At 68.9% G+C, this 56,644-nt stretch carries 51 protein-coding genes (1 of these 51 cut by a window edge); 29 read left to right on the forward strand and 22 right to left on the reverse strand.

Annotated elements, in window-relative coordinates; all coding sequences use genetic code 11:
- The first annotated feature begins 101 nt into the window (after positions 1–101).
- From M9945_RS20585 to M9945_RS20605, 5 genes are all read left to right on the forward strand, one after another.
- Positions 102–1,040 (forward strand): LysR substrate-binding domain-containing protein, encoded by a 939-nt coding sequence (locus M9945_RS20585; RefSeq protein ID WP_367928307.1) that lies wholly within the window; start codon positions 102–104, stop codon positions 1,038–1,040.
- On the forward strand, positions 1,041–2,543 hold the full coding sequence (locus M9945_RS20590; protein WP_367928308.1) for an amidohydrolase family protein: 1,503 nt from the start codon (positions 1,041–1,043) through the stop codon (positions 2,541–2,543).
- 49 nt (positions 2,544–2,592) lie between these two features.
- On the forward strand, positions 2,593–4,011 hold the full coding sequence (hydA, locus tag M9945_RS20595; RefSeq protein ID WP_367928309.1) for a dihydropyrimidinase: 1,419 nt from the start codon (positions 2,593–2,595) through the stop codon (positions 4,009–4,011).
- Positions 4,012–4,218: 207 nt separating this feature from the next.
- Positions 4,219–5,499, forward strand: coding sequence for a hydantoinase/carbamoylase family amidase (locus M9945_RS20600; protein WP_367928310.1), 1,281 nt, complete (start codon positions 4,219–4,221; stop codon positions 5,497–5,499).
- 38 nt (positions 5,500–5,537) lie between these two features.
- Complete coding sequence (locus tag M9945_RS20605; protein ID WP_367928311.1) at positions 5,538–6,212, forward strand: aspartate/glutamate racemase family protein; 675 nt, start codon at positions 5,538–5,540, stop codon at positions 6,210–6,212.
- A gap of 26 nt (positions 6,213–6,238) precedes the next feature.
- On the opposite strand, the gene M9945_RS20610 is transcribed toward M9945_RS20605, so the two are convergent.
- Entirely contained in the window at positions 6,239–6,934 is a 696-nt protein-coding gene (locus M9945_RS20610) for a TetR/AcrR family transcriptional regulator (RefSeq protein WP_367946031.1), read from the reverse strand.
- A 387-nt stretch (positions 6,935–7,321) separates the two neighbouring features.
- Here M9945_RS20610 and M9945_RS20615 point away from each other — a divergent pair, with 387 nt between their 5' ends.
- Both M9945_RS20615 and M9945_RS20620 read left to right on the forward strand, forming a co-directional pair.
- Entirely contained in the window at positions 7,322–8,074 is a 753-nt protein-coding gene (locus M9945_RS20615; protein ID WP_367946032.1) for an SDR family NAD(P)-dependent oxidoreductase, read from the forward strand.
- A 12-nt stretch (positions 8,075–8,086) separates the two neighbouring features.
- Positions 8,087–9,292 (forward strand): acyl-CoA dehydrogenase family protein, encoded by a 1,206-nt coding sequence (locus M9945_RS20620; RefSeq protein ID WP_367946033.1) that lies wholly within the window; start codon positions 8,087–8,089, stop codon positions 9,290–9,292.
- 286 nt (positions 9,293–9,578) lie between these two features.
- On the opposite strand, the gene M9945_RS20625 is transcribed toward M9945_RS20620, so the two are convergent.
- The 6 genes from M9945_RS20625 to M9945_RS20650 form a co-directional block, all read right to left on the reverse strand.
- Positions 9,579–11,234 carry a class I adenylate-forming enzyme family protein gene (locus tag M9945_RS20625; RefSeq protein ID WP_367946034.1) on the reverse strand — a complete coding sequence of 552 codons (1,656 nt, stop codon included), beginning with the start codon at positions 11,232–11,234 and terminating at the stop codon, positions 9,579–9,581.
- Between the two features lie 2 nt (positions 11,235–11,236).
- On the reverse strand, positions 11,237–12,013 hold the full coding sequence (locus tag M9945_RS20630) for an enoyl-CoA hydratase/isomerase family protein (RefSeq protein ID WP_367946035.1): 777 nt from the start codon (positions 12,011–12,013) through the stop codon (positions 11,237–11,239).
- Positions 12,013–12,801, reverse strand: a complete 789-nt coding sequence (locus M9945_RS20635) for an ABC transporter permease (RefSeq protein WP_367946036.1) — start codon at positions 12,799–12,801, stop codon at positions 12,013–12,015. The genes M9945_RS20630 and M9945_RS20635 overlap by 1 nt, the downstream gene beginning before the upstream one ends.
- On the reverse strand, positions 12,798–13,628 hold the full coding sequence (locus tag M9945_RS20640) for an ABC transporter permease (protein ID WP_367946037.1): 831 nt from the start codon (positions 13,626–13,628) through the stop codon (positions 12,798–12,800). The genes M9945_RS20635 and M9945_RS20640 overlap by 4 nt, the downstream gene beginning before the upstream one ends.
- 82 nt (positions 13,629–13,710) lie before the next feature.
- On the reverse strand, positions 13,711–14,772 hold the full coding sequence (locus M9945_RS20645) for an ABC transporter substrate-binding protein (protein WP_367928319.1): 1,062 nt from the start codon (positions 14,770–14,772) through the stop codon (positions 13,711–13,713).
- 26 nt (positions 14,773–14,798) lie between these two features.
- On the reverse strand, positions 14,799–15,830 hold the full coding sequence (locus M9945_RS20650) for an ABC transporter ATP-binding protein (protein ID WP_367946038.1): 1,032 nt from the start codon (positions 15,828–15,830) through the stop codon (positions 14,799–14,801).
- 83 nt (positions 15,831–15,913) lie between these two features.
- On the opposite strand from M9945_RS20650, the gene M9945_RS20655 reads away from it, so the two are divergent.
- The 9 genes from M9945_RS20655 (at position 15,914) to M9945_RS20695 (ending at position 27,185) form a co-directional block, all read left to right on the forward strand.
- Positions 15,914–16,588, forward strand: a complete 675-nt coding sequence (locus M9945_RS20655; protein WP_367946039.1) for a TetR/AcrR family transcriptional regulator — start codon at positions 15,914–15,916, stop codon at positions 16,586–16,588.
- A 16-nt stretch (positions 16,589–16,604) separates the two neighbouring features.
- Positions 16,605–17,117 (forward strand): MaoC/PaaZ C-terminal domain-containing protein, encoded by a 513-nt coding sequence (locus M9945_RS20660; protein WP_367946040.1) that lies wholly within the window; start codon positions 16,605–16,607, stop codon positions 17,115–17,117.
- 234 nt (positions 17,118–17,351) lie between these two features.
- Positions 17,352–18,623: an imelysin family protein gene (locus M9945_RS20665; protein WP_367946041.1), complete on the forward strand. Its 1,272-nt coding sequence runs from the start codon at positions 17,352–17,354 to the stop codon at positions 18,621–18,623.
- 89 nt (positions 18,624–18,712) lie between these two features.
- A complete protein-coding gene (locus tag M9945_RS20670) occupies positions 18,713–20,188 on the forward strand; it encodes a di-heme oxidoredictase family protein (RefSeq protein ID WP_367946139.1) in 1,476 nt (491 codons plus the stop codon).
- A gap of 194 nt (positions 20,189–20,382) precedes the next feature.
- The gene (locus M9945_RS20675; protein ID WP_367946042.1) at positions 20,383–21,447 is read left to right on the forward strand and encodes an imelysin family protein; all 1,065 of its coding nucleotides are present in this window, start codon (positions 20,383–20,385) and stop codon (positions 21,445–21,447) included.
- Complete coding sequence (locus M9945_RS20680; protein WP_367946043.1) at positions 21,428–22,531, forward strand: DUF1513 domain-containing protein; 1,104 nt, start codon at positions 21,428–21,430, stop codon at positions 22,529–22,531. The genes M9945_RS20675 and M9945_RS20680 overlap by 20 nt, the downstream gene beginning before the upstream one ends.
- A 484-nt stretch (positions 22,532–23,015) precedes the next feature.
- Positions 23,016–24,155, forward strand: a complete 1,140-nt coding sequence (locus M9945_RS20685) for a DUF819 family protein (protein WP_367946044.1) — start codon at positions 23,016–23,018, stop codon at positions 24,153–24,155.
- 16 nt (positions 24,156–24,171) lie between these two features.
- Positions 24,172–25,593, forward strand: coding sequence for an aspartate aminotransferase family protein (locus M9945_RS20690; RefSeq protein WP_367946045.1), 1,422 nt, complete (start codon positions 24,172–24,174; stop codon positions 25,591–25,593).
- Positions 25,594–25,793: 200 nt separating this feature from the next.
- Complete coding sequence (locus M9945_RS20695) at positions 25,794–27,185, forward strand: aspartate aminotransferase family protein (RefSeq protein WP_367946046.1); 1,392 nt, start codon at positions 25,794–25,796, stop codon at positions 27,183–27,185.
- 383 nt (positions 27,186–27,568) lie between these two features.
- On the opposite strand, the gene M9945_RS20700 is transcribed toward M9945_RS20695, so the two are convergent.
- The 7 genes from M9945_RS20700 to M9945_RS20730 form a co-directional block, all read right to left on the reverse strand.
- A complete protein-coding gene (locus M9945_RS20700; RefSeq protein WP_367946047.1) occupies positions 27,569–28,663 on the reverse strand; it encodes a glycine betaine/L-proline ABC transporter ATP-binding protein in 1,095 nt (364 codons plus the stop codon).
- A complete protein-coding gene (locus M9945_RS20705) occupies positions 28,663–29,532 on the reverse strand; it encodes an ABC transporter permease (protein ID WP_367946048.1) in 870 nt (289 codons plus the stop codon). Before M9945_RS20705 ends, M9945_RS20700 begins: the two co-directional genes overlap by 1 nt.
- 109 nt (positions 29,533–29,641) lie before the next feature.
- Positions 29,642–30,682, reverse strand: a complete 1,041-nt coding sequence (locus tag M9945_RS20710; RefSeq protein ID WP_367946049.1) for a glycine betaine ABC transporter substrate-binding protein — start codon at positions 30,680–30,682, stop codon at positions 29,642–29,644.
- Positions 30,683–30,922: 240 nt separating this feature from the next.
- Entirely contained in the window at positions 30,923–31,678 is a 756-nt protein-coding gene (gene bcsS / locus M9945_RS20715; protein ID WP_367946050.1) for a cellulose biosynthesis protein BcsS, read from the reverse strand.
- Between the two features lie 278 nt (positions 31,679–31,956).
- Positions 31,957–32,853, reverse strand: a complete 897-nt coding sequence (locus M9945_RS20720; protein WP_367946051.1) for a LysR family transcriptional regulator — start codon at positions 32,851–32,853, stop codon at positions 31,957–31,959.
- 95 nt (positions 32,854–32,948) lie between these two features.
- Positions 32,949–34,061: a M24 family metallopeptidase gene (locus tag M9945_RS20725; RefSeq protein WP_367946052.1), complete on the reverse strand. Its 1,113-nt coding sequence runs from the start codon at positions 34,059–34,061 to the stop codon at positions 32,949–32,951.
- A 23-nt stretch (positions 34,062–34,084) separates the two neighbouring features.
- Complete coding sequence (locus M9945_RS20730) at positions 34,085–34,837, reverse strand: GntR family transcriptional regulator (protein WP_367928336.1); 753 nt, start codon at positions 34,835–34,837, stop codon at positions 34,085–34,087.
- Positions 34,838–35,084: 247 nt separating this feature from the next.
- Here M9945_RS20730 and M9945_RS20735 point away from each other — a divergent pair, with 247 nt between their 5' ends.
- From M9945_RS20735 to M9945_RS20755, 5 genes are all read left to right on the forward strand, one after another.
- Complete coding sequence (locus M9945_RS20735) at positions 35,085–36,680, forward strand: ABC transporter substrate-binding protein (protein WP_367946053.1); 1,596 nt, start codon at positions 35,085–35,087, stop codon at positions 36,678–36,680.
- Between the two features lie 63 nt (positions 36,681–36,743).
- A complete protein-coding gene (locus M9945_RS20740) occupies positions 36,744–37,751 on the forward strand; it encodes an ABC transporter permease subunit (RefSeq protein ID WP_367946054.1) in 1,008 nt (335 codons plus the stop codon).
- An 80-nt stretch (positions 37,752–37,831) separates the two neighbouring features.
- Positions 37,832–38,701 carry an ABC transporter permease subunit gene (locus M9945_RS20745; RefSeq protein WP_367946140.1) on the forward strand — a complete coding sequence of 290 codons (870 nt, stop codon included), beginning with the start codon at positions 37,832–37,834 and terminating at the stop codon, positions 38,699–38,701.
- A gap of 5 nt (positions 38,702–38,706) precedes the next feature.
- On the forward strand, positions 38,707–39,546 hold the full coding sequence (locus tag M9945_RS20750; protein ID WP_367946055.1) for an ABC transporter ATP-binding protein: 840 nt from the start codon (positions 38,707–38,709) through the stop codon (positions 39,544–39,546).
- Positions 39,543–40,385: an ABC transporter ATP-binding protein gene (locus tag M9945_RS20755; RefSeq protein WP_367946056.1), complete on the forward strand. Its 843-nt coding sequence runs from the start codon at positions 39,543–39,545 to the stop codon at positions 40,383–40,385. The genes M9945_RS20750 and M9945_RS20755 overlap by 4 nt, the downstream gene beginning before the upstream one ends.
- Before the next feature lie 141 nt (positions 40,386–40,526).
- Here M9945_RS20755 and M9945_RS20760 read toward each other — a convergent pair whose 3' ends face one another.
- From M9945_RS20760 to M9945_RS20785, 6 genes are all read right to left on the reverse strand, one after another.
- Positions 40,527–41,627, reverse strand: coding sequence for a branched-chain amino acid ABC transporter substrate-binding protein (locus M9945_RS20760; RefSeq protein WP_367946057.1), 1,101 nt, complete (start codon positions 41,625–41,627; stop codon positions 40,527–40,529).
- A gap of 76 nt (positions 41,628–41,703) precedes the next feature.
- A complete protein-coding gene (locus tag M9945_RS20765) occupies positions 41,704–43,335 on the reverse strand; it encodes an AMP-binding protein (protein ID WP_367946058.1) in 1,632 nt (543 codons plus the stop codon).
- 2 nt (positions 43,336–43,337) lie between these two features.
- Entirely contained in the window at positions 43,338–44,087 is a 750-nt protein-coding gene (locus tag M9945_RS20770) for an enoyl-CoA hydratase/isomerase family protein (RefSeq protein WP_367946059.1), read from the reverse strand.
- A gap of 10 nt (positions 44,088–44,097) precedes the next feature.
- Positions 44,098–45,789 (reverse strand): methylmalonyl-CoA mutase family protein, encoded by a 1,692-nt coding sequence (locus M9945_RS20775; RefSeq protein ID WP_367946060.1) that lies wholly within the window; start codon positions 45,787–45,789, stop codon positions 44,098–44,100.
- Positions 45,790–45,812: 23 nt separating this feature from the next.
- On the reverse strand, positions 45,813–46,277 hold the full coding sequence (locus M9945_RS20780) for a cobalamin B12-binding domain-containing protein (protein ID WP_367946061.1): 465 nt from the start codon (positions 46,275–46,277) through the stop codon (positions 45,813–45,815).
- A 38-nt stretch (positions 46,278–46,315) separates the two neighbouring features.
- On the reverse strand, positions 46,316–47,626 hold the full coding sequence (locus tag M9945_RS20785; RefSeq protein WP_367946062.1) for an aspartate aminotransferase family protein: 1,311 nt from the start codon (positions 47,624–47,626) through the stop codon (positions 46,316–46,318).
- A gap of 101 nt (positions 47,627–47,727) precedes the next feature.
- Here M9945_RS20785 and M9945_RS20790 point away from each other — a divergent pair, with 101 nt between their 5' ends.
- From M9945_RS20790 to M9945_RS20825, 8 genes are all read left to right on the forward strand, one after another.
- The gene (locus M9945_RS20790; RefSeq protein ID WP_367946063.1) at positions 47,728–48,585 is read left to right on the forward strand and encodes a LysR family transcriptional regulator; all 858 of its coding nucleotides are present in this window, start codon (positions 47,728–47,730) and stop codon (positions 48,583–48,585) included.
- A 93-nt stretch (positions 48,586–48,678) separates the two neighbouring features.
- Positions 48,679–49,284 (forward strand): hypothetical protein, encoded by a 606-nt coding sequence (locus M9945_RS20795; RefSeq protein ID WP_367946064.1) that lies wholly within the window; start codon positions 48,679–48,681, stop codon positions 49,282–49,284.
- A gap of 31 nt (positions 49,285–49,315) precedes the next feature.
- Positions 49,316–50,137, forward strand: coding sequence for a hypothetical protein (locus M9945_RS20800; RefSeq protein ID WP_367946065.1), 822 nt, complete (start codon positions 49,316–49,318; stop codon positions 50,135–50,137).
- A 304-nt stretch (positions 50,138–50,441) separates the two neighbouring features.
- Positions 50,442–51,443: an ABC transporter substrate-binding protein gene (locus M9945_RS20805; RefSeq protein WP_367928350.1), complete on the forward strand. Its 1,002-nt coding sequence runs from the start codon at positions 50,442–50,444 to the stop codon at positions 51,441–51,443.
- 155 nt (positions 51,444–51,598) lie between these two features.
- A complete protein-coding gene (locus tag M9945_RS20810) occupies positions 51,599–52,486 on the forward strand; it encodes an ABC transporter permease (RefSeq protein ID WP_367946066.1) in 888 nt (295 codons plus the stop codon).
- Positions 52,479–53,543, forward strand: coding sequence for a glycine betaine/L-proline ABC transporter ATP-binding protein (locus M9945_RS20815; protein ID WP_367946067.1), 1,065 nt, complete (start codon positions 52,479–52,481; stop codon positions 53,541–53,543). Before M9945_RS20810 ends, M9945_RS20815 begins: the two co-directional genes overlap by 8 nt.
- 356 nt (positions 53,544–53,899) lie before the next feature.
- A complete protein-coding gene (locus M9945_RS20820) occupies positions 53,900–54,523 on the forward strand; it encodes a TetR/AcrR family transcriptional regulator (RefSeq protein ID WP_367946068.1) in 624 nt (207 codons plus the stop codon).
- Positions 54,520–54,900, forward strand: coding sequence for a RidA family protein (locus M9945_RS20825; RefSeq protein WP_367946069.1), 381 nt, complete (start codon positions 54,520–54,522; stop codon positions 54,898–54,900). The genes M9945_RS20820 and M9945_RS20825 overlap by 4 nt, the downstream gene beginning before the upstream one ends.
- Here M9945_RS20825 and M9945_RS20830 read toward each other — a convergent pair.
- Both M9945_RS20830 and M9945_RS20835 read right to left on the reverse strand, forming a co-directional pair.
- Positions 54,897–55,853 carry an IS481 family transposase gene (locus M9945_RS20830; protein WP_367942948.1) on the reverse strand — a complete coding sequence of 319 codons (957 nt, stop codon included), beginning with the start codon at positions 55,851–55,853 and terminating at the stop codon, positions 54,897–54,899. The genes M9945_RS20825 and M9945_RS20830 overlap by 4 nt on opposite strands.
- 210 nt (positions 55,854–56,063) lie before the next feature.
- A protein-coding gene (locus tag M9945_RS20835) for a M20 family metallopeptidase (RefSeq protein WP_367946070.1) crosses the window boundary here: on the reverse strand, positions 56,064–56,644 show its 3' portion. 616 nt of this gene lie beyond the right edge of the window; the window shows 581 of its 1,197 coding nt (coding positions 617–1,197); its start codon lies off the right edge, out of view; it ends in the stop codon at positions 56,064–56,066.

The raw sequence follows: 56,644 nt of genomic DNA on the forward strand, positions 1-56,644 counted from the left end.
GTCGATCCGCCAGCAATCCGCCGGCAGCTGACCGCCGGCATCGCCTGCGGCTTTCCGGTCCTGCTACAAGTGCGGCAGGGCCGGATGGTCAAGGGAGAAAGATGGTGAACCTGAAGCAGATCGAAATCTTCTGTGCCGTGATGCGCTGCCGCACGACCGTCGCGGCGGCCTACGAGCTCGGCTTGTCGCAGCCGGGCGTGAGCAACGCCATCAAGCATCTCGAGACGGCCATCAGCTTCAAGCTCTTCGACCGCGTCGGCAACAGGTTGGTCCCGACGCGCGAGGCGATGTCGCTCTACCGCGACGCCCAGCCGCTCCAGATGATGGCGCGCAGCATCAACGAGCGGATTTCCGCGCTGAGGAACACGCAGCGCGGCCATCTGCGCGTCGTCTCGACCAACCCGCTCGGCGACAGCTTCGTGCCGCAGGCCATAGCGGAGCTGATGGCGAGCCGGCCGAACGTGCAGGTCTATTTCGACGTCCAGGGCATGGACGGCGTCATCGAGGCGGTCGAGACCGGCTTCGCCGATCTCGGCATCGCGGTGTCGTCCGACGCCCGCCCCTCGCTCGAATTGCAGCCGATCGTCGAGGGACGGATGGTCTGCGTCCTGCCGCTCGACCATCCGCTGGCGCGCCGCTCGACGATCGGCCCCGCCGATTTCCTCACCCATCCCCTGATCGGCCTCGAGCCGACGACCCGCCTCGGCGGCATGATCGCCGCGACCTTCCGCGACGCGGGCGTCCCCTACGCGCCCAACCTCATCGTCCAGAAGGGCACCACCGCCTGCCGGATGGCGACGAGCGGCGCCGGCGTCGCGATCAGCGACGAATTCTCCGCCGCCGACGCCATCGGCCAGGGGCTGGTCGTGCGCTCCTTCGAGCCGGCGATCCCGATCAGCGGCTCGGTCATCTGCCTCAAGGAACGGCCGCTTTCGCGCCTGGCCAAGCGCTTCGTCACCATTCTCACCACCATCGCCCGAGAGCGGAAGGTGGGCATCGAGAAAGCTCTCGGGCTCACCAGAACCGAGGAGGAACTGTAAGTGGCACGTCCCCTATGCATCGCCGGCGCCGTCCTGATCCAGCCGGATTCCGCGCCGCGCGAGAAGGTCGACATCCTCGTCCGGGACGGGGAGATCGTTGCGGTGGGCCGCGACCTCGCGCTGCCCGACGGCACCGAGATCTTCGACGCGGACGGCTACGCCGTGCATCCGGGGCTGATCAACGCCCACGTCCACAGCCACGGCAGCCTCGCCAAGGGCTGGGACGACCTGATGACGCTGGAGCTGCTGCTGAATGCCGGCTCGGCCATGAACGGCAGCCGCACCGTCGCCGACAAGGCGCTCAGCGCGACGCTCACCGCCGCCGAGATGCTGCTGAAGGGCTGCACCGGCTGCTACGACCTGATGGTCGAGTGGCCCTCGCCGTCGATCGAGGGCGTGGAGGCCGTGGCCGACGCCTATGCCGCCGCCGGCATGCGGGCCGTCCTGGCGCCGATGATCGCCGACCGCAGCTTCTTCGAGGCCATTCCCGGCCTGAGGGGCGAGATACCGGACGACCTCGCCGAGGCGGTCGACGGCCAGCGCCTCGCCCCGTCCGAGCGCACGCTGGCCGTCATGCGCCAGCTCCTTTCCACCTGGACGCGCGACCGCGACGGGGTGTCGCTCGCCGTCGCGCCGACCATTCCCCATCATTGCAGCGACGACTTCCTCGTCCATTGCCGCGACCTGGCCGGCGAGTTCGGCGTCGGGCTGCACATGCACCTTTCCGAATCCAAGGTGCAGTCGGTCGTCGGCATGGACCTGTACGGCAAGACCCCGACCGCGCATCTCGCCGCGCTCGGCCTTCTCGGCCCGCATTTCACCGCCGCGCACGGGGTCTGGCTCGACCGTGACGACATGAAGCGCCTCGCCGACAGCGGGGCCTCGGTCGCCCACAATCCGGGCAGCAACATGCGGCTCGGCAACGGCATCGCCGACGCGCGGGCCATTCTCGACGCGGGCGTCAACCTCGCGCTCGGCACCGACGGCGCGCAGTGCTCGGACAATCTGAACATGTACGAATCGATGCGCCTCGCCTCGCTGTCGTCCAAGGTGCGCGGCCCGGATACGGCAAGGTGGCTGACGACGACGGAAGCCGTGCGCGCCGCGACCACGGGGTCCGCCCGCGCGCTCGGGATGGAAGGGCGCGTCGGGCGGATCGAGACGGGTTTCCGCGCCGACCTCGTGCTGCTTTCGCTCGGCAACGTCAACTGGATGCCGCTGAACGACGGCATCAACCAGCTTGTCCATTGCGAGGACGGAACGGCGGTCAGGCACGTGATGGTCGACGGAAGCTGGGTGGTCCGCGACGGCCGGCTGACGCGCCTCGACATCGAGCGCCTGCGGCGCGACGTCGAGGAGGCGCGGGCGCGGCTGGGCGAACTGAACAGCGGGCGCAGGGCCGTCGCCGAGCGCCTCGCCCCGATCGTCAATCGCTACTGCCCCTGCATCGCGGCGCGGCACTACCACGTCGAGCGGTTCGCGGCGACGGCCGTCGAATGCTGACGCGGCCAGATCCGGCCTCCTCGAACGCCCTGAAAGCGGATAGACCGTCATGAGCAAGAAGCCCTTCGATATCCTGATCCGCGGCGGCACGGTCGGCACGGCCGCCGACGTCTTCGAGGCCGACATCGCCGTCCGCGACGGCCGGATCGTCGCCATCGGCCATGATCTCGGCGAGGCGGCGCAGGAGCTGGACGCCACCGGCCAGCTGGTCCTGCCCGGCGGCGTCGACACCCATGCCCATATCGAGCAGCTGTCGGCCAACGGCCTGATGAGCGCCGACGACTGGGAGAGCGGCACCGCGGCGGCGGCCTTCGGCGGCACGACGAGCGTGATCGCCTTCGCCGCCCAGCACAAGGGATGGAACCTCGCCAAAGTCGTTGAGGACTATTCCGGCCTCGCGGAACGCGGCGCGATCGTCGATTACGCGTTCCATCTCATCGTCTCCGACCCGACGCCGGAGACGCTGGAGAAGGACCTGCCGGACCTTCTTTCGCGCGGCTACGGCTCGATCAAGCTGTTCACCACCTACGACCTGCTTCAGGTCGGCGACGCCCAGATCCTCGACATCCTGCGCATCGCCCGCCGTCACGGCGCGAGCGTGTGCTTCCATGCCGAGAACCACGGCATGATCGCCTGGGAGACGCAGCGCCTGCTGTCCGAGGGGCTGACGGCGCCGCGCCATCACGCCGACAGCCATCCGCGCGCGGCCGAGGTCGAGGCGATCGAGCGCGTCATCCGGATGAGCGAGCTGGTCGACCAGCCCGTCGTCATCTTCCACGTCTCGACGCGGGAGGGCGCTGAGGCCGTCCGCACCGCGCGGGCGCGGGGCGTGCGCGTCTCGGCGGAAACGTGCCCGCACTACCTTCTCCTCACCCGCGACGAGCTGGAGAGGCCGGGCCTCGAGGGCGGCAAGTGGATGTGCTCGCCGCCGCTGCGCCTCGCCGGCGACCACGAGGCGCTGTGGCGGGCGCTGGAGAGCCGCGACATCCAGCTCGTGACGTCCGACCACGCCGCCTATCGTTTCGACGAGACGGCGAAGCTGCGCCACGGGCCGTCCTCCACCTTCAAGCAGATCGCCAACGGGATGCCGGGCATCGAGGTGCGGCTTCCGCTCCTGTTCGACGCCATGGTGTCGAGCGGCCGCTTCGGCATCGAGCGTTTCGTCGAGGCGACGGCGACCGCGCCGGCAAGGCTGTTCGGCCTCCACCCGCGAAAGGGGACGATCGCGATCGGCGCCGACGCCGATCTCGTCCTGTGGGACCCGGAGCGCAAGGTGACGCTGGGCGCGGCGATGCTGCACGACCGCACCGGCTATACGCCCTATGAGGGCCGCGAGGTCACGGGATGGCCGCAGACGGTGATGCGCCGGGGGCAGGTCGTCGTGAAGGACGGCGCGCTCGCCGCCGCCCCCGGTTCCGGCCGCTTCGTGCCGCTCGTCCGCACGCCGGAGCGCACCCCGACCCTCTGATCCGGACGCGATGCGAGGGCCATGGCTCCTGCCGGCGCCCTAGCGCGGGGAGGGCGGCCAACCGCCCGTTTCCGTTCGCTTTCCGGCCCCCGCCTTCCTCCGGCGCCCACTATAACCCGGCCTTATATAAGCGGCCGGGTTTTCGATTATTGGACCCGTAGGGATCGCGCTAGGCTCGAATCAACGAGTTCAGCGAGTGGGATCATCATGGTGGCGGCCGATCAAATCCGGCGATGCGTTCAAGGCAGCAGGAAGATACCTGAAGACCTGTTCGAGATGATCAAGGTGTCGCTCGACGGGAAGCCGGGTATCTTTCGCGACACCTACGGGCCGGGCGAGAATGCCGGCCATCGGGTGATGGCCGAGTACGCCGGGCGGGCCGGCCTCGAAGTCACCCGCGACGCGGCGGCCAACACCTACATGACCCTGCCCGGCCGCGACCGGTCCGCGCCGCGCATCCTGATCGGCTCGCATCTCGACAGCGTTCCGGGCGGCGGCAACTATGACGGCGCGGCCGGCGTCGTCGCCGGCCTGACCAGCCTCGCGGCGCTGCGAGCCGGCAATATCGAGCTGCCGTGCGACGTCACCGTGATGGGCGTGCGGGCCGAGGAAAGCGTGTGGTTCCAGGTTTCCTACATCGGCAGCCGCGCGGCCCTCGGCACCCTTCCAGAGGGCGCGCTGGAGGCACGGCGCATCGATACCGGCAGGACGCTGTTCGAGCACATCGCCGAATGCGGCGGCGACCCCGCGGCACTGCGCAACGGCGCGCCCGTCCTGTCGCGCGACAACGTGCGGGCCTTCGTCGAGGTGCATATCGAGCAGGCGCCGACCCTCGTCCAGCGCCGGCAGCCGATCGCGGTCGGCGCGGGCATCCCCGGCAATTTCCGCTACCCCGAGGCGCGGATCGTCGGCCGCTACGACCATGTGGGAACGCCGCGCCGGTTTCGCCGCGATGCGGCCATGGCCGCGGCCGACCTCGCTATGGTCATGGACCGGCTGTGGGCGCGCCACGAGGAGGCGGGAACGCCGGTGGCGATGACCTTCGGCCGCTTCCACACCGATCCCGCCGCCCATGGGCTGACCACCGTGCCGGGCGAGTTCGGCTTCAGCCTCGACGTGCGCGCCTACGACGCCGGCGTCCTCTCCGGCCTGGAGAACAAGATGCTGGTGGCCGTCGAGCGGATCGAGGCGGCGCGGCAGGTGAAGTTCGAGCTCGGCCCCCGCGCCTCGGCGCCGGTCGGCCCGATGTGCCCGAAGATCACCGCCGAGCTCAACCGCGGCGTGGCGGCGATGGGCATGGACGCGGGATCGCTGCACAGCCCGGCCTCGCACGACGCGGCCGCCTTCTCGGCGGCGGGCATCCCCACGGCGATGATCTTCGTGCGCAACGAGAACGGCAGCCACAACCCGCTCGAGGCGATGGACATGGACGACTTTCTCGAGGCGGCCGGCCTCCTGACATGGTGGCTGGCGAGCTGTGTCGAATGACGGCGTGCGCCTGAAGGGCCGGCACGGAGGAGAAGCCGATGAGCGGTGCGATCTACGTCATCAACCCCAACTCGACAGAGCGGGTCACGCGCGAGCTCGACGCCGCGCTCGCCCCGCTGCGGATGGCGGGCGGCCCGGCGATCGAATGCGTGACCATGGCCAAGGGCCCGCCGGGCATCCAGTCGCAGCGCGACGCCGATGGCCTCGTCCCGGACCTGCTGGCGCTCGCCGCGTCGCTCGAGGATGCCGCGAGCGCCTTCGTCGTCGCCTGCTTTTCCGACCCGGGCCTCCATGCGCTGCGCGAGCAGAGCCGCAGGCCCGTCCTCGGCATCGCCGAATGCGGCATCCTGACCGCGCTCACCCTCGGCCACCGCTATGGCGTCATCGCGATGATGCGCAGCTCGATCGCGCGCCAGCTCCGCTATATCGGCGCGATGGGCGCGGGCGAGCGCTTCGTCGGCAACCTGCCGGTCGAATTGAGCATCGCCGAGATGGCGGACGAGCGGGTGACGCTCGATCGTCTCGTCGCCGTCGGCCGCGAATTGCGCGAGGCGCGCCAGGCGGATGTGCTGGTGATGGGCTGCGCCGGCATGGCGCGGTTCCGCGAGCCGCTGGAGCGCGCGCTCGGCGTTCCGGTGGTGGAGCCGGCGCAGGCGGCCGTGGCGATGGCGATCGGGCGCGTCCGGCTGCAATGGGGGCGCTCCCTCGGCTGAAAGCGCGGCAGAAGCGCGCTTGCGCCTCAAGGCTCGCGCGCACCCTCGCGCGCCGCGCCCAGCGCCTTCCCGACGAAGGCCTCGACGCACGCGGCGTAGCCTTCGGCGTCGAGGCCGCGGCGGTGCCATTTGGCGCGCTTGACGTACCAGTCCTGAAGCAGGGGCTTCAGCAGGGCCGCGGCGAACGCGGGATCGTCGACGGCGAACGCGCCCTGTTGCGCGCCGCGCGCGATCACGTCGCGGAAGATCGCCTCCGTCGCTTCCTCGCTCTCGACCGCCGCCTTGCGGCCCTGCGGCGGGAACGATTTCGCCTCCATGAAGGCGAAGACGAACCATGGCAGCATCGCCTCGGTCAGCGCGACATGGGTCGCGATCAGCCAGCGCAGATGCGCGGCGGGATCGTCCTTCACCGCAGCCGGGGCGTTGCCGAGCACGGTCGAGGTCGTCGTCGCCACCTGGCCGAGGATCATCAGAAGCAGCGTGTCCTTGCTGTCGAAATAGGAATAAAGGCTGCCCATGCTGACGCCCGAGGCGGCCGAGATCTCGCGCAGCGAGGTGGCGTGGAAGCCCTGCCGGTTGGAGAGCGACAGGATCGTCTCGACGATCCGCGCCAGCTTGGCGACGGCGATGCGCGGCTTCTGCACGCGGATTGTGCCACGGTGCCGCTCGAGGATCGCATGGCACAGGCCCTCCATGGAGAAGTCGCCGTGCTGGTCGAGCATCGTCCTTGTCCTCACCCGCCGGCCTCCGCTTTCCTTCGTTTCACCGCTCGCCCGGTTTGTCGGGCGTTCAATCCATACTCGCCGGCGCCGCCCCTCACCTGCCTGCCGGCATCCTCTCCCCGTGAACGGGGAGAGGAGACCCAGCCGCAGCGTTGCCGCTTCTTTCTTCTCCCCGTTCACGGGGAGAAGGTGGCCCGGAGGGCCGGATGAGGGGCAGCGCCGACCTTGCAGGACGAGGGCGCGGCGTCAACAGCCCGCACCACCTCACAGCCCTATGCCCTTCGCACGCCGCGCCGCCCTTTACCGCCGACTTCGACAGACAGCAGTTGACTCACGGGCCGCGAAGCGTCAATAAATCGAGCGAGCGCTCGTTTTATTGGAGTCATAATGACTGGCACGCTGAACGGCAAGACCGCACTCGTCACCGGCGCGTCCTCCGGGCTCGGGCGGCATTTCGCCGGGGTGCTGGCGGGGCAGGGGGCGAGGGTCGTTCTCGCGGCGCGGCGGCCGGCGGCGCTGGAGGCGGCGCGGGCGGAGATCGCCGCGGCGGGCGGCACGGCCTCGACGGTCGCCCTCGACGTCACCGACCCGGCCTCGGTCGAGGCCGCCTTCGCCGAAATCGGCGCGGCGCCCGACATCGTCGTCAACAATGCAGGCATCAGTGACAACCAGCCGGCGCTGGAGATGGACGCGGCGATGTGGGACCGCGTCGTCGACACCAATCTGAAGGGCGCCTTCCTCGTCGCGCAGGCGGGCGCGCGGGCGCTGCGCGACGCCGGCAAGGGCGGCTCGATCGTCAACATCGCCTCGATCCTCGGCCACCGCGTCGCCGGCAACGTCTCGGCCTATGCCGCGTCCAAGGCGGGGCTGGTGCAGCTGACGAAGGCGCTGGCGCTCGAATGGGCGCGCCACGGCATCCGCGTCAACGCGCTGTGCCCCGGCTATATCGAGACCGACCTGAACCGCGACTTCTTCGCCAGCGACGCGGGCAAGGCGCTGATCCGGCGCATCCCGCAGCGGCGGCTCGGCCAGCCCGCCGAGCTCGACGGCGCGCTCCTTCTCCTCGCCTCCGACGCCGGCAGCTACATCACCGGCACCGCGCTCGTCGCCGATGGCGGCCATCTCGTCTCATCGCTTTGAGGATCGTTTGACATGGATTTCACCGTTTCCCCGCGCATCGAGGAGTTCCGCGCCCGCATCGAGCGCTTCGTCGAGGACAAGGTGCTGCCGCTGGAGGCGGACCCGGCGAGCTACGACGCGCACGAGAACATCCGGCTCGACCTCGCCGACGCGTTGAGGGGCGAGGCGCGGGCGGAAGGGCTGTGGTGCCTCCAGTTGAAGCCCGAGACCGGCGGGCAGGGGCTCGGCCGCATGGGCATGGCGGTGTGCTACGAGGCGATGAACCGCTCGATCTTCGGCCCGGTGGTGTTCAACTCCGCCGCGCCCGACGACGGCAACATGATGGTGCTGGAGATGACGGCGACGCCGGCGCAGAAGGAGCGTTGGCTGAAGCCGATCGTCGACGGCAGGGTGCGCTCGGCCTTCGTGATGACCGAGCCGCATCCGGGCGGCGGCTCCGACCCGTCGATGATGCTGACCACGGCGACGAGGGAAGGCGACCGCTACGTGGTCCGCGGCCGCAAATGGTTCATCACCGGGGCCGAGGAGGCGCAGCACTTCATCCTGATGGCGCGCACCTCGGACGACCCGCGCAAGGGGCTCTCCGCCTTCCTGTTCGACCGCGACCAGCCGGGCTGGAAGATCGACCGGCGCATCCCGATCATGGGGCCGGAGGAGCATGGCGGCCATTGCGAGCTGGTGTTCGAGGAGCTGGAGATCCCGGTGGAGAACCGGCTGCTGAACGAGGGCGACGGCCTCAAGCTGACGCAGATGCGCCTCGGCCCGGCGCGGCTGACGCATTGCATGCGCTGGCTCGGCCTCTCCAAGCGCTGCGTCGAGATCGCCCGCACCTACGCCGCCGAGCGCTTTGCCTTCGGCGAGCGGCTGTCGAAGCGCGAATCGATCCAGATGATGCTGGGCGACCTCGCGATGAAGATCGAGATCGGCCGCCTGCTGGTGATGAAGGCGGCGTGGGAGCTCGACCGCGGCGGCTACGCCCGCAAGGAGGTGTCGATGGCCAAGGTCCATGTCGCCAACCTCTTGCACCAGGCCGCCGACGTCGCCATCCAGATCAACGGCGCGCGCGGCTATTCCAAGGACACGGTGCTGGAATGGATCTACCGCTACGCCCGGCAGGCGCGGCTGGTCGACGGCGCCGACGAGGTCCACAAGATGGTCCTGCACCGCAACCTCGAGGCCGAGGGCGACGAGTTCTGGACATGGCAGGTGGCGGGCTGAAGCCTGCCTCGTCCCATTTGCCCCGCAGGCGCGCGACCATGAATCGTCTGCGCCGCCCCTCATCGCCCTGCCGGGCACTTCTCCCCGTAAACGGGGAGAAGGGAGCTTCCATGCCCGCTTTCGCCAATCGCAAGCGCAGCAGAAATGGCGTGAAGCATGCGGCCGGATTCCTTCTCCCCGTTTACGGGGAGAAGGTGGGGGCAGCCGGATGAGGGGCGGCGGGACGGCCGAAGATCATGCTGCCCCGGAGCGGATAAGACGCGGGGCAGGATCGTCCGATTTAACCTCAGCGCCAGATGTTGTCGACGCGGTCGAAGCTGTCGGCGCGCAGGTCGCCGGCCGCCGCGATCAGCTTCGGCTTGGCGATCTTGTGCGAGGGGGTGCGCGGATAGTCGTCAATGAAGGCGACGTAGCGCGGCACCTTGAAGGCGGCGAGGTTCTTCCTGCAATGCTCGAACAGGGCGTCGAGCGAAAAATCCTCGCGGGCGACGCCCGGCTTCAGCTTGAGATAGGCCTTGACCTCCTCCTTGCGCAGCGGGTCCGGCACCGGCACCACGGCCGCCTCCTCGACCTCAGGCAGCTCCTCCAGCACGGCCTCGACCTCGCGGGCCGAGATGTTCTCGCTGGAGCGGCGCACCATGTCCTTGATGCGGCCGACGATGGATAGGTAGCCGTCCTCGTCGGCGATGAAGAGGTCGCCGGTGCGGAACCATTCGCCGTCGAAGCTCTCGGCGTTGGCGTCGGGGCGCTTGTAGTAGCCGGAGAGGATCGAGCGGCCGCGGACCTGCAACTCGCCCGCCTCGCCGGGGGCGCATTCGCGCCCGTCCTCGCCGATCACCCGCGTCTGCCGGAACGGCGCGTCAACGCCGCAGGTGCGCTTGTCGAGCTTGTGCGTGGCGGCCACCGGCACCAGCATGCCGGCGCCGATCTCGGTCATGCCGAAGGAATCGCGGGCGATGACGCCGAAGCGCTCCTGCGCTTCCCTGACCGAGGCCGGCGACCAGCCGAAGGCGTTGATGTAGCGCAGCGACATCTTCCTGTCGTTGTCGCTGGGCGGCAGCGTCTTCAGCGCCGCTTCCGGGAAATAGGTGTAGTTGATCTGAAGATCGCGGGTCCAGTCGAAGAACCGCGTCAGGCTCATGCGCCTGGCGACATAGGCGGTGCCGCCGAGCTGCATGGTCATCAGCAGCTGCCATTGCGGGTCCATGTAGAAGAACGGGGCCCACAGCAGCGACGTCTTCACCTCGTCCGCGCCCATGCCGGCGGCAGCCGAGAGCGCCAGCAGCAGCCAGTAGTCGTGGGTCAGCATGCAGCCCTTGGGAAAGCCGGTGGTGCCGGAGGTGTATTGCAGGCTCATCAGGTCGGTGGAGACCACCGGCCACGGCGCGCTCCACTCGCGCTCCTCGGCCAGCATGGCCTCGAGCGAGACGTAAGGCGCGCCGCCGCCGCGCACGAAGACGCGCGCGTCGTCGAGCACGGCCGGGCGCTTCGACATGCCCTCCAGCGCCGGCAGCAGCGAGGCGTCGGTGATCAGCGCCTGCGCGTCGGACTGGTTGAGCAGGTAGTCGAGCTCGGTCGCGGTATAGGCGGTGTTGGTCGGCACCAGCACCGCGCCGAGCTTGGCGAGCGCGAACCACGACAGCACGAACTCGGGCACGTTGGGCATCATCAGCGCGACATGCGCGCCCTTCCTGATGCCGCGCGCCATCAGCGCCGCCGCCAGCGCGTCGGAGCGGCGGTGAAGCTCGGCATAGGAAAGCGTGATGCCGTCCTCGAACCAGACGGCGGCGGGGGCATTGCCCAGCGTCGCGGCGCGCTCGGCGACGAAGGCGCCGATCGAGGTCGGGAAATCCATGGCGGCGATTTTGTCGGCCGCCGCCTGCATCTCGGCGATGCCGGGATCCATGGGCCGGGGGTCGATGGTCCCAGATGGGCTGGTCATGATCACTTCTCCTTGGCGGCCAGCGGCGGCGTCTTGTCGTAGGTGGCGCGCACGAGCTGGTACATGTGGCCGGCGAAGGCCATGGCGGTGTCGCGGTCGAGGTCGAGCGCGCGGTAGAAGGTCTCCATCTCGACGCGCACGGCGCGCGGCGGCAGCGCGGCGATGCGCCCGGCGATCTCCTTGGCCCGCGCCAACAGCCGCGCCGGCCCGACGATCTCGTTGATCAGGAAGCAGCGCCGCGCCTCCTCGGCGTCGATGGCCTCGCCGGTCAGCGCCATCCACAGCGCCGCGGTCTGGGGAATCTGCCGGCCGAGGCGGGTGACGCCGCCGGCCCCGGGCATGCCGTAGGCGATCTCGGGCATGCCGAAGCGCGCGGTCGGCACCGCGATGCGCAAATCGGTGAGGAGCAGGAGATAGATCATGCCCTGGCCCATGCACGGGCCGTTGACGGCGGCGATCATCGGCTTGGTGCGCTTCAACGCCAGGATCTCGCCCTCCCAGCCGGGATATTCGGCCGGGTCGCCGGCGCGGCGGGGGGTCAGGTGCCGGTCGACGATCTCGGCGGTGGTGCGCGCGGTGCGCTCGCTCTTGACGTCGTCGCCGGCGCAGAAGGCGCGCTCGCCCGCGCCGGTCCAGATGCCGCAGCGCACCTCGGGGTCGGAGTAGAAATCCTTGAGGATGTGGTAGAGCTCCTCGTGCTGCTCGGGCGTCAGCACGTTGACCGGCGGGTTGTCGAGCGTCAGGACCGCGATCCCGTCCGCCTTCTCGTATCTGAACATCAGTGGTTTCCCTGTCTTCTGGTTGCGCGGGCGCGTAAGGATTCCGCCAGCCCCATGGCCAGCGCGGTGACGACGACGAAGAAGGTGGAGATCGCCGCGATCGTCGGGTTGATCTCGAAGCGCAGATCGTTCCAGATCCGCACCGGCAGCGTTTCCGAGCCGCCCATCAGGAACAGCGCGATCACCAGCTCGTCGAACGAGACGAAGAAGGCGAAGATGAAGGCGGCGAGAATGGCCGGGGCGAGCGGCGGCACCGTCGCCGTCCAGAAGGCGCGCAGCGGCCCGGCGCCGAACACGCGCGCCGCCTTCTCCAGCGTCGGGTCGGTCTGGCGGTAGGCCGCGCCGACGATCATCACCACGAAGGGCAGGCCGATGGCGGCATGGGCCAGCACCAGCGTCGCCTCGCTGTCGGTCGAGCCGAAGCGCAGCGCCAGGATGAAGACGCCGAGCGCGACGATGACGTTGGGCACGATGGCGGGCGCGAGCAGCAGCCCGGTGACGCCGGCGCGCCAGCGCGTCGGCAGTTTCGCAAGGCCGACGACGCCGGCCGTGCCGGCCAGCGCCGCGATCAGCCCGGCCATGGCGGCGACGCGCAGCGAGCGCCACGTCGCGGCGAGCCAGACGGGATCGGAGAAATAGGCCTCGTACCAGATGAAGCCCCAGCTCTTCGGCGGGAAGCCGAGGAAGCGGTCGCCGCTGAACGACATCGGCGCGACGATCAGGATCGGGAAGAACAGGAACAGCACGCCGAGGGCGAAGAGGAAGGCGGGGAGAAGGCGCGTCTTCATGCCTGCATCTCCCGCGGCGAATAGAGAAAGCGGCCGATGATGAGGCGTACCAGCGCCAAGAGCAGCACGGTCGAGACGAGGAGGACGATCGCCAGCGCCCCGGCGAAGCCCCAGTTGGCCTGGCCGACCTGGTTGACGATCATGTTGCCGAGCAGCACGTCGCGGCGGCCGCCGACCAGCGCCGGCACGATGAAGAAGCCCATCGACAGGATGAAGATCACCGACCAGCCTGTGACCGCGCCCTCGAGGCTCAGCGGCAGGAACACCTTGCGGAAGGCGGCGAAGGGCGAGGCGCCGCACACGCGCGCGGCGCGCACCAGCCCGGGGTCGATCTCGGTCATCGCCGTGTAGCAGGTGACGACCATGATCGGCAGCAGGATCTGCACCATGGCGACATAGACCGCGCCGGTGGTGAACATCAGCGTCAGCGGCTCGCCGATCAGGCCGAGCCATTGCAGCGCGCCGTTGACGATGCCCTCGCGGCCGAGCACCACCATCCAGGCATAGGTGCGCACGAGGATGCTCATCCACAGCGGCACGAGGACGAGGAACAGCAGCAACGGCCTGCGCCGCGGCGGCTGGCTGACGATGAACAGCGCCATCGGATAGCCGAGGACGAGGCAGATGCCCGCCACCACGGCCGAGACGAACAGCGTGTTGCGGAAGATGGAAAGATAGGCCGGGCGCGCGAAGAACCGCTCGAAATGCGCCAGCGATAACTCAGGCGTGAACACCGCCTCGGCCAGCACGAACCCCACCGGCACCGCGAACATCGCGAGCGCCAGCAGCACGGCGGGCAAAAGGGTGAGACGGTTGGCGAAGCGCATCGCGAAGGGTCGACCAGGTTCTAGCGATAAAGAGATGCGGCGGCGCCCCGGGAGGGTTGGGGCGCCGCCGCCATCAGCCGGCTCAGTCGAGCAGCCATTCCTGCCAGCGCTCCTGGAGCGCATCCATGTTCCTGGCCCAGAACACGGCGTCCACGACAAACTGGCCGGCGATGTTGTCGGGGTGGGTCGGCATCTCGCGGCCCGCCTCCGGATCGATGTGGTCGTAAAGACCCTTCACCATGCTCGGATAGGCGACGAGCTTGGCGAATTCGGCGCCGCGCACCGGGTCGCCGATCATGAAGGCGACATACTGCTCGGCTTCCTTCTTGTGCTTGGTGCCCTTCAGGATGCCGACATAGGACGGCTTGATCGCGCCGCCGTTCCAGACCGTCTCGACGGGCACGCCTTCCGCCTTCAGCTGGGTGATGCGGCCGTTCCACGCCGTGGTGAAGGCGACTTCGCCGTCGGACAGCATCTGCACCGGCTGGGCGCCGGCCGACCAGAAGGAGACGACGTGCGGCTTGATCTCGTCGAGCTTGGCGAAGGCGCGGTCGACGCCTTCCTCGGTGGCGAGGACGGTGTAGAGGTCCTTGATCTCGACGCCGTCGGCAAGGAGCGCGAATTCGAGGTTCTCCATCACCGAATCCTGAAGCGCGCGCGGCCCGGGAAACGCCTCGACGTTCCAGAAATCAGCCCACGACGTCATCTTCCTGCCTTCGGGCAACTTGTCGGTGCGCTGGGCGAGGATCGTGGAATAGGTTGCGGCGATGCCGCCGTCGGGCAGCCGCGCCTCGGGCGGCTGAAGCCCGTTCGGGTCGATGACGTCCCAATCCATCGGCTCCAGCCAGCCCTCGATCGAGGCGGTAGCGTACTCGATTGGGGTCAGCTCGGCGACGTCCCAGATCGGGTTGCCGGCCTGCATCATCGCGCGCATGGCCGAGACGCGGTCCGTGGTGGCCAGCGCCTTGACGCGGATGCCGGTCGCTTCCGTGAACGGCTTGTCGAACAGCATGTCCATCACCTGCGCCAGCCCGCCGCCGGACCCGGCATAGGTGATCTCCACATCCTGCGCCACCGCCACGCCGGCGGCGAGCGGCAGCGCGGCTGCCGCGGCAAGCAGGGTTCTTCTCGTCAACTTCCTCATGACACTTTTCCTCCCGTCGGGTTCGGTCATTCGTAAAGCGGCGTCGCGTCTTCCGGCGCGAAGCCGATGCGGATCGTCTCGCCGAGCGCGGGCGGCGCCAGCGCGCCGGCCCTCGGCTCGGACATGCGCAGCGTCAGGCCGGATGCCGCGCGCAGGCGCAGCTCCATGGTCGAGCCGCGGAAGGCGATGTCCTGTACGGTTGCCTCGAAGCCGGGCGCGTCCGTGCCGGCCGTCCGGCGCAGCTTCTCCGGCCGCAGGCTGAGCGCCACGACCTCGGCGCCGACCCCGGCCAGCCCGATGGCTCCGGCGTGGCCGCCGTCGACCGGCACGATGTTGGTGCGGCCGATGAAATCGGCGACGAAGCGGCTCGCCGGCCGGTCGTAGAGCGCGCCGGGCGCGTCGAGCTGGCAGATGCGGCCCCTGTTCATCAGCGCGATGCGGTCGGACAGCGACAGCGCCTCGCCTTGGTCGTGGGTGACGAAGACGACCGTGGTGCCGAGCTCGCGATGCAGCCGGCGGATCTCTTCCTGAAGGTCCTCGCGCAGCTTCAGGTCGAGCGCGGAAAGGCTCTCGTCCATCAGCAGCACCGGCGGCTCGGCGACGACCGCGCGCGCAAGCGCCACGCGCTGGCGCTGGCCGCCGGACAGCGCCGCCGGCCGGCGCGCGCCGTAGCCGCCGAGCTGGACCATCTCCAGCGCCTTCTCGGCGCGCACCTTCACCTCGGCGGACGGCACCTTGCGCATGCGCAGCGGGAAGGCGACGTTCTCGAACACGCTCATATGCGGGAACAGCGCGAAGCTCTGGAACACCATGCCGACATTGCGCTTTTCCGGCGGCAGCGCGCCGACCGCGCGCTCGCCGATGAACACCTCGCCGGCGCTGGCGCGGTCGAAGCCGGCGAGGATGTTGAGCGCCGTCGTCTTGCCCGACCCGCTCGGCCCGAGAAGGGTGATGAACTCGCCGGCGGCGATGTCGAGCGAGAAATCGTCGAGCGCCGTGACGCTGCCGAAGCGGCGGGTCACGTTCTGGAACCGGACGGGCGCTCTTTCCTGGCTCATTCTTTCCATTTCCGACGATATCGTCATTAATGACATTGACGTCATTTCAATATCGAGTCAATGTCCGTTTCATGGTCACGGGGATGAAAATCGCGACGGGGGAAAACCCGCCTGAAAGCGCCGCCTTCGACTTCGTCGAGCTTCTGGAAAAGCGCGCGGCGACGATGCGCGGCCGGCCGAAGCGGGTGCGCACGCGGGCGCGGCTTCTTGCCGCCGCAGCGGCCGAGCTGAGGGCCAGGGGCTATGGCGGGCTGACCGTCGACGGCATCTGCGCCGCCGCCGACATGGCGCGCGGCACCTTCTATCTTTATTATACGGACCGCACGAAGATCGCGGTGGCGATCTACCGCATGTTCTGGACGGCGGTGTACCAGCTACGCCCGCGCCTGCGCGGCCGCAGCCTCGAGGAGCGCATCCGCGTCACCAACGCCTTCTATCTCGCGCTCTACGCGCGCAACGCCGCCTTCCTCGCCGGGCAGGCGTCGCTGGTGCGCGACCGGCCGGATTTCGCGATCTGGCACGACCAGATGAACCATCGCTGGTCGCTGGTCGTCGCCGCCAACATGCCGGGCGACCTGCCGCGCGAGGAGAAGGTGCTGCGCGCCCGCGCGCTCACGGCCATGGCCGACGAGATGCTCAGCAACATCTTCACCGCCCGCACGCCGAGCCTCAGGCACTGGGCCGACCATCCCGAACGGCTCGCCGATTCCCTGACCGCGATCTGGACGCGCGTCGTGATCGACGCGGGCGAGAACTGATTTTCAGGAGCGCATGATGACGAACACCGAAGACAAGGCCGGCATCGAGACGTTGAACGGGCTGGTCGGGCGTGAAAGCGTCTCCTCCTGGCGCGTCATCGACCAGGAGACGGTCGACCGCTACGCCGCCGTCTCCGGCGACGGCGAGGGCGAGTGGATCCATCTCGATCCCGAGCGCGCCGCGCGCGAGGCGCCCTATGGCGGCACCATCGTCCCCGGCTTCCTCCAGGTCGCCAACCTGACACGGCTGTTCGGCGAGACCGTCACCGGCTTCACCGGCATCGACCCCAACCATGCGTTGAACTACGGCTTCGACCGCCTGCGCTTCGTCGCCCCGCTGCCGGTCGGCGCGCCGTTCCGCGCCCGCATCAAGGTCAGCGAGGTGCGCCCCCATCCCGCCGGCGGCTACGTCGCCAAGCAGGACGTCGTCCTCGAGCGCGAGGACGGCAAGCCGACGCTGGCCGGCGAATGGCTGTTCTATATGGGCGAGAAGGCCTTCCTCGACGGCGCGGCGACGCCGGAGGGCTGACCCCTCCCTTTCCTCTTCCCCCGGCCCCCTTCGCCTCGTTCCGCGCCCCGCCATGGGGCCGCCTGCGGCCGCGTGTCCCGCGCGGCGGGCATTTCCTGACGCAGCGATCATGTTATTCAACAGGCATCGGCAGCATGAACGATGCCCGGCCAGCCATTGCCGATTCCCGCGCGCCATCCGCGCACGGGCAGCCCGCCAATAGAGATGCAGGACTCCAGACGATTGGATCGCAGAATGAGACGTCATCTTTTCAAGTCGGCGCTGCTCGCCACCGCGCTGACCCCGCTCGCCGTCCCGGCCGCCTTCGCGGCAACCGCCGACGACGTGCTCGCCACCTATGCCGACATCGCCCTTGCCGGCTATGAGGACAGCCTGAAGACCGCGCAGGACCTCAACGCCGCCGTCGAGGCGCTGGCCGCGACCCCCACGGCCGAGACGCTGGCCGCGGCGCGCGCGGCATGGCTCGCCGCCCGCATCCCCTACCAGCAGACCGAGGCCTACCGCTTCGGCAACGCCGCCGTCGACGACTGGGAGGGCAAGGTCAACGCCTGGCCGCTCGACGAGGGGCTGATCGACTATGTCGACGCCTCCTACGGCACCGAGTCGGACGAGAACGACTATTACGTCGTCAACGTCATCGCCAATCCGCAATTGACCGTCGGCGGCGAGACGATCGACGCCACCGCGATCACACCCGAGCTGCTGGCCTCGCTGCACGAGATCGGCGGCGTCGAGGCCAATGTCGCCACCGGCTACCACGCCATCGAGTTCCTGCTCTGGGGCCAGGACCTGAACGGCACCGGCCCCGGCGCGGGCGAGCGCCCCCATACCGATTTCGACGCCGCCGCCTGCACCGGCGGCCATTGCGAGCGCCGCGTCGCCTATCTCAAGGCCGCGTCCGAGCTTCTTGTCACCGACCTTCAGGAGATGGTCGAGGCATGGGGCGCGGACGGCGCGGCGCGCAAGGACGTCGCCGGCAACGGCGCGGAAGCCGGGCTCGCCACCATCCTCACCGGCCTCGGCTCGCTCTCCTATGGCGAGCTCGCCGGCGAGCGCATGAAGCTCGGCCTGCTGCTCAACGATCCCGAGGAGGAGCACGACTGCTTCTCCGACAACACGCACAACTCGCATTATTACGACGTGCGCGGCATCGCCAATGTCTGGCGCGGCGATTATGCCCGCACCGACGGCACCTCGGTCAAGGGGCCGAGCCTCGCCGACCTCGTGCGCGAGAAGGACGCGGCCGCCGCCGACGAGCTCGACGGCAAGATCGACGCCTCGCTCGCCGCCTTCACGCGGCTGAAGGAGCGCGCCGAGACCGTCGAGGCCTACGACCAGATGATCGGCGAGGGCAACGCTGAAGGCAACGCCGTGGTGCAGGCCGCCATCGACGCGCTGGTCGACCAGACGCGGTCGATCGAGCGGGTGATCGCGGCGCTCGACCTTTCCGGCATCGAGATCGAGGGGTCCGACAGCCTCGACAATCCCGACGCGGTGTTCGAATAGGAGCGGGTCGCGGGCGGCCCTTCCGCCGCCCGCCCCGGTTTGAGAAAGCCATGCGGGCCCGGGTGTCCATAGCCACGTCTCTCGCCTTCATGCTCGGCCTCGGTTGGGCATGGGCCGGCGACGGCAACGCCTTCCGCGACGACCTTTCCGGCGAGGACCGCGAGCGCGTCGCCGAGGTCACCGCCCCCGCCGCCGTCTTCGACAAGGCCGAGCGCTTCGAGCGCCGGCAGGCCGGCGCGGCGACCTCGACCAAGCGGGTCAACGCCAACGCCTTCTCGCACCCTTCCGAAAATCTCGATTTCGAGGGGCGGCAGAAATTCCTGCTCGGCAACGGCCTGTTCCGCAAGGACTGGGTGTCGTCGCCGTCCTCGACGCTGGCCTCGGATGGGCTGGGGCCGCTGTTCAACGCCCGCTCCTGCCAAGCCTGCCACATCAAGGACGGGCGCGGCCATCCCCTCGCCGGCCACGACGACAACGCGGTGTCGATGCTGGTGCGCCTCTCGATCCCGCCGACCGAGGAGGAGGAGGCGCGGATCGCCGAAGGCTTCCTCGCTGCCGCGCCCGATCCGGTCTACAGCAACCAGTTGCAAGACATGGCGGTGGCCGGCCTTCCCGCCGAGGGGCGGGTGCGGATCGACTATGAGGAGATGAAGATAGCGCTCGCCGGCGGCGAGACGGCGACGCTGCGCAAGCCCGTGCTCGCCATAACCGATCCCGGCTACGGGCCGTTCCATACCGGGCTGATGCTGTCGGCGCGGATCGCGCCGCCGATGATCGGCCTCGGCCTTCTCGACGCCATCCACGACGCCGACATTCTCGCCCGCGAGGACCCCGACGACGCCGACGGCGACGGCATTTCCGGCCGGGCCAACCGGGTGCGCGACCACAAGGGTGAGCTCAAGATCGGCCGCTTCGGCTGGAAGGCGATCCAGCCCAGCGTCAAGGAGCAGTCCGCCCACGCCTTCCTCGGCGACATGGGGCTGTCGACGCCGCTGCTGCCGCAGCATTTCGGCGAATGCACCGAGGCGCAAGACGCCTGCCGGGCGATGCCGCACGGCGCGCAGGCGCATCTCGGCGCCGAGGAGGTGCCGGGCGACCTGCTCGACCTCGTCGCCTTCTATTCGGAGAACCTCGCCGTGCCGGCCCGGCGCAAGGAAGGCAGCCCTGAGGTGCTGGCCGGCAAGAAGGCGTTCTACGAGGCGGGATGCGTCTCGTGCCACACGCCGAAATACGTCACCCGCCGCGACGCCGCTGAAGCCGCGCACCGCTTCCAGTTGATCTGGCCCTATACCGACCTTCTGCTGCACGACATGGGCGACGGCCTCGCCGACGACCGGCCCGAGGCCAATGCCGACGGGCGCGAATGGCGCACGCCGCCGCTCTGGGGCATCGGCCTGAGCAGGACCATCCATGGCGAGGCGGCGTTCCTGCATGACGGGCGGGCGCGCACGCTGCTCGAGGCGGTGCTGTGGCACGGCGGCGAGGCGCAAGGAGCGCGCGAGCGCGTCGTCGACATGGAGCCGGCCGAGCGCGCCGCGCTGATCCGCTTCCTGGAGTCGCTGTGATGACCCGCCTCGCGGCTCTCGCCCTTCTCGTTCGCCGCCCGGCGCGGGCCGATGCCATGCCGGACGATCTCGACGCGCGTTGCGAACGGCCATGCCTGTCCGGCGGCGCAGGCGTTCACCGCCACTGCGCGGGACGCGGCCCGGTTGGCGGACGAATTGCGCGCACCGCCGGCCCGCTTCGGGGAGCAGCCGCGATGACCCGCCTCGCGGCCCTCGCCCTTCTCGGCCTCCTCGCCTGCTACCCGGCGAGGGCCGATCCGGTGCCCGACGACCTCGGCGCGCGCGTCACGGACGGCTACGCCCGCCCGGCGGCGCAGGCGTTCACCGTTGCCGCGCGCGAGACGGCGCGGCTGACGGGCGAGTTGTGCGCTGTGCCGGGCGGCGAAAGCCTCGGCGCGGCGCGCGCGGCCTTCGCCGGCCTCGTCCCGGCATGGGGTGGGCTGTCCGTGCTGCGGTTCGGTCCGCTGCAGGCCGAGAACCGCTACGAGCGGCTGTTCTTCTGGCCCGACCCGCGCGGCGTCATCGTCCGGCAGGTCGGGGTGCTGCTGGCCGGGAAGGACGAGGCCGCGCTGGCACCGGGCGCGCTGGCCGCGCGCAGCGTCGCCGTGCAGGGCCTGCCGGCGCTGGAGTTCGCGCTCCACGGCGCGGGCGCCGGGGACCTTGAAACCGAAGCGGGCGGCTATCGCTGCCGCTATGCGCTTGCCGTCGCCACGAATGTCGCCGACATCGCCGCCGCCGTCGAGGTCGGCTGGGACGAGGCGGCCCCGTTCCACGACGATTTCGCCGCGCCGGCGGCCGGGAACGACCTCTACCGCTCGCAGCGCGAGGTCGCGGGCGAGATCGTCAAGGCCCTCGGCACGGCGCTGCAATTCACCCGCAACGCCGAATTGCTGCCGCCGCTGGGCGAGACGCCCGACAAGGCCCGCGGCAAGCGCGCGCCGCTGTGGCGCAGCGGCCTGACCTTCGCGCTCGCCGCCGCCCGCATCGAGGCGGCGGTCGCGCTTCTCGACGCCGCCGGCTTCGCCGGCGACGCGGAAGCGCGCGGCGCGGTCGAGACCATGCGCTTCGACCTCGCCCATGCGGCCGAGGCGCTGCGCGCGGTGACGACGCCGGCCGAAGACGCCTTCGCGCCCGGCGAGGACCGCGAGCGCATCCGCTACGCCACGGTCGCGCTCGATGCGGCCAACGCCACGCTGGGCGAGAAGCTCTCGGCGGCACTCGGACTGACGATGGGATTCAATGCGCTCGACGGCGATTGACAGGCGCACGTTTCTCACGCTCGCCAGCGCGGCCATTTTCGCGCCCGGCGCGGAAGCGGCGTCGGCGGAGGAAGCCCTGTTCCTCGGCGCGCGGCGCGGCAGTGCGGGCTTCGAGGCGGCGGTCATCGACGAGGCCGGCCGCGACCGGCTCGTCCTGCCGCTCAAGGCGCGCGGCCATTCCTTCGCCATCGACCGGGCAGGCGGCCGCGCCGTCGCCTTCGCCCGCGCGCCCGGCCGCTTCGCCGTCGCCTTCCCGCTCGACGGCAAGGCCGAGCCCGTGGCCATCGCCGCCGAGGCCGGGCGGCATTTCTACGGCCACGGCCTGTTTACAAGCGACGGGCGGCTGATGCTGGCGACCGAGAACGACTACGAGGCCGCGCGCGGCGTCACCGGCATCTACGACGCCGGCGGCGGCTTTCGCCGCATCGGCGAGTTCGCGACCGGCGGCATCGAGCCGCACGAGGCGCTGCTGATGCCGGACGGGAAGACGCTCTGCGCCGCCAATGGCGGCATCCAGACCCATCCCGACTACGAGCGGGTCAAGCTCAACCTGGCGACGATGGAGCCGAGCCTCGCCTATCTCGACATCGCCAGCGGCGAGATCGTCGAGCAGGTGCGGCTGGCGAAGGCGCTGCATCAGGTCTCGATCCGCCACATGGCGATCGACGCCTTCGGCCATGTCTGGTTCGGCTGCCAGCATCAGGGCGACCCCACTGAGCGCCCTGCCCTCGTCGGCCGCCACCGGCGCGGCCGCGAGATCGAGATGTTCACCGGCCCCGAGGCGGTGCTGCGCGCGCTCGACAACTATGTCGGCTCCGTCGCCGTCGACGCCTCGGGAACGGTGGTGGCGACGTCCTCGCCGCATGGCGGCGTCGTCGCCTTCTGGGACGCCGCCACCGGCCGCTCGCTCGGCATGCGCCAGCTCGCCGACGGCTGCGGCGTCGCCGGCTCCGGCAAGGCGCGGCTCATCGCCACCAGCGGCCGCGGCGCCATCGTCGAGACCGGGCCGGACGGCGACGGCCGCGACCTCGTCGCCCCCGGCCCCGCCGCGCCCGCCTGGGACAACCATCTGCGGCGGATCTAGACTGGGCCTGCCGGAAGCGGAGCGCCCGATCCGCCGTCGCCCCTCCCCGCCGCCCCTCATCCGGCTGCCGCCACCTTCTCCCCGTAAACGGGGAGAAGAGAGCTTTCATCTCACTTTCGCCAGTTGCGAACGTTGTAGAAGCCGCAAAAAGCATGCGGCCACGTTCCTTCTCCCCGTTTACGGGGAGAAGGTGCCCGGAGGGCGGATGAGGGGCGGCGCAAGCGATTAATGAATCGCGCGCTTAGGTTGTCCCTGCCCCGCCTCCATCCCTATCTCCTTGATTTTACGCAATCCCCGGCGCGAAACCGCGTCGCGTTCCCGCCGAAACCGCGCTATAGTCGCGGCCGTTCGAGATACGCTGGAGCGACAGGCATTCCGGGGAATGCCGTTCCGCTGCTCCGGCTGTTCGATCTGGCCGCATTTATGCGACGCCGGACGGAGCCGTCCGGCTGCAAAATGCTCTGAGGGGGAGCGCGGGCCTGTCATGACGAGCATCCTGGCCGCAATCGGCTTTCTCGGCGTGCCGGCGCTGATCCTGTGGGCGTGCGTGCGCTGGCCGTTCGCGGCGCGGCTGGAGCCGATCGTGCTGTGCTATGCCGCGGGCCTCCTCGTCGGCCTCACGGGCCTGTTGCCCGACAGCGTCGCGCCGGCGCGCACCGGGGTCGCCGAGGCGAGCATCGGCCTTGCCCTGCCGCTCCTCCTGTTCGCGGTCGATCTCGGCGCATGGCGCCATCTTGCCGGCCGGGCGCTCTTGTCGATGGCGCTTGCGGTCACGGCCGTGGTCGCGGTCTCCGTCGCGCTGCATGTGCTGTTCGCGGCACGCGGCACGGAGGCGCCCGAGCAGCTCGCCGGCATGGCGGTCGGCATGTATACCGGCGGCATCGCCAATGTCAGCGCCATCAAGATGGCGCTCGGGGTCCCCGACGCGCGCTATCTGCTGTTCGCGACGGCGGACACGGCCGTCGGCGCGCTCTACGTATTCTTCATCATCGCCGCCGCGCCCGCCTTCTTCCGCCGGCTGCTGCCGGCCTTCCCGAAGGCCGAGCAGGAAGCCTATGCCCACGACGCACTGCCGGCCGCCCTGCCGCGCGGCCGGCGGGCGGTTCTGCCCGGCCTCGTCGCGCTCGCGGCGGCGGCGGCCTGCGTCGGGCTCGCGCTCGCCGTCGCGCCGCTGCTGACCTTCATGGCGCGCGAGATCGCGATCATCGTCCTCATCACCACCTTCGGCATCGCCGGCTCGCTGATCCGCCCCTTGCGCGAGAACCCGATGGCGACGCCGCTCGGCATGTTCCTGATCTACGTCTTCTCCTTCGCCATCGCCGCCTCGCTCGACCTCAAGGCGCTGGCCGGCATGGACCCGTCGATCCTCGTCTTCGTCTTCGTCGCCACCTTCGGGAGTCTGGCGCTGCATGCGCTGCTTTGCCGGCTGTTCAACATCGACGCCGACACCTTCGTCATCACCTCGGTGGCGGCGATCCTGTCGCCGGCCTTCGTGCCGATGGCGGCGCGGGCGCTGCGCAACTCGGCGGTGCTGATGTCGGGCATGACGACGGGCATCATCGGCTTCGCCATCGGCAATTATCTCGGCATAGCCGTCGCGCTCCTGCTTGCCCGGGGTGGATAAGAGGGGAGGTTAGGACATGACCCACAGGACCCTGCCGGAATGCGGGCGCGAGCCGGACGAGGTGCTCGACGCGCTTGCCGACTTCGCCGCCGACGACCCCGACTACAAACGCGGCCGCACATGGAGCCTCGTCTACCACCTCGACGACGCCCACGAGGATTTCGCGGCTCGCGCCTATCGGATGTACTCCTCGGCCAACGGCCTGAACCCGGCCGCCTTCCGCAGCCTGAAGCGGCTGGAAAGCGAGATAATCTCGATCGAGGCCGGCCTGTTCCACGGCGGGCCGGAGACCTGCGGCGTCCTGACCTCCGGCGGCACCGAAAGCTGCCTGCTCGCGGTCAAGACCTATCGCGACATGGCGCGGGCCAGGCGCCGCGTCCGGCCGCCGAACATGGTGCTGCCCGTGACCGCCCATGTCGCGTGGTTCAAGGCGTCGGACTATTTCGGAGTCAAGGTCAGGCTGCTGCCGATGACGTCCGGCCACGCCACCGACATCGCGCGGCTGAAGCGCCTGATCGACCGCAACACGGTGATGGTGCTGGGCTCGGCGCCGGAATACCCGCACGGCACCATCGACCCCATCGCCGAAATGGGCGCGATCTGCGCCGCGCGCGGCGTGCCGCTGCATGTCGACGCCTGCGTCGGCGGCTTCATCCTGCCCTTCATGGAGATGAACGGCGTCGACTTGCCGCCATGGGACTTCCGCGTGCCGGGGGTGACGTCGATCTCGGCGGACCTGCACAAATACGGCTACGCCGCCAAGGGCGCTTCCTCGATCCTCTATCGCGACCTCGATATCCTCAAGCACCAGATGTTCGTCTATCAGGACTGGCCGGGCGGCGTGTTCGCCTCGCCCGCCCTTCTCGGCACCCGGCCGGGCGGGGCCTATGCGGCGGCCTGGGCGACGTTGCAGAAATTCGGCGTCGCTGGCTATCGCGAACTGGCCGCCCAGACCACCGAGGCCGTCGAGGCGCTGAAGGAGGGCATCGCCCGCATCGACGGCCTGAGGCTCCTCGGCCGGCCGCAGGGACCGCTGCTCGCCTACGGCTCAAGCGACAGGGCGCTCAGCATCTTCGCCGTCGCCGACCAGATGGAAAAGCGCGGCTGGAACGTCAACCGGGTGCAGAACCCGGACGGCATCCACGCCATGGTCACGGCCCGTCACCGCGCGGTGACGGGCGAATACCTCGCCGATCTCGAACAGGCGGTCGCCACCGTGCGCGCCGACCCGTCACTGGCGCAGACCGGCGGCGCCGCGACCTACGGCATGCTGGCGCATGTGCCGCTGCGCGGCATGGTCAAGGCGCGGGTGCTCGACGCCTTCGCCAGCATGTACCGTGCCGGCGGCGGCGATCTCGACCTCCACGAGCCCGCCGCGCCCGGCCTCGCCGAACGGTGGATGAAGAAATACGTCGAGTGGAAGTCGCGGCGGGGCTAGATCGTTTCACAGCTTCACGGAAACGGTAAAACGATCTATCTCTTTGCTTTTACGCAATTCCAGACGCAGAACCGCTTCGCACTTTTGCTGGAATTGCTTTAGGCACCTTCGCCACGAAGACGCGCCGCGCGGGGTGGAAGCCGTCGCCGATCTCCAATATCAGTGGCTCGACGCAGCATAACCGCAAAGGAGCCACCGCCATGTCCGATCGTTCGCCCGACCTCTCCAACGAGCTTGCCGCGTGGGACCGCGACCACTTCTTCCATCCCTCGACGCATATGGGCATGCACGCGCGCGGCGAGAGCCCGACCCGGGTGATCGGCGGCGGCGAGGGCGTCTACATCACGGACACCAACGGCAGGCGCAGCCTCGACGCCTTCGCCGGCCTCTACTGCGTCAATGTCGGCTACGGCCGCATCGAGATCGCCGACGCCATCGCCCGGCAGGCGAAGGAGCTGGCCTATTACCACGCCTATGTCGGCCATGGCACGGAGGCCTCGATCACGCTCGCTAAGATGATTATCGAGCGCGCGCCGAAGGGCATGAGCCGGGTCTATTTCGGCCTCTCCGGCTCCGACGCCAACGAGACCAACATCAAGCTGATCTGGTACTACAACAACATTCTCGGCCGGCCGGAGAAGAAGAAGATCATCTCGCGCTGGCGCGGCTATCACGGCTCGGGCGTGATGACCGGCTCGCTGACCGGGCTCGAGCTGTTCCACAACGCCTTCGACCTGCCGCGCGCGCCGATCCTCCACACCGAGGCCCCCTATTACTTCCGCCGCGAGGACCGCTCGATGAGCGAGGAGCAATTCTCGCAGCATTGCGCGGACCGGTTGGAGGAACTGATCCTCGCCGAGGGGCCGGAGACGGTCGCCGCCTTCATCGGCGAACCGATCCTCGGCACCGGCGGCATCGTGCCGCCGCCGGCCGGCTACTGGCGGAAGATCCAGGCTGTGCTCGACAGATACGACATCCTCCTCGTCGCCGACGAGGTGGTGACGGGCTTCGGCCGGCTCGGCACCATGTTCGGCTCCGACCACTACGGAATGAAGCCCGACCTCATCACCATCGCCAAGGGGCTGACCTCGGCCTATGCGCCGCTCTCCGGCGTCATCGTCGGCGAGAAGGTGTGGAACGTCCTGGTCGACGGCTCCGACAGGCTGGGCGCCATCGGCCATGGCTGGACCTATGCCGCGCACCCGATCTGCGCCGCGGCCGGCGTCGCCAATCTCCAGCTCATCGACGAGATGGACCTCGTCAGCAACGCCGGCGAGGTCGGGGCGTACTTCCGCAAGGGGCTGACTGAGGTGCTCGGCGGCCACCGGCATGTCGGCGAGGTGCGCGGCGACGGGCTGATGGCGGCGGTCGAGTTCGTCGAGGACCGCGACGGGCGCATCTTCTTCGATCCCGCGCGCAAGGTCGGCCCGCAGGTCGCCGCCGCGCTGCTGGAGCGCGGCGTCATCGGCCGCGCCATGCCGCAGGGCGACATCCTCGGCTTCGCCCCGCCGCTCTGCCTGACGAAGGACGAGGCCGACATCGTCGTCACGAAGACCGCCGAGGCGGTCGAGGCCGTGCTCGGCCGCGGCTGACCCGGACAAGCGGGATGCGCTTGCGAGCGCATCCCGCGCCTCGCCCCGGCCCGTTTGCCTTAAAGCGTGTCCCATCTTATCCGCTCCGCAGGAGCGCGGTCTTCGAGCGCCTGCGCCGCCCCTCATCCGCCCTTCGGGCACCTTCTCCCCGTGAACGGGGAGAAGGAATGCCGGCCGCAATCCCCGCAGTTTCTCCTGCCACGCTTGTGGTTGGCGAAAGCAAGGACGGTAGCTCTCTTCTCCCCGTTCACGGGGAGAAGGTGGCGGCAGCCGGATGAGGGGCAGCGCCGGCTGTGCAGATGATGCACATACGGCGCAACGCGCGCTGGCGGCCGAGTTTCCGCTTCCGCCGGGGACGAAGCCGGCCCTGTCGGCCCCCTGCCCTACCCCTGCCCGTTCGACGGCACGTAGCGCGCGAGCGCCTTGATGATCTGGCGCGCGCGGACGCGGCCGATCTGGCGGCCCTCGGCGTCGACGACGCCGACCCATTCGTGGCTGGCGAAGTGCGGCAGCACGTCCTCGCAGCGCGCGTCGGCCGCCACCGTCATCTCGCAGGGCTCGAAATCACCCTCCTCCATGATGGTGCGGACATGGATGGCGCGCGCCTTGTTCACGTCGCGGACGAACTCCTCGATATGGGCGTTGGCCGGGTTGAGCACGATCTCCTCCGGCTTGCCGACCTGCTGCACCGCGCCGTCCTTCAGCACCGCGATGCGGTTTCCGATCTTCAGTGCCTCGTCGAAATCGTGGGTGATGAACAGGATCGTCTTGTTGAGCGAGGATTGCAGCTCGAGCAGCTGCTCCTGCATGCCGGAGCGGATCAGCGGGTCGAGCGCCGAGAACGCCTCGTCCATCAGCAGGATGTCGGTGTCCATGGCCAGCGCGCGGGCGAGGCCGACGCGCTGCTGCTGGCCGCCGGAAAGCTGGCGCGGCCGCGACTTCTCGTAGCCGGAAAGGCCGACGACCTCGATCCAGTGCGCCGCCTTGTCCAGCCGCTCGGCCTTGGAGATGCCGCGCACGCCGAGCCCGTAGGCGACGTTGTCGATCACCGAGCGGTGCGGCAGCAGGCCGAACTTCTGGAACACCATGGCGATGCCGGTGCGACGGAAGTCGCGCAGCTGCGCCATGGTCATGTCGAGCACCTTCTCGCCATTGACGACGATCTCGCCGGCGGTCGGGTCGATCAGCCGGTTGACGTGGCGGATCAGCGTCGACTTGCCGGAGCCGGACAGCCCCATCACCACGTAGATCTGCCCCCGGGCGATATCGAGCGAGACGTCGTCGAGGCCGACGACGTGGCCGGTTTCGGCCTGCACCTCGGTCTTGGACTTTCCCTGCCGCAGCAGCGCCAGCGCCGCCTCGGGATCGGGGCCGAAGATCTTGGTCACGCCGCGCATGACGATGGCGAGATCGGAGGCGCGGCCGTTCGCCGCCGCTTCGGATGCGGTATCCGCAATCTGTTGCATGGTCTCGCTCATCAGCGGGCCTCCCCGACGCCGATCCGCTCCTGGATGCGGCGGCCATAGGCTTGCGTGATGCGGTCGAAGACGATGGCGAGCACGACGATGCCGAGCCCGGCGAACAGGCCGCGGCTGACCTCGAGCCGGCCGATGCCCTGAAGCACCTGGTAGCCCAGCCCGCCGGCGCCGATCATCGAGGCGATGACGACCATGGCCAGCGCCATCATCGTCGTCTGGTTGATGCCGGCGAGGATGGTCGGCAGGGCGAGCGGGATCTGTACGCCGAACAGGCGCTGCGAAGCCGTGGTGCCGAAGGCGCGGCTCGCCTCCATCACCGCCGGGTCGACATTGCGCAGGCCGAGGTCGGTCAGCCTGACCAGCGGCGGCGAGGCGTAGACGATGGTGGCGAGCAGCGCCGGGATCTTGCCCGGTCCGAAGATCATCACCGTCGGAATTAGATAGACGAAGCTCGGCATGGTCTGCATCAGGTCGAGCACCGGGGTGACGACGTTGCGCACCCGCGCCGAGCGCGACATCCACACGCCGACGGGAATGGAGATGACGATGGCAGTCAGCGTCGCGGCGATCATCAGCGCGGTCGTCACCATCGCGTCGCGCCAGAGCTGCATCAGGCCGAGGAAGACCAGCCCGAGGAAGACCACCGCCGGCAGCTTCCAGTTGCGTGTCGCGAGGAAGGCGAGGCCGACGAAGAAGGCGATGAACAGCCACCAGGGCGTCGCCAGCAGCAGCCGCTCGATCCAGCCGAGCAGCATCAGCAGCGGGTAGGCCGCGGCCTCGAGCTCGCCGCCCCAGTTGCGCACCACCCAGTTCAGCCCGTCGTCGACGGCCCGGCGCAGCGGCCTCGTGTCGATCAGTTCCGGAAACATCCGACCCCCGTCATTCGTTGTTCTTGCAGACGTTGTTCTTGCAGATTGAAAAATGCGACCGGGCGGTCGGCCCGGTCGCATGAAAGCAGGGCGCGCGGGGCGCGCACCGTCAGTTCAGGGCGGCGCGCACCTTCTCGGCGACCTCGGCCGGTACCCAGCTCGTCCACAGCGCTTCCTCGGTTTTGAGGAAGTTGCGCGCGGTCTCGGCCGCGTCCGCCTTGTTCTCGTCGCCATAGACGAGCAGCGCGCTGATCTGGGCGTTGGTCAGGCCGGCCTTCGCCATGTACTCGGCGACCACCGGCGCTTCCTCCGGCAGCCAGGCCGCGGCGCCGATCACCGCCGGCGAGGACGGGTAGGCGGTGATGCCGGCCGGCTCGTTGCAGTCGGTGTCGGTGTTGCAGGCATAGACGTCCGGCTTCACCGGCCCGAGGTCGAGCTGCACGGCGTCGAACTTGCCCAGCACCGAGGTCGGTCCCCAGTAGTAGAACAGGATCGGCTCCTCGCGGGTGAAGGCGCGGGCGATCGACGCGTCGAGCGCCCCGCCCGAGCCGGGCGAGAACAGGTTCCAGCCCTTCGCCTCCATGTCGAACGCCTCGTAGAGCGCCGAGGTCGACAGTTCGCACACCCAGCCCGGCGGGCAGGAATAGAGCCGGCCCTTGTCGCCGTTCTCGGGATCGGGGAAGAGGTCGGGCCGCCCGACCACCGCCTCGACCGTGGTCAGCTCCGGGTTGGCCTCCTGCACGTAGCGCGGGATGAACCAGCCCTCGACCGTGCCGTCGGTGATCGCGTCGGCGAGTTGGACGACGACGCCCTCCTCGATGCCGCGTTCCCACGCGTCCTGGATGGCGCTCGTCCACAGCTCCGGCGCCAGCGCGGGCGTGCCGCGCGACAGCATCGAGGCGGAGGTCGGCACCGTGTCGCCGGCGACGATCTCGACCGAGCAGCCGAAGCCGTGCTCGAGGATGACGGCGTGGATGTGCGCCAGCGCGGCGGCCGACGGCCACGTCATCTCGGCGATGTCGATGGTCCTGTCGGTGCCGCAGACGGCGGCGTCCTGCGCGTTCGCAGGCACGGAGGTGGCGGCCGTGAAGCCGGCAGAGAAAAAGGCAACGCCGATCGCGGCGGCAATGCCGCCGGATTTCTTGAACATATTCAATCCTCGATATGTGTCTATGGATAACAGGAGGCTATCAATCATGCAGTATCGTGTCAAATGACGAGCCGGAACACGCCAAATGTTATTATACGTCTATTATGTCGATCTATATTGTATTATGGATGATCGCGAAGAAATTATGATTCGATACATTCATTATTCGAAATAACCGGAATGCGGCGTTTTTTGGCTTTACAGATGAAAAAATTTTCCCGCCCTCGCCGTGAGGGTGTTTCAGCGTAGCCTGAGCGGCATCGAGAAGCCCGCGGTGGCGTAGAAGCCGTCCGACTTGCCCGGTTCGAGATGCCGCAGATAACCGGCCGACACGGTCACGGAGACGGGGCCGGCAAGCGCGATGTCGCCGACGAAGACGCCATAGCGCAGCGTCGGGCGGCTCCAGGCGTCGTCCGACAGGGTGAACTCGCCGCCGAAGCGCAGGCGCTGCGTCCTGCGGCCGGCCTTCAGGTAAAAATAGACCTGGTCGGCGACGGTGGACCAGGCGCCGTAGGAGTGGAGGTAGAGCGCGTCGACGGCGCTGGTGTCGAAGCCGTACTGGACGGTGACGCCGACATCGCTGCCGTCGGTCGGGCTGCCGGACGGACGCTCCCTGTTGTTGCGGTAGTGCAGGCCGGCCGAGAGCGAGAAGTAATAGCCCGGCAGCGTCCACTGATGCCCGACGAGCAGCGACGAGTAGAAGGATTTCGTCCGGCTCAGCGGCGCGTTCGTCTGGCCGAGGCCGACGCTCGAGGTGATTGTCCAGCCGGAGCGGCCGATGTCGCCGTTGAGCGCGGTGACGAAGCCGATATTGGCGCTGGAATCGGCGCTGTCCGTGCCCGGCGCGCCGGTGCTCGCGCCCCAGAACAGCACGGTGTCGAAGCGCGCCGCCTCTCTCTCCGGCGCGGCGTCGCCGGCGCGCGCGTCCGCCGCGGCGAAAGCCGCCGCCGCCACGCACGCGGCAAGGTTGCGACTGGCGCCCCTTCCGCCTCCCATGCCTTCCTCCCCGCCGCCGCCCCGACGTTGCGGAGCGAACGGACCGGCCGATCCGGCCGCGTGGTTTTCCCACTTTCCCTGGCGAGTTCTTCTGTCCCCGTCGCGCGATTTCCGTGGGGGACGGATGCTCGCGGACCGGATGATAGAATCTTCCGCAAGAGTTCCCAAGAGGACCGGACGGCTTTTTCTGCCGGGCCGATGGATGACCGGAGTATTCTTCCGCCGCCGGTCCCGACGCGGGAAGGAGGCGTCGGTTATCGACGCGTCTCTACTTGCTTCTATCCTGCCTGCCGGCCGTTCAGGTCGAGGATGCCGAGCATCGCCTCGATGGCGCGGGTACGGTGGCGCTCGGGATGGGTCAGCACCGCGAAGTCGCGCACCGGCGGGTCGCGCCAGACCACCGGGCGCTGGCATATGCCGCGCACGCTGCCGGCCACCCGGCTGGAGACCATGCTGACGCACGAGCCGGCGGCGACCGCGCTCAGCACCGCCTCGTTGGATGGGATTTCGAGCGCGACGTCGAGGTCGGCGACGGCAAGGCCCATCTGCGCCAGATGCGCCTCGAATTCCGAGCGGGTGCCGGACCCCTTCTCGCGCAGGATCCATGCCTGGCCGCGATAGTCCGCCGCCTCCAGCGTCGTCGCGCCGGCCAGCGCGTGGGTCTCGCTCATCACCAGCACCAGCTCGTCGCGGGCGACCACGCGCCGCTTGAGGTTCTCCTCCGACACGTCGCCCTCGACGAAGCCGAGATCGGCGCTGCCGGCGGCCACCGCGCTCGCCACCTGCGCCGTGTTGCCGATGGTCAGCGACACCTCGATGTGCGGGAAGCGCTCGTGAAGCCGGATCAGCCGGGCCGGCAGCCAGTAGCTGGCCACGGTCTGGCTGGCATAAAGGCGCAGGCGCCCCCGCGGCTCGTTGGCGAGGTCGTCGAGCACGGTGCGGGCGAGCCCGGCCTGGGCGATGACCGCGCGCGCGGTGGAGACGAACGCCTCGCCGGCGGCGCTGAGCTCGATGCCCCTGCCCACCCGGTTGAACAGCGCCACCCTGCTCTGCCCCTCCAGCGCGGCGATGGCGGCCGACACAGCCGACTGGCTCATATGAAGCGCCTCGGCGGCGCGCGTCATGTGGCCGCGCTCGGCGACGGCGAGGAAGATGCGGAGCTGGTCGAGAGTCATGGCCGAACAATAGCTGGAATCGATCGGTCGGAAAGGAAATTCGCCCGTTGCAGATCGATCGAGCGCCGATGCGCTCGCGCCGGCCGACCTGCGGCTCAGCCGATCACGGTCAGGCTGCGATCGAACCCGGTCAGCGCGCGCGCGCCGCCTTCCGTCACCAGCATATCGTCCTCGATGCGCACGCCGATGTCGCCGGGGCGGTAGAGGCCGGGTTCGAGGGTGAAGACGATGCCCGGCTCCATCGCCTGCCCGTTGCCGATCATCACTTGCGGCGCCTCGTGGACCTCGAGCCCGAGGCCGTGGCCGGTCTTGTGGACGACGAGGTCGGCGAAGCCGGCGTCCCTCATCGCCTGCGTCACGCGGCGGTCGTACTCGTCCATGGTCATGCCCGGCCGGGCGATCTGGTGGCCGAGCGCGTTGGCGCCGCGCACCGCCTCGTAGATGTCGCGGTGTTCCGCCTGCGCGTGGCCGACGAAGACAGTGCGGGTGATGTCCGCGGCATAGCCGGCGAAGGCCGCGCCGTAGTCGACAAGCAGCGGCTGGCCCTTCTCCAGCCTGCGTTCCGGCGAGGGCGTGCCGTGCGGATCGGCCGAGGCCGGACCGCTGAGCACGATCGGCTCGAAGGACGGGCCGTCGGCGCCGTGCTCCAGCATGGCGGCGAGCAGTATTTTCCGGAACTCGGTCTCGCTCATCCCCGCCCCGGCGCGGGCCAGCGTATCGGCGAGCGCCGCCTCGCTGATGGCGATCGCCTTCGACAGCGCGGCGATCTCCGCCGCGTCCTTGTGCAGGCGCATGCGCGAGATCGCGGCATGGGCGTCGATGATCGCCGCGCCGGCAAACGCCTCGCGCAGCGCCTGTGCCTCGAAGAAGCGCATGCGCTGGCCCTCGACGCCGATCCGCGCCGGTCCGACCAGCTCCGCGACCGTGCGGAACGCGTCCCGATAGCCGTCGGAATCCTGCCAGTAGACGGTCTCGACATCCGGCGCGGCAGCCTGCCAGCGCGATCTTTCGAGCAGGGGAATGACCGCGTGCCCCGTCCCTGAGCGCGAGACGAGGAGGACGGTCGGCCGCTCCATCAGTCCGAACTGAACCCCGGTGAGGAAATAGAAGTTCGGCCCCGGAACGATCGCGGCGACGTCGATGCCCGCCTCGTCCATGGCAGCGAACAGGCGGGACTGGCGTTGGCTGGCGAGCGTCGGGTCGATCATGGCGGGCTCCGGGAGGGGAAAGGTCAGGGGTCGAGCGAGAAGCGCAGCCCGGCATCGGGCTCGAACCCGCGCTGGATGATCCGCAGCTCGGCCATCACATGGCGGCTCGCCGCGGCCTCGGCCGCCGGCCCGTCGCCGGCGGCGATGGCCCCGGCCATGGCGCGGTGGTCGGCGCCGCGCGCCGCCCGCTCGGCCGCGTCGAAATGCGGGTAGTAGTAGAGCAGCAGCATGCGGCGGCCGTAGTCGAGCGTCAGGCTGTAGAAATTGGCGAGGAAGCCGTTGCCGCTCGCCTCGGCGATGGCACGGTGGAAGGCGAGGTCGGCGGCGACGACGGCGTCGGTTTCGTTCCCTGCGACGGCAGCCTCGTACTGCGCCCGCGCCGCCGCGATCCGGGCGATGTCGCCCTCGCCGCGCACTTCCGCCGCAAGGCGCGTCACGGCGCGCGACAGCAGCGCCAGCGTGTCGAAATACTCATGCGCGTTGCCCATCGAGTGCGGGGCGACGATGGCGCTGCGGCTCGGCAGGAACTGCACCAGCGCCTCGCGCGACAGCATCAGCAGCGCCTCGCGCACCGGCGTGCGCGACAGGCCGAACCGCGCCGCCAGCCCGACCTCGTCGATGGCGCTGCCGGGCTCGATCCTCAGCGTCAGGATGTCCTCGCGCATCTCCTCGTAGACGGCAGCGAAGCCGCGCTCGCGCCGGCGCGCCGTTCCCGTCGCCGCGTCCCCGTTGCCCACCCTGTTGCCGATGTCCTGCCCGTCCTGCGGCCGTTTCATGCCGGCTCCCGTTTCCCGCAGCCTCGAAAATCTCCATTGCATAATGTTTGCATTATAGTCTAGCTTCAAGTCTCCGGACAGGCCGCGCGCACCCGGCCCGTGAGAAAAGAGGCAGGTGGCGAACGGGCCGGTCGTGGCGCGTCGTGCGCCGGCTCGCGAGAAGCCGGAAAGACGTGGATGGGAGCGCTGTCTTCGGAACGGACCTGGCACGACGCCGGCCGAGGGGAGTCACAAGAGGAGAACGACCATGAAACTGATGAAGGCGCTTTTGACCGCCACCGCGATGACCTTCGCCATCGCCGGCGCGGCCGAGGCCAAGACGCTGGTCTATTGCAGCGAAGGCTCGCCCGAAGGCTTCGACCCGGCCCCGTGGACGGCCGGAACGAGCTTCGACGCGTCCTCGCGCGCGATCTACAACCGGCTGATCGAGTTCGCCCCCGGCAGCACCGAGACCCAGCCCGGCCTCGCCGAGAGCTGGGAGACCTCGGACGACGGGATGGAGATCACCTTCCACCTGCGCCAGGGCGTCAAGTTCCACACCACGCCCTGGTTCACGCCGACGCGCGAGTTCAACGCCGACGACGTGATCTTCTCGTTCCAGCGCCAGCAGGACAAGTCCAGCCCCTGGTACGAATACACCGCCGGCATCGCCTGGGAGTATTTCGACTCCACCGGCATGGCCAGCGCCATCAAGGAGATCGTCCGCGTCGACGACCACACGGTCAAGTTCGTGCTGACCCGCGCCGACGCCACCATCCTCGCCACCTTCCCGATGGACTTCGCCTCCATCATGTCGAAGGAATATGCCGACCAGCTCGACGCCGCCGGCACGCGCGAGCGGCTGAACACGCAACCCGTCGGCACCGGCGCCTTCACCTTCGTCGACTACCAGCAGGACGCGGTGATCCGCTACCAGGCCTTCGCCGACTACTGGGACGGCAAGCAGCCGATCGACGACCTGATCTTCGCCATCACCGTCGATCCGGGCGTGCGCCAGCAGAAGCTGGTGGCCGGCGAGTGCGACATCATCCCCTACCCCAACCCGGCCGACATCGAGGGCCTGAAGGGCAATTCCAACCTGACGGTGATGCAGCAGGAAGGCTTCAACATCGGCTATCTGGCCTACAACACCCGCCAGGCGCCGTTCGACAAGCCCGAGGTGCGCCGCGCGCTGAACAAGGCGATCAACAAGCAGGCGATCATCGACGCCGTGTTCCAGGGCACCGGCCAGGCGGCCGTCGCGCCGATCCCGCCGACCTCGTGGGGCTATAACGATGCGCTCGTCGACGATCCCTACGACCCCGAGGCGGCCAAGGCCGAGCTCGAGGCGGCGGGCGTCACCGGCCTCAAGATGAAGGTGTGGGCGATGCCGGTGCAGCGCCCCTACAACCCCAACGCGCGCCGCATGGCCGAGCTGATCCAGGCCGATTTCGCCGCGGTCGGCGTCGAGGTCGAGATCGTGTCGATGGAATGGGGCGAGTATCTGGCCCAGTCCTCGTCGGTCGACCGCGACGGCGCGGTGCTGCTCGGCTGGACCGGCGACAACGCCGACCCGGACAACTTCCTTTCCGTGCTGCTCGGCTGCGACGGCGTCGGCGCCAACAACCGCGCCCAGTGGTGCCACCAGCCCTATGAGGACCTGATCCAGAAGGCCAAGGTCACCTTCGACGAGGCCGAGCGCAAGGCGCTCTACGACGAGGCGCAGGTCATCTTCAAAGAGGAGGCGCCGTGGGCGACCATCGCCCATTCGATCGTCACCATGCCGATGCGCAACACGGTCCAGAACTTCAAGCAGGACCCGCTCGGCATCCATCGCTTCGTCGGCGTGGACAAGTCCGAGTAACCGGACGATGATGCATGGCGGGCGGGCCCTCTCGGCCCGCCCGCCGTCGCCTGCGGGGTCGCGATGCTGCGTTTCACTCTTAGCCGCCTCATCCTGGTCGTCCCGACCTTCATCGGCATCACGCTGATCGCCTTCATCTTCATCCGCATGCTGCCCGGCGACCCGGTGCTGCTGATGGCCGGCGAGCGCGGCGTCTCGCCCGAGCGCCATGCCGAGCTGATGGCGCAGTTCGGCTTCGACAAGCCGATGTGGCGGCAATATGTCGACTATATCGGCCAGCTGCTCAAGGGCGACTTCGGCTCGTCCATCTCGACCAAGCGGCCGGTGCTCGATGACTTCATGCTGCTCTTCCCGGCAACGCTGGAGCTTTCGCTCTGCGCCATCATCGTCGCCGTCGTGCTCGGCATTCCCGCCGGCGTCTTCGCCGCGGTGAAACGCGGGACCTGGCTCGACCAGTCGATCATGGGCGTTGCCCTCGTCGGCTATTCGATGCCGATCTTCTGGTGGGGCCTGCTGCTCATCATCTTCTTCTCCGGTTATCTCGGCTGGACACCGGTCTCGGGGCGCATCTCGCTGATGTACTTCTTCCCGCAGGTCACCGGTTTCATGCTGATCGACAGCCTGATCTCCGGGCAGGCGGGGGCGTTCAAATCGGCGCTGACCTACCTGATCCTGCCGACGGTCGTCCTTGCGACGATCCCGCTCGCCGTCATCGCCCGCCAGACCCGTTCGGCCATGCTCGAAGTGCTCGGCGAGGACTATGTCCGCACCGCCCGCGCCAAGGGCCTGCCGCCGTTCCGGGTCATCGGCGTGCATGCGCTGCGCAACGCGATGATCCCCGTCATCACCACGATCGGCCTTCAGGTCGGCGTGCTGCTCGCGGGCGCCATCCTTACCGAGACGATCTTCTCCTGGCCGGGCATCGGCAAGTGGATGGTCGACAGTGTCTTCAAGCGCGACTATGCCGTGGTGCAGGGTGGCTTGATGCTGATCGCTGCCGTCATCATGATCGTCAACCTCGTGGTCGACCTGCTTTACGGCTGGGTCAACCCGCGCGTGCGGCACAAGTGAAGGAGCGGACGATGACGATGACCCCGCCCCCCGCCGCGCCCGAACCCGATGCCGCCATCAAGCTCGACGCCGGCCCGGCCATGCAGCCGGTCTCGCCCTTCTTCGAGAACTGGCACTATTTCACCCGGAGCCGCGGCGCCGTCGTCGGCCTCGGCGTGTTCATGGCCATGGTCGCCATCGCCGTGCTGGCGCCGTGGATCGCGCCGCACGACCCGGCGGCTCAGTTTCGCGACGCGCTGCTGGTGCCGCCGGCCTGGACCGAGAACGGCCGCGCCGCGTTCCTGCTCGGCACAGACGCGGTCGGCCGCGACATCCTCTCGCGCCTCATCTACGGCGCGCGCTTCTCGCTCTTCATCGGTCTCGTCGTCGTGACGCTTTCGGTGGTCTCGGGTGTGCTGATCGGTCTTATCGCCGGCTATTTCCGCGGCAAGGTCGATACGTTCATCATGCGCATCATGGACATCATCCTGGCGTTCCCCTCGCTGCTGCTTGCCCTCGTGCTGGTGGCGGTTCTGGGGCCGGGCCTCTTGAACGCCATGATCGCCATCTCGCTCGTCAACCAGCCGCACTTCGTGCGCCTGACGCGCGCGGCCGTGATGACCGAGAAGTCGAAGGACTATGTCGTCGGCTCGAAGGTCGCGGGCGCCGGCACGCTGCGCCTGATGTTCCTCACCATCCTGCCGAATTGCCTCGCTCCACTCATCGTCCAGGCGACGCTCGCCTTCTCGGCGGCGATCCTCGACGCGGCGGCGCTCGGCTTCCTCGGCATGGGCGCGCAGCCGCCGACGCCGGAATGGGGCACGATGCTCGCCGAAGCGCGCGAATTCATCCAGCGCGCCTGGTGGGTCGTCACCTTCCCCGGCCTTGCCATCCTCATCACCGTGCTGGCCATCAACCTCATGGGTGACGGCCTGCGCGACGCCCTCGATCCCAAGCTGAAGCGGAGCTGACGATCATGGCGCTGCTCGAAATCCGCAACCTCACCGTGTCGTTCGAGACCGCTGCCGGCCGCTTCCACGCCGTGAAAGGGCTCGACATCTCGGTCGATGCCGGCGAGGTGCTGGCCATCGTCGGCGAATCCGGCTCCGGCAAGTCGGTGGCGATGCTGGCGGTGATGGGCCTGCTGCCGCCGACGGCGGACGTCAGCGCCGACGCGATGCTGTTCGAGGGCCGCGATATCCTGAAACTGTCGCCGGCCGAGCGCCGCCGCCTCTCCGGCCGCGACATGGCGATGATCTTCCAGGAGCCGATCGCCAGCCTCAATCCCTGCTTCACCGTCGGCTTCCAGATCATGGAGACGCTGGCGCGCCACACGCCCCTCGACGCCGCCGCGCGCAAGCGCCGGGCGATCGAGCTGCTCGACGCCGTCGGCATCCCCGCCCCCGAGGCGCGGCTTTCCTCCTTCCCGCACCAGATGTCGGGCGGCCAGTGCCAGCGCGTCATGATCGCCATCGCCACCGCCTGCAACCCGCGCCTGCTGATCGCCGACGAGCCGACCACCGCGCTCGACGTCACCATCCAGAAGCAGATCCTCGACCTGCTGCTGCGGCTCCAGATCGAGAACGGCATGGCGCTCGTCCTCATCACCCACGACATGGGCGTGGTCGCCGAGACCGCCGACCGCGTGGTCGTCCAGTATCGCGGCAGCAAGATGGAGGACGCGGACGTGCTCTCGCTGTTCGAAAACCCGCAGAACCCCTATACGAGCGCGCTGCTCGCCGCCCTGCCAGAGAATGCCGGAGACGGGCGGCTGCCCACCGTCGCCGCCACCGCGAGCTGGGAGACGCCGGCATGAGCGCGGTTCCGGTTCTTCAGACGCGCGGGATCGTGCGCGACTACGAGAGCGGCGGCCTCTTCGGCGGCCGGCGCGTGGTGCGGGCGCTGAAGGGCATCGACCTTTCCGTCGAGCGGGGCAGGACGCTCGCCATCGTCGGCGAATCCGGCTGCGGCAAGTCGACCCTCGCGCGCATCATCACAATGATCGACGCGCCGACGGCAGGAGAGCTGCTGATCGAGGGAAAGACGATCGACATCCGCGCCGGGGTATCGAAGGCGATGCGCCGCAAGGTGCAGATCGTCTTCCAGAACCCTTATGGCTCGCTCAACCCGCGCCAGAAGATCGGCGACGTGCTCGGCGAGCCACTGAAGCTCAACACGCCGCTATCGGCGGCCGAGCGGCGCGACAAGGCGATGCAGATGCTGCTGCGCGTCGGCCTCGGCCCCGAGCATTTCAACCGCTATCCGCACATGTTCTCCGGCGGCCAGCGCCAGCGCATCGCCATCGCCCGCTCGCTGATGGTCAATCCCGAACTGCTGGTGCTCGACGAGCCGGTCTCGGCGCTCGACCTGTCCGTGCAGGCGCAGATCCTCAACCTGTTGCAGGACCTCCAGGACGAGTTCAACCTGACCTACGTCTTCATCTCGCACGACCTTTCGGTCGTGCGCCACGTCGCCGACGACGTCATGGTGATGCAGATGGGCGAGGTGGTCGAATACCGCCCGCGCGACGCCATCTTCGCCGCGCCCGAACATCCCTACACCAGGGTGCTGTTCGCAGCGACGCCGCGCATCGACCCCGCCCGCATCCGCGCGAGGCTGGCCGCCAAGTCCGCGCGAGTCGCGGCGGCGGGATAGGCGCTGGCGGCGACGAAGCCGCAAATCTCTCCGTCCCTGCGTCATGCCCGGGCCTGTCCCGAAGCATCTGCAATCTGCGGACCGAGGCATCGTTGTCGACGGCGAAGGCCCCCGGCGAGGAGGCCTTCGCCGGTCCGGAAGCTAGTTCTCCAGATAGTCGTACTTGCCGGCCTTCCACTCGTAGATGACGTAGCCGGGCAGCTTGACGTCGCCCTTGTCGTCGAAGCCCGACTCGCCGAGCACGGTCTTGAAGGTGCCTTCGTTCAGCGCCTTGACCACCGCGTCGAACTCGGTCGTGCCGGCGGTGTTGGCCGCCTCGGCCCAGGCCTGCACCGAGGCGTAGGTGTAGAGCACGTAGCCTTCCGGCTCGACGCCCTTGGCACGGAACTGCTCGACCAGCGGCGCGGCGTCCGGGTTCTTGCGCGGGTCGGGCGAGAAGGTCATCAGCGTGCCTTCGCCGGACTCGCCGGTGATCGCCCAGTATTCCTCCGTCGTCAGGCCGTCGCCGGACATCAGCACCGTGTCCATGCCCTGCTCGCGCATCTGGCGGGCGATCAGCCCGGCCTCGGTGTGGTATCCGCCGACATGCAGCACGCCGACGCCCTCGGCCTTCAGCTTGGAGACGAGCGCGGTGTAGTCCTTCTCGCCGGCGGTGTAGGCCTCGTAGAGCGCCGGCTTGCCGCCCGCCGCCTCATAGGCCGCCATGGTCGCGTCGGCGAGGCCCTGGCCGTAGGCGGTCTTGTCGTGGATGAACGCCACCTTCTTGTCCGGGAACCGCTCGTGGATGAACTGGCCGGCGATCTCGCCCTGCTGGTCGTCGCGGCCGCACATGCGGAAGATGCCGGGGCCGGGGCGCTCGTCGGTATAGACCGGGTTGGTCGAGGCCGGCGAGATCTGGATGATGCCTTCCTCGGCATAGACGGCCGAGGCCGGGATCGACGAGCCCGAGCAGAAATGGCCGGCGACGAGGACGACGCCGGAGCCCGCGAACTGGTTGGCGACCGCGACAGCCTGCTTCGGGTCGCAGGCGTCGTCGCCGATCTCGAGCTTCAACTGCTCGCCATTGACGCCGCCGGCGGCGTTGATGTGCTCGACCGCGAGCTCGGCGCCCGCCTTCATCTGCGCGCCGAACGAGGCGTACTGCCCGGTCATCGGACCGGCGGTGGCGATCTTGATCTCGGCCCAGGCCGGACCGGCGACGACGACGCCCAGCATGGTGCTGGCTGCAAGAATCCGTTTCATGTCCACTCCCATTGGCACCTTCTCCTGAGGTGCGGCGCCGGCGGGTGCCTTCTCCCGGCGGCCGCAATCCATTGCGCTACCGCTCGCCCCGGTCGAAGGTGCCGGGGCCGGGCCCCTTCTTCTTCAGCTCGGTGCGGGCGATCTTCTCGGTCGGGGTCCGCGGCAGCGGCGCATCGACGATCTCGATGTAGCGCGGCACCATGTGCCGCGGCGCGTGGGCGCGGAAATGGGCGAGGAGGCCGGCGGCATCGACGGCCGAGCCCTCGCGCCGCATCGCCACGACCATGATGTCCTCCTCGGTGAACTCGGACGGCACGCCGAACGCCGCGCTCTCGACGATGTCGGCATGGGCCTCGGCGACGTGCTCGACCTCGTAGGCCGAGATGTTCTCGCCGCGCCGGCGGATCGCCTCGTTGAGGCGGTGGCGGAAATGGAGCCAGCCGTCCTCGTCCATGAAGCCGGCATCGCCCGAGTGATACCAGAGGTTGCGCAGGGTCTGCACGGTGCGCGCCTCGTCGCCGTAATAGCCGGAGAACATGGTCCAGCTCTTCCTCGGCCGGGCGACGATCTCGCCGACCGTGCCGGGCGGCAGCGGATTGTCGGCCTCGTCGACGACCGCCACCTCCCAGTCGGGATGGGGCCGCCCGCACGCGCCCGGCTTCGTCTCGTCGACGGTGTCGAGGGTGACAAAGCTGGTCTCGGTCTGGCCGTAGCCGGTGACGAGCCGCATGGCGAAGCGGCGCTCGAACGCCGCCTTGTCCGGCACCATGGGGATGCACTGGGCGACGCGCACGGGATTGCCGGCGTCGTCGGCGCACTCGGGCATCTTCATCAGGATGGCGGCCATCGCGCCGAGGAGGTTGGTCGCCGTCGCGCCGCTGGCGCGGACCTCGCCCCAGAACCGGCTGGCGCTGAAGCGCTCGACCAGCGTCGCCCGCGTGCCGTGGATCAGCGGCAGGTAGACGCCGAACATCTGCGCGTCGGTGTGGAACAGCGGCAGCGGCGAGAAATAGCTGTCCGCGCCGGTGTAGCCGAGATTCATCGCCATCGCCGCCGCCCAGGAATAGCAATGGTGATGCGACATCAGCGCGCCCTTGGCCGGCCCGGTCGTGCCCGAGGTGTAGAGGATCGCGATCGGGTGCGAGTAATGGACGTCGACCGGGTCGAGATCGGCGCGCGGCGACAGGCATTCGCCGAAGGCGACGACCCGGCCGACCCTCACGCCCGCCGCGCGCGCGTCGGCCGCATCGCCGTCGACCACGACGAGGGTGCGAAAAGAGGGAAGGCGCGCCTCGACCTTCGCGATCTCGTCCAGCACGCTCGCATGGGCGATGACGAGACCGGCGCCGCACTTGCCGATGTTATGGCAGAGGAAATCGCCCTTCAGCTCCGGGTTGATCGGCACCTCGATGGCGCCGAGCGCCGACAGCGCGAACCACGACAGGACGCAATCCATGCCGTTGGGCAGGACCATCGCCACGCGGTCGAACTGGGCGACGCCGAGCGCGCGCAAGCCGTTGGCCAGACGGCTGGAGAGGGTGAACATCTCCTCGAAGCTCGCCGTGCGGCCGCATATGTCGATGAACGGCGCCGCGCCCAGCCGCTCGGCCTGAAGGCGCAGGATCTTCGGCAGAACCCGGTTGTCGATGTCGTCGTGCCCGCCGGGGACGAGCGGCACGGAGGGGATGTCGGCGAGGTCGATCCGCACGGTCAGAACTCTTTCGCCCGCGCCTGCGCCTCGGCCGAGAGGAAGCCGCGCACGGTCTGCGCCGTCTCGCGTTCCATCGCCTCGGCGAGGGAGGAGTGGAAGCCTTCGTTGATGGCGTGCTTGGCGGCGGCGACCGCCTCGGCGGGGCGCGTCGCGACGGCCTGTGCCAGCGCGCGGGCGCGCGCCAGCAACTCGCCCTCGGGAACCAGCTTCCAGGCGATGCCGAGCTCGAGCGCCCGTTGGGCATCCTGGCGCTCGCCGAGGATCAGCAGCTCCTTGGTCGTCTGCGGCCCGGCCTGCTTGGTCAGCAGCGCGGTGACGCCGCCGGTGACGAAGAAGCCGTAGCCGACCTCGGGGAAGAACCAGCGGGTAGTGTCGGCGAACAGCCGGAAATCGCAGTTGACGACCCATTCGAGCGCGCCGCCGACGCACCAGCCATGCACCGCGGCGATGACGATCTTGCGCGAGCCCATGATCTGGCGGGTGATGCCCTGGATGGCCTCGACCCAGTCCTGCGTCGCCGCCTCGGATCCGGTTTGGGCGTCGAGGTCCTTCAGGTCGTCGCCGGAGCAGAACGCCCTGCCCTCGCCGTGCAGGACGATGGCGCGCACCGCCTCGTCCGCCTCGGCCGCGGCCAGCGCCGCGGAAAGATCGTCGACGAGCGCCCGGTTCATGGCGTTGAGCCGGTCCGGCCGGTTGAGCCTGAGCCAGGCGACGGCTCCCTCGGTCGTCGCGACGACTGTCCCGTTCATGAATGTCTCCTCATACGATCAGCGGTTCGCTGTAGCTGCCCCAGACCTCGCGCAGCGCGCCGCAGATCTCGCCGAGCGTCGCCCTCGCCTTGACCAGCTCGATGGTCTTGGGGACGAGGTTGACGTCCTCGGTGCGGGCCTGCGCCGCCAGCTCCTGCAAAAGTGCCTCGACGCGGGCGTTGTCGCGGGCAGCGCGCAGCGCGGCGAGCCGGTCGACCTGCAACTGGGTGCAGCTCTCGTCATAGGGGTGGATGTCGACCTCGGCCGCGCTGCTCGCGGCGTCGACATGGTGGTTGACGCCGACCGAGATCTTCTCGCCGCTGTCGAACTTCCTGAAGGTGTCGTAGGCGGAATCGGCCAGCTTCTGCTGGAACCAGCCCTCCTCGACCAGCTTGACCGCGCCGCCGCGCTCCTCGACCTCGTTGAGCACCTTCCACATCTCGGCCTCCATGTCCGAGGTCAGGCGCTCGACGAAATAGGAGCCGCCGAGCGGGTCGACCACGGAGGTGACGTTGATCTCGTCGCGGATGATCTGCTGGGTGCGGATGGCGAGCTTCATCGCCTCCTCGGTCGGGATGGCGAAGGCCTCGTCGAGGCCGTTGGTGTGCATGCTCTGGCAGCCGCCGAGCACGGCGCCCAGCGCCTGGATCGCTGTGCGCATCAGGTTGTTGTGCGGCTCGATCTTGGTCAGGCTCATCGCGGCGGTCTGGACGTGGACGCGCAGCCGCATCGATTCCGGCTTCTTCGCCCCGAAGCGCTCGGCCATGATCTTCGCGTAGATGCGCCGCGCCGCACGGAACTTGCAGATCTGCTCGAAGAAGTCCTGATGGCTGATGAAGAAGAAGGAGAGGCGCGGCGCGAAGTCGTCGATATCCATCCCGGCGGCGACGACCTCCTCGCAATAGGCGATGGTGAAGGCCATGATGAAGGCGACTTCCTGGATGGCGTTGCCGCCGACGTCCGACAGGTGGTAGCCGCTCAGGCTGATCGGGTTCATCTTCGGCGTCGCCGCCGCGCTGTGGACGATGAGGTCGCGTAAGAGGCGCACCGCCGGCCGCACCGGATAGATCCACTCCTTCTGGGCGACATATTCCTTCAGCGGGTCGGCCTGGAGCGTACCCGTCAGCTTGGCGAGATCGTAGCCGCGCTGCTCGGCGACGGCGACGAACATCGAATAGACGACCCAGGCGGAGGGGTTGATGGTCAGCGACACCGAGATCTTCTCGAGGTCGATGCCGTCGAACAGCCGGTCGACATCGTCGATGGTGTCGATGGCGACGCCGCAGCGCCCGACCTCGCCGAAGGCCATCGGGTCGTCGGAATCGAAGCCGAGCAGGGTCGGCAGGTCGAAATCGGTCGAAAGCCCGGTCTGGCCGGTGGCGATCATGTATTTGTAGCGCTGGTTGGTGGCCTCCGGGTTGCCGAAGCCGGCGACCTGTCGGATCGTCCACGGCCGGCCGCGATACATCGTCGGATAGGCCCCGCGCGTGAACGGGTAGGCGCCGGGAAAGCCGAGGTCCTCGCCCGGGATGTCGGCGACATCGGCGGCGGTGTAGACGCGCTTCAAGGGGATGCCGCTCTCGGTCTCGTAGACGGGCTTCTCCTCGGGCCGCGCCTTCAGCGTCGCGGCGAGCTCGCGCTCCTCCCACTCGGCCTGCCGGGCGCGGATGTCCGCGATGGCCTCGTCGCGGTAAAGTTTCATCGTTGTGGCCTCCGCCTCGTCCGTCATCGGTTGCCGCGATCCGCGATCAGATTGGTGATCGTCTCGACGATCAGCTCCGAGCGCGCCTCCTGCGGCACGATGACGTCGACGCCGGCATCGTAGAGCGCCTCGTAGTCCTGCTCGGGGATGACGCCGCCGGCGACGACGAAGATGTGGCCCGCATCCTTCTCCTGGAGGGCCTTGCCCAGCTCCTGGAACAACGGCACATGCGAGCCCGACAGGAGGCTGACGCCGATCACGTCGACATTCTCATCGAGCGCGGCATCGACCACCTGCGCCGGCGTCTTGTAGAGGCCGGTATAGAGCACGCTCATGCCGGCATCGCGCAGCACGCGGGCCACCACCTTGGCGCCGCGATCGTGGCCGTCCAGCCCCATCTTGGCGACCAGAACCTTGACCGTGCCCTCCGGCTTTCCTTCCCTCACCGCCGCGACGGCGGCCTCTCCCTGCGTTCCAGTGTCGCTCATCTACGCTCGCACCCTGAAAGTCGTGGCTTACGCCGCCGTCAGGCGGCGGCGGTCTCGTGCTCGATCGCCTCGCCGATGATCCTGAGCCCGAGGTCGATCTCGTCCTCGGAGATCGTCAGCGGCGGGGCGATGCGGAAGACGCCGCCCATGCCGGGCAGCTTGACGATGTTCATGTTGAGGCCGCGCCGGAACGCCTCGCGCGCGATGCGCGCGCCGAGCTCGTGGTCGGGCGCGCGGCTCGCCTCGTCCCTGATGATCTCGACGCCGAGAAACAGGCCCCGCCCGCGCACGTCGCCGACGCATTCGTGGCGCGCCTTCAGCGCCGACAGGCCGTCATGCAGCCTCGCGCCCAGATCGCGGGCGCGCGCGACGAGGCCCTCGTCGCGCACCACGTCGAGTACGGTGAGGCCCACCGCGGCGGGCAGCGGGTCTGAGACGTGGGTGGTGTAGAACAGGAAGCCCCGCTCGTGCGCGGCCTCCTCGATGGCGGCCGTCGTCATCATCGCCGCCAGCGGCAGGCCGGCGCCGACGGTCTTGGAGATGGTGAGGATGTCCGGCGTGACGCCGTCGCGCTGGAAGGCGAACATGTCGCCGGTGCGGCCGATGCCGGTCTGCGCCTCGTCGAGGATCAGCAGCATGCCGCGCTCCTCGCATTTGCGCTTCAGCGCCGCGAGATAGCCCTGTGGCAATTCCAGCATGCCGCCGCTCGACAGGATCGGCTCGGCGATGAAGGCGGCGAGGCTCCCCGTCGACTGGCTGTCGACCAGCGCGAAGGCGTCGTCGAGCTCGGCCTGCCAGTCGAGCGAGCCGTCGGGATTGCGGAAGCGCGGGCGGAAGCTGTTCGGCGTCGGGATGGCGAGCGAGCCGACCGCCGGCGGGCCATAACCCTTGCGCCCGGCGCTGTAGGTGGCGGACGCGGCCGCATTGGTCATGCCGTGCCAGCTGCGCGAGAAGGCGACGATCTCGTGCCTGCCGGTCACCAGCTTGGCCATGCGGATGGCGGCCTCGTTCGACTCTGCTCCGGTCGACAGCAGCAGCACCTTGTCGAGGCCGGGCGCCAGCGCGGCGAGGCGTTCGGAGAGCTCCACCACCGGGCGCGACAGCATGCCGGAGAACAGATGCGCCACCTTGTCGACCTGCCGCTTGACGGTCTCGACGATGCGCGGGTGGGTGTGGCCGAGCACGGCGCTCATCTGGCCGGAGGTGAAATCGAGGATCGCCCGGTCGTCGGCGTCGTAGACGAAGGAGCCGGCCGCCCGCTCGATGATCGCCGGGTCAAAGGCGCCGCCATAGCGCACCACATGCCGCTCGACCGCGTTCCAGAATGCTGCCTCGTCGTTCCTCGACACGCCCGGCCTCCCCGTTCTTCACATCTTTCGCAGAAGCGTAGGGCTTGATGCGAAGTTAGTAAAATTGATAATGTTCGGCTCAAGGTATCAATGGAACTGATATGAAGACGCCCCTCGACCTGCGCCTGCTGGCGACTTTCGTGCAGGTGGCCCGCTCCGGCTCGATCAGCGCGGCGGCGCTTCAGGTCGGCCGCACCCAGTCGGCGGTGACGATGCAGATGCAGAAGCTGGAGCAGCTGTGCGGCCAGGGCCTGCTGCACCGCGGCGGCACCGGCGTGCGGCTGACCAGCGGCGGCGAGCGGCTGCTCGACTATGCCGAGCGCATGCTGAGCATCCACGACGAGGCTGTCTCGGCCTTCTCCAGCGACGGCCTGCGCGGCACCATCGTCTACGGCAGCCCCGAGGACTACCTGATCGCCTTCTTCCCGACCCTCCTGAAGAGCTTCGGCCGCATGCACCCCGATGTCGAGATCAGGGTTGTCGCCGCGCCGACCGACCAGTTGCGCAAGCTGCTGCACCTGAAGCAGATCGACGTCGGGCTGGTCTCGGTCCCCACCTGGACCGAGGCCGACGACATCGTCCGCACCGAGCCGCTGGTGTGGGTCGGCTGGCAGCCGACGCTGGCGCTGCACAATTTCGGCGCTGTGCTGCCGCTGGCGCTGTCGGCCTCCAACACCATGGACCACAAGGCCGCCTGCGACGCGATGGCCCGCGCCGGGCTGCGCTACCGGATCTCGCAGGCCAGCAACAGCCTCGCCGGGCTGATCGGCGTCACCCGCTCGGGCCTCGCCATCTCGGTGATGACGGAAAAGGCGGTGCCGCCGGACCTGCACATCCTCGGCGCGCCCCTGCCGCCGCTGCCCAGCCTCGGCGTCGAGATCGCCTATCCCGAGGTCGAGCCCTCGGCCGCGACGCGCGCCTTCGGCAACCATATCCGCCAGCTCCTGCCCTCGCTCTAAGGCAGCCGCGTCGTATTTGCGGACGCAAACGCGCAACGGTGCTATGCTGGCGGGATGCATCGCGGCCGGTGTGGCCGACGGAGGGCAGCGCGGATGGCGGTTCGGGGCCGATGGAATGCCGTATCGGGGCTTGCCGCGCTGCTGTGCCTCGCCCCCGTCGCGGCCGCCGCCGCCGAGATCGAGGCCTGCACGATCTCCGCCTGGTCGACCGATCCCGACCCCAACGGGCTCAACGTCCGCGCCGCGCCGACGGCCGACGCGCCGGTCATCGGCAACCTTCCGGCGGCGCGGGAGGTCGGCGGCGAGCGCTTCGCCACCGAGGTGTCGATCACCGGCTCGCACGACGGCTGGCTGCGCATCTCGGAAGGCTGGGTGCTCGACTATATCTTCGACGAGCCGATCGACTTCGTCTTCCGGGGCGAGGGCTGGGTGTCGGGCCGCCATATCGGGCTGCGGCTCAACCACCGGCACCTGCATGCCGGCCCCTCGAACGACGACGCCGTGGTGGCGACGCTCATCGGCAGCCTCGACCGCGGCCGCTACGGGCCGGATTCGATCCTCGTCGAGCGCATCCACGCCTGCCGGGGCGACTGGGTCGAGGTCGAGGGGGTGCTGACGATCGACGGGGTTTCGACCGGCCCCCGTCTGCGTGGCTGGACCGCCGGCACCTGCTCCAACCAGGTGACGACCTGCCCCTGAGGCGGCAGGCAGCGCGAAACTGAGGAGTTGCATGATGGCCATTCCGGTGCGCGCGGCCGCGGCCGCCCTTGCATTGCTGCTCGCCGCCGCCGGCGGCAGCCTCGGCGAGCCGGTCTCCCGTCCCGAACCCGCCGATCCGCTGCCATGGGCAGCCGAGCGCACCTATGCCGACCTCGTCCGGCTCGTCCTGCCCGGGGACGGGACAGCGGATTTCCGGCATATCGGCGGCGAGGACATGGCCAACCCCCTGCCCGCGCCCGTCGGGCCGGTGCGGATCGCGGCCGTGCCGCTGGGGCCCGGCGGTGCGCAGCGGCTGGCGCTGCTGCTCGACCCCGGCCCAGTGGAGGACGCGGCCATGGCCCCCGCCATCCTCGCCCTCTTCGACATGGCGGGCGAGCCGCGGCTCGTCGATGCCGCCGATGTCGGCTTCGACCGGTTCACCGGCTTCGCCGAACCGGCCCGGCTGCCGCTCGGCGGCAACGATCTCCTGATCACCAGCAGCGTCCACTGGAACTCCGGCCAGAGCTACGCGGCGACGGCGCTGATCCTCGTGCGCGGCGACCGGCTCGAGCTGGTCGACACCATCTTCACGCTCGACGAGCGCACCTGTGCCTACGAGCGGACGCAGCGGCTCGCGGTCCGGTCCGGCGCGGAAGGCCCCTTCCCCGACATCGCGGCGAGCGTGACCGAGCTGACCGCCGCGACCGGCGCGGACTGCGGCGATGCCGCCGTCCCGGAACCGGGAACGCGCACCATCGCCGCGACGTGGCGCTGGGACGACGACGCCCGGCGCTACATCCCCGATTCCGACGCGTTCGACGCGCTGGCGCGGGAAAACGAGACGCGGTTCTGACGGCAGGCGAGGCGGCATCCGGCCGCCGGGCGGGCCATCAATGCGATGTGCTGTGCTGGATTCGACATCGCTGTCGCAAATAGGCTTTCAGCGGCGCGGGAAAAATCGGAAAGTACCCTCAGGGGCTTTCCGGGGACGCGTCCGGAAGCCGGAACCTTCGGTGCCCGCAGGCACGGACGAGACCGGGAGGAAAAACGAGGACGACGCTGCGCACTTCAATGCACGACCGCATGCCGGTCCCGGCATGCGGCAAAGGAGCCACAAACGGCTTCCAGAACAACAGCGAAGAAGAGGGAAACGAACAATGAAGACATATCTCGCATCGACCTGCCTGGCCGCGGGGCTTCTGGCGGCGCTTGGCACGGCCGCGCATGCCGAGTGCGGCGACGTCACCATTGCCAGCATGAACTGGCAGAGCGCCGAGGTGCTGGCGAGCCTCGACCAGTTCATCCTCAACAACGGCTATGGCTGCAACGCCTCGATCATCAGCGGCGACACGGTGCCGACCATCACCTCGATGGTCGAGCGCGGCGACCCCGATCTCGCGCCCGAGGGCTGGGTCGACCTCGTGCCCGAGGTCGTCGGCCGCGGCATCGAGGAAGGCCGCATCGTCGGCGCTGCCGTCGCGATCTCGGACGGCGCGGTGCAGGGCTGGTGGATCCCCAAATACGTCGCCGACGCCAACCCCGACATCAAGACCATCGACGACGCGCTGAAGCGGCCCGACCTGTTCCCCGACCCGGAGGACCCGAGCAAGGGCGCGGTCCACAACGGCCCGGCCGGCTGGGGCGGCACGGTCGTCACCGGCCAGCTCTACAAGGCCTACGGGGCCGAGGCGGCGGGCTTCCGCCTCGTCGACACCGGCTCGGCGGCCGGCCTCGACGGCTCGATCGCCCGCGCCTACGAGCGCAAGGAAGGCTGGGTCGGCTACTACTGGTCGCCGACCGCGCTGCTCGGCCGCTACGAGATGGTCAAGCTCGAGCACGGCGTGCCGCTCAACGAGGAGGAATGGCACCGCTGCAACACGGTGGCCGACTGCCCGGACCCGCAGAAGAACGACTGGCCGGCCGACACGGTGCAGACGCTGGTGACGGCGAGCTTCGCCGAGCGCGCCGGCGAGGACGTGATGGCCTATCTCAACAAGCGGGCCTGGGAGAGCGGCACCGTCAACGCGCTGATGGCGTGGATGACCGACAGCCAGGCCACTGGCGAGGACGGCGCGAAGCACTTCCTCCAGAACAACGAGGACATCTGGAAGGAGTGGGTCTCGCCCGAGGCGGCCGAGAAGATCAAGGCGGCGCTCTGACGTCCGCCTTTCGGCAGGGGGCATCGAGGTGTCCGGGGCCGGTCTGAACGACCGGCCTTCCGGGCGCTTCGTCTTGCGCCGATCCGGACGCGCCGGCCGCGCGGGCCGGCGGCAAACGACAAGAAGCCGCATCGAGGCGGAACAAGGGGATCGCTATGGACTGGTTCTGGTCATTTCCGCACATGGACGACGCCACGCTGCGCGAACTGAGGCGGGCGATCGACGACGGCTTCCGCACCTTCACGCGCGCCTGGGGCGGCACGATCGAGGGCTTCTTCGAGCCGCTGCGCCAGTTCCTGATCCATGCCGAGCGGCTGATGCTCAACACGCCGTGGCCGGTCGTCATCCTCGCCATCGCCGCCATCGCCTGGTTCGCCAGCCGCAGCTGGAAGATCGTTCTCGGCAGCGTGCTGACGCTGCTGGTCATCGGCTATTTCGACATGTGGGAAGACACGATGCGCACCGTGTCGATGATCTTCGTCTGCACCGTTGTCGCCATCGCGCTCGGCATCCCCATCGGCATCCTGATGTCGCGCTCGGACCGGGCGCAGGGCATCGTCAACCCGGTGCTCGACGTGATGCAGACCATGCCGAGCTTCGTCTACCTCATCCCCGTGGTGATGCTGCTCGGCATCGGCCGCGTGCCGGGCGTGATCGCGGTCGTCATCTACGCCATCCCCCCGATCATCCGGCTGACCAACCTCGGCATAAGGCTGGTCGACAAGGACGTCCTGGAGGCGGCCGACGCCTTCGGCTCGTCGGGCTGGCAGAAGCTGAAGAACGTCCAGATGCCGCTGGCGCTGCCGACCATCATGGCCGGCATCAACCAGACGATCATGATGGCGCTTGCCATGGTGGTCATCGCCTCGATGATCGGCGTGCAGGGGCTGGGCCAGCCGGTGCTGCGCGCCATCAACAACCAGTACTTCACCATGGGTGTCTTCAACGGCCTCGCCATCGTCGGCATCGCCATCATCTTCGACCGCGTCAGCCAGGCCTACGGCCGGCGCCTGCAGAAGCATCTGGAGATCGTCCATGGCTAAGGAGAGCGCCGCGCAATACGGCATCGAGATCAGGAAGCTGTCGAAGATCTTCGGCGCGGACGCCGCCGCCATGGTGCCGCTGGTCGAGGAGGGCATCACCAAGGCCGAGCTGAACGAGCGCCACGGCCATGTGCTCGGGCTGCGCAACATCGACATCTCGATGCCCGCCGGCCGCATCCAGGTCATCATGGGCCTGTCGGGCTCCGGCAAGTCGACGCTGATCCGCCACATCAACCGGCTGATCGACCCGACCGCGGGCGAGATCCTCGTCGGCGGCGAGGACGTGGTGAAGATGAGCCCGAAGGAGCTGCGCGAATTCCGCCGCCACAAGACGGCGATGGTGTTCCAGAAATTCGCGCTGCTGCCGCATCGCGACGTGCTGGAGAACACCGTCTACGGGCTGGAGATACAGGGCGTGCCGCGCGGCGCCCAAGTCGAGGCTGCGATGCGCTGGATCGAGCGCGTCGGCCTTTCCGGCTTCGAGAAGCACTACCCCAACCAGCTCTCGGGCGGCATGCAGCAGCGCGTCGGCCTCGCCCGCGCCCTGACCAACGACGCGCCGATCCTCCTGATGGACGAGGCCTTCTCGGCGCTCGACCCGCTGATCCGCACCGACATGCAGACGGTGCTGCTCGACATCCAGAAGGAAATCCGCAAGACCATCGTCTTCATCACCCACGACCTCGACGAGGCGCTCCGGCTCGGCGACCGCATCGCCATCCTGCGCGACGGCGAGGTGGTGCAGCAGGGCACCAGCCAGGACATCGTCCTGCGGCCCGCCGACGACTATGTCGAGAACTTCGTGCGCGAGGTCAATCGCGGCCGCGTCGTCCAGGTCGAGGCGGTGATGACCCCGCTTTCCCCCGGCGCCGCGCCCGGCGGCCCCACCGTCGCCGCCGGCACCACCGTCGAGGAGGCGATGCGCCTGATCGTCCACGGCGCGCAGGCCGGGCTCGTCGTCACCGGGCCCGACGGCACGGCGCTCGGCACCGTCAATCTCAACCAGCTCGCCGCCGCCGCCGTCAGCCCCCGCGAACCGGCGGCCCCGCCCGCCTGACGCCGGGCTGCGGCCTCGCCAACGGCGAAGCGCCAGCCCTGACCTGAACCGAACGGCACCCCGACTTTGGGATCATTCCGGAACCTCCGGAGCCGCCCCTCATCCGGCTGCCGCCACCTTCTCCCCGCAAGCGGGGAGAAGAGAGCCGTCGTCCTTGCTTCGCCAATCGCAGGCATGGCGAGAGAAACTGCGAGGATTGCGGTCGGCATTCCTTCTCCCCGCTTGCGGGGAGAAGGTGCCCGAAGGGCGGATGAGGGGCGGCGCCTACCGATCCCGGATGATCCCGGATTGCTCCGGATTATAGGCGCATCATTTTAGAGATTGTATTCTAGAATAAATATTCTAATATCCCTTCCATGGGACGACGCAGAACATTCGATCGCGACACCGTGCTGATGGCGGCGGCCAACGCCTTCCGCATGCATGGCTACCGCGACATCTCCATCGCCGCGCTGGAGAAGGCGACCGGGCTGGTCTCGGGCAGCATCTACAACGCCTTCGGCGACAAGGCCGGTCTGTTCCGGGCGGCGCTCGAGCGTTACGTGCATGGTTTCGTTGCCGAAAGGATCCGTCATTTCGCCGGCGGCGAGGCGACGCTCGATGACCTCGAAGGCCTGTTTCTGTCGGTGCTTGAGCCGCCGCTGGCCGACGGCTTCGGCTGCCTCGTCACCAACTCGATCGTCGAGTTCGGCCGCGAGGACAGCCCGGCGCGCGAAAGCATCGATGCCACCATGGCCCTGCTGCGCGACGCGTTCAGCGACGTCTTGACGCGCGAGTTGGGCGCCGAGGTCGCCGCCGGAGCGATGATGCAGCTCCTCACCCTCTATCACGGCATCCTGACGCTTTCGCGCAGCGGGCTGCCGATGGACGAGCTCGCCCGTTCCGTCCGGCTCACCTTCGCGCAGCTCAGGACGCAGCGGACGACCCCGCCTTCTTCCCTCAACCCCGAAAGCCCCAGCCCCGAAAGGACAACGACATGATCGAGATGGTCACACCTGAAGGCTTCCCCAGCCTTCCCTATCTAAGCCCCGGCGCGCTCGTTACGGCTCCGCAACGGACGCTCTACATCTCCGGCCAAGTCGGCGTCGATGCGACCGGGCAGGCCGGAGCCGGCATCGCCGAGCAGGCGCGGCTCGCCACGGCGAACGTCAACGCCGTCCTCGCCGCCGCCGGCATGGGGCCGGGCAACCTCGCCAAGGTCACGATCTACCTGACCGACGAGGCCGACGTGCCGGCGTTCATGGAAGCGGCCGCCGGCGCCCTGCCCTCGCCGCCGCCGGCGACGACGCTGCTGATCGTCAAGGGGCTGGCCGGGCCGAACCTGCTGGTCGAGATCGAGGCCATCGCCGTCGACTAGCTGTGGAGCCTCAAGAGGTTGTCGCCGGTTAGATGGAGGCGACTGATTGGTGGTTTGGACTTTAGGCTGCCATGCGGGCGATGCCAATTGTAGCGGTGGAGCCAGATCGGCAGTTCAGCGGCACGGTGGCGTGATGTCGGATAGGCCACGGCATAGGCCCACTCGCGCAAGGCGGTCTGGATGAAGCGCTCGGCCTTGCCGTTTGTGCGCGGCGTGTAGGGCCTGGTTCGGATGTGCTTGAGGCCGAATTCGCGGCAAGCGCGCGCGAAAGCCTTCGAGCGATAGCACGAGCCGTTGTCGGTCATGACGCGAGTGACGGTGATTCCGAGGCTGGCGTAGTAGGCGACTGCCGCCGTGAGGAAGGCGACGGCGCTTTGCTTCTTCTCGTCGGGCAGGATCTGGCTGAAGGCGATGCGCGAGGCATCGTCGATGGCGACATGGACGAACTCCCAGCCGATGCCGCGACTGTTGGACTGGCCGCGCCGATCGCCGGTGATGCGATGGCCGACGCGGTCGAACCGGCCGAGTTTCTTGATGTCGATATGGATCATCTCGCCGGGATGGGCACGTTCGTAGCGCCTGACCGGCGCGGCCGGCTCGATGTCCTTGAGCCGCGACAGCTCGGCGCGCCTGAGCACCCGGCTGACGGTGGCCGGCGAGACGCCAACCTCATGGGCAATGTGCTTGCCGGTCCAGCGCAGCCGACGCAGCACCACAATACGCTCGGCGATCGACGCCGCGGTGGCCTGCGGCATATGGGCGGGCCGCGAGGATCGGTCGCCCATGCCGGACCGCCCTTCCGCCTTGTAGCGCTCCACCCAGCGCGCCACGATCTTCGCCGACACGCCATAGGTCCGTGCCGCATGGGCTTGGGAAAGACGCCCCTCAATCACCGACAGCGCCATCTCCTCTCGACGCAACGGCGTCAGGCGGGCATTCTTGTGGATGTTCATTCGGACCCTCCGGTGGATGCTGAAGCTTGGTAACTCCAGTCTCCCCGGTCCGGTCCGAATGGACAACCTCCCGAAAGCTCACAACTAGAGCGGCGGACGCCCGGATAAATCCGGGCTGCCGCTCTAGCGGTTTGCTTTAGCCGCATTTATGCGACGCCAGACGGTCCCGTCTGGCTGCAAAATGCTCTGACGGCACGAGAAAATTCCGCCCTATTCGCCGCGCGGCAGTTCGAGCGCGCCGAGCGCGCTGGCGATCAGCGTTTCCGCGCCGGGGATGAGCGCGTTCTCGTCGACGTTCATCCGCGGATGGTGCAGCGGATACGCCTCCGTTGCGGCCGGGTCGCGCACGCCGAGCCGGAAATAGACCGACGGGACGCGCTCGCTGTAGAAGCCGAAATCGTCGGCCGCCTCCCAGCCGGAGGCGACGACCAGCGCGCTATCGCCGAGGCAGGCGGTCGCGGCCTCGGCGACGACCCGGACCATCGCCGCGTCGTTGACCACCGGCGGCTCGCCGCGGACGATCCGCACGTCGGCGGAGGCGCCGTGCGCGGCGGCGATGCCGGTGGCGATCTCCTCGATGCGCCGGAGGCCCCGCGCGCGCGTCGCCTCGCCGCCGCTGCGGAACGTGCCGCTGATCGCCGCCCTGTCGGCCAGCACGTTGTAGGACTGGCCGGCGAGGAAGCGCGTAACCGACAGCGCCGACGCCTCGAACGGCCCGGTCTCGCGCCCGGCGATGCGGTTGAGCGCGGCGACGATGGCGCAGCCGATCTCCAGCGCGTCGGTTCCCTCAT

The sequence above is a fragment of the Aquamicrobium sp. genome, from assembly GCF_023954335.1.
Taxonomy (GTDB): Bacteria; Pseudomonadota; Alphaproteobacteria; order Rhizobiales; family Rhizobiaceae; genus Aerobium.

Excerpts from the sequence above, each read along its gene's own strand:
- M9945_RS20650 (WP_367946038.1), bottom strand. The coding sequence starts at position 15,830 with ATGAGCCAGGAAAGAGCGCCCGTCCGGTTCCAGAACGTGACCCGCCGC.
- M9945_RS20635 (WP_367946036.1), bottom strand. The coding sequence starts at position 12,801 with ATGAAGACGCGCCTTCTCCCCGCCTTCCTCTTCGCCCTCGGCGTGCTG.
- M9945_RS20725 (WP_367946052.1), bottom strand. The coding sequence starts at position 34,061 with ATGATCGACCCGACGCTCGCCAGCCAACGCCAGTCCCGCCTGTTCGCT.
- M9945_RS20600 (WP_367928310.1), top strand. The coding sequence starts at position 4,219 with ATGGTGGCGGCCGATCAAATCCGGCGATGCGTTCAAGGCAGCAGGAAG.
- M9945_RS20675 (WP_367946042.1), top strand. The coding sequence starts at position 20,383 with ATGACCCGCCTCGCGGCCCTCGCCCTTCTCGGCCTCCTCGCCTGCTAC.
- M9945_RS20795 (WP_367946064.1), top strand. The coding sequence starts at position 48,679 with ATGGCGGTTCGGGGCCGATGGAATGCCGTATCGGGGCTTGCCGCGCTG.
- M9945_RS20615 (WP_367946032.1), top strand. The coding sequence starts at position 7,322 with ATGACTGGCACGCTGAACGGCAAGACCGCACTCGTCACCGGCGCGTCC.
- M9945_RS20610 (WP_367946031.1), bottom strand. The coding sequence starts at position 6,934 with ATGCTCGACCAGCACGGCGACTTCTCCATGGAGGGCCTGTGCCATGCG.
- M9945_RS20735 (WP_367946053.1), top strand. The coding sequence starts at position 35,085 with ATGAAACTGATGAAGGCGCTTTTGACCGCCACCGCGATGACCTTCGCC.
- M9945_RS20585 (WP_367928307.1), top strand. The coding sequence starts at position 102 with ATGGTGAACCTGAAGCAGATCGAAATCTTCTGTGCCGTGATGCGCTGC.
- M9945_RS20820 (WP_367946068.1), top strand. The coding sequence starts at position 53,900 with ATGGGACGACGCAGAACATTCGATCGCGACACCGTGCTGATGGCGGCG.
- M9945_RS20830 (WP_367942948.1), bottom strand. The coding sequence starts at position 55,853 with ATGAACATCCACAAGAATGCCCGCCTGACGCCGTTGCGTCGAGAGGAG.
- M9945_RS20750 (WP_367946055.1), top strand. The coding sequence starts at position 38,707 with ATGGCGCTGCTCGAAATCCGCAACCTCACCGTGTCGTTCGAGACCGCT.
- M9945_RS20805 (WP_367928350.1), top strand. The coding sequence starts at position 50,442 with ATGAAGACATATCTCGCATCGACCTGCCTGGCCGCGGGGCTTCTGGCG.
- M9945_RS20800 (WP_367946065.1), top strand. The coding sequence starts at position 49,316 with ATGATGGCCATTCCGGTGCGCGCGGCCGCGGCCGCCCTTGCATTGCTG.
- M9945_RS20770 (WP_367946059.1), bottom strand. The coding sequence starts at position 44,087 with ATGAACGGGACAGTCGTCGCGACGACCGAGGGAGCCGTCGCCTGGCTC.
- M9945_RS20815 (WP_367946067.1), top strand. The coding sequence starts at position 52,479 with ATGGCTAAGGAGAGCGCCGCGCAATACGGCATCGAGATCAGGAAGCTG.
- M9945_RS20605 (WP_367928311.1), top strand. The coding sequence starts at position 5,538 with ATGAGCGGTGCGATCTACGTCATCAACCCCAACTCGACAGAGCGGGTC.
- M9945_RS20705 (WP_367946048.1), bottom strand. The coding sequence starts at position 29,532 with ATGTTTCCGGAACTGATCGACACGAGGCCGCTGCGCCGGGCCGTCGAC.
- M9945_RS20710 (WP_367946049.1), bottom strand. The coding sequence starts at position 30,682 with ATGTTCAAGAAATCCGGCGGCATTGCCGCCGCGATCGGCGTTGCCTTT.
- M9945_RS20680 (WP_367946043.1), top strand. The coding sequence starts at position 21,428 with ATGCGCTCGACGGCGATTGACAGGCGCACGTTTCTCACGCTCGCCAGC.
- M9945_RS20810 (WP_367946066.1), top strand. The coding sequence starts at position 51,599 with ATGGACTGGTTCTGGTCATTTCCGCACATGGACGACGCCACGCTGCGC.
- M9945_RS20685 (WP_367946044.1), top strand. The coding sequence starts at position 23,016 with ATGACGAGCATCCTGGCCGCAATCGGCTTTCTCGGCGTGCCGGCGCTG.
- M9945_RS20760 (WP_367946057.1), bottom strand. The coding sequence starts at position 41,627 with ATGAAACGGATTCTTGCAGCCAGCACCATGCTGGGCGTCGTCGTCGCC.
- M9945_RS20640 (WP_367946037.1), bottom strand. The coding sequence starts at position 13,628 with ATGCGCTTCGCCAACCGTCTCACCCTTTTGCCCGCCGTGCTGCTGGCG.
- M9945_RS20625 (WP_367946034.1), bottom strand. The coding sequence starts at position 11,234 with ATGACCAGCCCATCTGGGACCATCGACCCCCGGCCCATGGATCCCGGC.
- M9945_RS20670 (WP_367946139.1), top strand. The coding sequence starts at position 18,713 with ATGCTCGGCCTCGGTTGGGCATGGGCCGGCGACGGCAACGCCTTCCGC.
- M9945_RS20720 (WP_367946051.1), bottom strand. The coding sequence starts at position 32,853 with ATGACTCTCGACCAGCTCCGCATCTTCCTCGCCGTCGCCGAGCGCGGC.
- M9945_RS20825 (WP_367946069.1), top strand. The coding sequence starts at position 54,520 with ATGATCGAGATGGTCACACCTGAAGGCTTCCCCAGCCTTCCCTATCTA.
- M9945_RS20780 (WP_367946061.1), bottom strand. The coding sequence starts at position 46,277 with ATGAGCGACACTGGAACGCAGGGAGAGGCCGCCGTCGCGGCGGTGAGG.
- M9945_RS20695 (WP_367946046.1), top strand. The coding sequence starts at position 25,794 with ATGTCCGATCGTTCGCCCGACCTCTCCAACGAGCTTGCCGCGTGGGAC.
- M9945_RS20775 (WP_367946060.1), bottom strand. The coding sequence starts at position 45,789 with ATGAAACTTTACCGCGACGAGGCCATCGCGGACATCCGCGCCCGGCAG.
- bcsS (WP_367946050.1), bottom strand. The coding sequence starts at position 31,678 with ATGGGAGGCGGAAGGGGCGCCAGTCGCAACCTTGCCGCGTGCGTGGCG.
- M9945_RS20660 (WP_367946040.1), top strand. The coding sequence starts at position 16,605 with ATGACGAACACCGAAGACAAGGCCGGCATCGAGACGTTGAACGGGCTG.
- M9945_RS20620 (WP_367946033.1), top strand. The coding sequence starts at position 8,087 with ATGGATTTCACCGTTTCCCCGCGCATCGAGGAGTTCCGCGCCCGCATC.
- M9945_RS20665 (WP_367946041.1), top strand. The coding sequence starts at position 17,352 with ATGAGACGTCATCTTTTCAAGTCGGCGCTGCTCGCCACCGCGCTGACC.
- M9945_RS20745 (WP_367946140.1), top strand. The coding sequence starts at position 37,832 with ATGCAGCCGGTCTCGCCCTTCTTCGAGAACTGGCACTATTTCACCCGG.
- M9945_RS20740 (WP_367946054.1), top strand. The coding sequence starts at position 36,744 with ATGCTGCGTTTCACTCTTAGCCGCCTCATCCTGGTCGTCCCGACCTTC.
- M9945_RS20730 (WP_367928336.1), bottom strand. The coding sequence starts at position 34,837 with ATGAAACGGCCGCAGGACGGGCAGGACATCGGCAACAGGGTGGGCAAC.
- M9945_RS20630 (WP_367946035.1), bottom strand. The coding sequence starts at position 12,013 with ATGTTCAGATACGAGAAGGCGGACGGGATCGCGGTCCTGACGCTCGAC.
- M9945_RS20755 (WP_367946056.1), top strand. The coding sequence starts at position 39,543 with ATGAGCGCGGTTCCGGTTCTTCAGACGCGCGGGATCGTGCGCGACTAC.
- hydA (WP_367928309.1), top strand. The coding sequence starts at position 2,593 with ATGAGCAAGAAGCCCTTCGATATCCTGATCCGCGGCGGCACGGTCGGC.
- M9945_RS20700 (WP_367946047.1), bottom strand. The coding sequence starts at position 28,663 with ATGAGCGAGACCATGCAACAGATTGCGGATACCGCATCCGAAGCGGCG.
- M9945_RS20645 (WP_367928319.1), bottom strand. The coding sequence starts at position 14,772 with ATGAGGAAGTTGACGAGAAGAACCCTGCTTGCCGCGGCAGCCGCGCTG.
- M9945_RS20790 (WP_367946063.1), top strand. The coding sequence starts at position 47,728 with ATGAAGACGCCCCTCGACCTGCGCCTGCTGGCGACTTTCGTGCAGGTG.
- M9945_RS20690 (WP_367946045.1), top strand. The coding sequence starts at position 24,172 with ATGACCCACAGGACCCTGCCGGAATGCGGGCGCGAGCCGGACGAGGTG.
- M9945_RS20655 (WP_367946039.1), top strand. The coding sequence starts at position 15,914 with ATGAAAATCGCGACGGGGGAAAACCCGCCTGAAAGCGCCGCCTTCGAC.